The 56,084-nt window shown below is 59.1% G+C and carries 58 protein-coding genes and 1 tRNA gene (1 of these 59 running past the window's edge); 23 read left to right on the top strand and 36 right to left on the bottom strand.

Annotated elements, in window-relative coordinates:
- Positions 1-585, top strand: the end of a protein-coding gene (locus PH562_RS08740; protein WP_285172692.1) for an NAD(P)H-hydrate dehydratase. It extends 891 nt beyond the left edge of the window; the window shows 585 of its 1,476 coding nt (coding positions 892-1,476); the start codon falls outside the window, past its left edge; its stop codon occupies positions 583-585.
- Between the two features lie 2 nt (positions 586-587).
- On the opposite strand, the gene PH562_RS08735 is transcribed toward PH562_RS08740, so the two are convergent.
- The gene (locus PH562_RS08735) at positions 588-1,394 is read right to left on the bottom strand and encodes a DUF72 domain-containing protein (RefSeq protein WP_113229897.1); all 807 of its coding nucleotides are present in this window, start codon (positions 1,392-1,394) and stop codon (positions 588-590) included.
- A gap of 32 nt (positions 1,395-1,426) precedes the next feature.
- Positions 1,427-4,348 carry an excinuclease ABC subunit UvrA gene (gene uvrA / locus PH562_RS08730; RefSeq protein WP_285172691.1) on the bottom strand — a complete coding sequence of 974 codons (2,922 nt, stop codon included), beginning with the start codon at positions 4,346-4,348 and terminating at the stop codon, positions 1,427-1,429.
- A 271-nt stretch (positions 4,349-4,619) separates the two neighbouring features.
- Between uvrA and PH562_RS08725 the strand changes: the two genes are divergently transcribed.
- On the top strand, positions 4,620-5,189 hold the full coding sequence (locus PH562_RS08725; protein ID WP_285172690.1) for a single-stranded DNA-binding protein: 570 nt from the start codon (positions 4,620-4,622) through the stop codon (positions 5,187-5,189).
- A 198-nt stretch (positions 5,190-5,387) separates the two neighbouring features.
- Here the strand turns inward: PH562_RS08725 and PH562_RS08720 are convergent, their stop codons facing one another.
- Positions 5,388-6,089 carry an alpha/beta hydrolase gene (locus tag PH562_RS08720; RefSeq protein WP_285172689.1) on the bottom strand — a complete coding sequence of 234 codons (702 nt, stop codon included), beginning with the start codon at positions 6,087-6,089 and terminating at the stop codon, positions 5,388-5,390.
- Positions 6,090-6,195: 106 nt separating this feature from the next.
- On the opposite strand from PH562_RS08720, the gene PH562_RS08715 reads away from it, so the two are divergent.
- Positions 6,196-7,122 (top strand): LysR family transcriptional regulator, encoded by a 927-nt coding sequence (locus tag PH562_RS08715; RefSeq protein WP_285172688.1) that lies wholly within the window; start codon positions 6,196-6,198, stop codon positions 7,120-7,122.
- Positions 7,123-7,285: 163 nt separating this feature from the next.
- Here PH562_RS08715 and PH562_RS08710 read toward each other — a convergent pair whose 3' ends face one another.
- Positions 7,286-7,477: a hypothetical protein gene (locus tag PH562_RS08710; RefSeq protein ID WP_285172687.1), complete on the bottom strand. Its 192-nt coding sequence runs from the start codon at positions 7,475-7,477 to the stop codon at positions 7,286-7,288.
- Positions 7,478-7,647: 170 nt separating this feature from the next.
- On the bottom strand, positions 7,648-8,280 hold the full coding sequence (locus PH562_RS08705; protein ID WP_113229925.1) for a MarC family protein: 633 nt from the start codon (positions 8,278-8,280) through the stop codon (positions 7,648-7,650).
- Between the two features lie 224 nt (positions 8,281-8,504).
- On the opposite strand from PH562_RS08705, the gene gyrA reads away from it, so the two are divergent.
- A complete protein-coding gene (gyrA, locus tag PH562_RS08700) occupies positions 8,505-11,300 on the top strand; it encodes a DNA gyrase subunit A (RefSeq protein WP_285172686.1) in 2,796 nt (931 codons plus the stop codon).
- A 154-nt stretch (positions 11,301-11,454) separates the two neighbouring features.
- On the opposite strand, the gene PH562_RS08695 is transcribed toward gyrA, so the two are convergent.
- The 4 genes from PH562_RS08695 to PH562_RS08680 all read right to left on the bottom strand — a co-directional run bounded on the left by PH562_RS08695 (position 11,455) and on the right by PH562_RS08680 (position 13,206).
- Complete coding sequence (locus tag PH562_RS08695) at positions 11,455-12,345, bottom strand: NAD-dependent epimerase/dehydratase family protein (RefSeq protein ID WP_285172685.1); 891 nt, start codon at positions 12,343-12,345, stop codon at positions 11,455-11,457.
- A 212-nt stretch (positions 12,346-12,557) separates the two neighbouring features.
- Positions 12,558-12,692: a hypothetical protein gene (locus PH562_RS08690; RefSeq protein WP_257713997.1), complete on the bottom strand. Its 135-nt coding sequence runs from the start codon at positions 12,690-12,692 to the stop codon at positions 12,558-12,560.
- A 39-nt stretch (positions 12,693-12,731) separates the two neighbouring features.
- Positions 12,732-12,890: a hypothetical protein gene (locus tag PH562_RS08685; RefSeq protein ID WP_167078361.1), complete on the bottom strand. Its 159-nt coding sequence runs from the start codon at positions 12,888-12,890 to the stop codon at positions 12,732-12,734.
- Between the two features lie 91 nt (positions 12,891-12,981).
- Complete coding sequence (locus PH562_RS08680; protein WP_285172684.1) at positions 12,982-13,206, bottom strand: hypothetical protein; 225 nt, start codon at positions 13,204-13,206, stop codon at positions 12,982-12,984.
- A 201-nt stretch (positions 13,207-13,407) separates the two neighbouring features.
- On the opposite strand from PH562_RS08680, the gene coaD reads away from it, so the two are divergent.
- From coaD to PH562_RS08645, 7 genes are all read left to right on the top strand, one after another.
- Entirely contained in the window at positions 13,408-13,920 is a 513-nt protein-coding gene (coaD, locus tag PH562_RS08675; RefSeq protein ID WP_285172683.1) for a pantetheine-phosphate adenylyltransferase, read from the top strand.
- Between the two features lie 29 nt (positions 13,921-13,949).
- The gene (locus tag PH562_RS08670) at positions 13,950-14,522 is read left to right on the top strand and encodes a peptidylprolyl isomerase (protein ID WP_285172682.1); all 573 of its coding nucleotides are present in this window, start codon (positions 13,950-13,952) and stop codon (positions 14,520-14,522) included.
- 115 nt (positions 14,523-14,637) lie between these two features.
- The gene (locus tag PH562_RS08665) at positions 14,638-15,147 is read left to right on the top strand and encodes a peptidylprolyl isomerase (protein ID WP_092715425.1); all 510 of its coding nucleotides are present in this window, start codon (positions 14,638-14,640) and stop codon (positions 15,145-15,147) included.
- A gap of 88 nt (positions 15,148-15,235) precedes the next feature.
- The gene (gene queA, locus PH562_RS08660; protein ID WP_285172681.1) at positions 15,236-16,321 is read left to right on the top strand and encodes a tRNA preQ1(34) S-adenosylmethionine ribosyltransferase-isomerase QueA; all 1,086 of its coding nucleotides are present in this window, start codon (positions 15,236-15,238) and stop codon (positions 16,319-16,321) included.
- Between the two features lie 6 nt (positions 16,322-16,327).
- Positions 16,328-17,458: a tRNA guanosine(34) transglycosylase Tgt gene (tgt, locus tag PH562_RS08655; RefSeq protein ID WP_113229891.1), complete on the top strand. Its 1,131-nt coding sequence runs from the start codon at positions 16,328-16,330 to the stop codon at positions 17,456-17,458.
- A gap of 245 nt (positions 17,459-17,703) precedes the next feature.
- A complete protein-coding gene (locus PH562_RS08650) occupies positions 17,704-18,129 on the top strand; it encodes a VOC family protein (RefSeq protein ID WP_285172829.1) in 426 nt (141 codons plus the stop codon).
- 253 nt (positions 18,130-18,382) lie between these two features.
- Positions 18,383-19,273: a cell wall hydrolase gene (locus tag PH562_RS08645; RefSeq protein ID WP_285172680.1), complete on the top strand. Its 891-nt coding sequence runs from the start codon at positions 18,383-18,385 to the stop codon at positions 19,271-19,273.
- A 78-nt stretch (positions 19,274-19,351) separates the two neighbouring features.
- Here the strand turns inward: PH562_RS08645 and PH562_RS08640 are convergent, their stop codons facing one another.
- The 6 genes from PH562_RS08640 to PH562_RS08615 form a co-directional block, all read right to left on the bottom strand.
- On the bottom strand, positions 19,352-19,774 hold the full coding sequence (locus PH562_RS08640; protein ID WP_285172679.1) for a DUF4864 domain-containing protein: 423 nt from the start codon (positions 19,772-19,774) through the stop codon (positions 19,352-19,354).
- A gap of 57 nt (positions 19,775-19,831) precedes the next feature.
- Entirely contained in the window at positions 19,832-21,097 is a 1,266-nt protein-coding gene (gene fabF, locus PH562_RS08635; RefSeq protein ID WP_285172678.1) for a beta-ketoacyl-ACP synthase II, read from the bottom strand.
- Positions 21,098-21,114: 17 nt separating this feature from the next.
- Positions 21,115-21,621, bottom strand: a complete 507-nt coding sequence (locus PH562_RS08630; RefSeq protein ID WP_113229923.1) for a winged helix-turn-helix transcriptional regulator — start codon at positions 21,619-21,621, stop codon at positions 21,115-21,117.
- 148 nt (positions 21,622-21,769) lie between these two features.
- Positions 21,770-22,360, bottom strand: coding sequence for an NADPH-dependent FMN reductase (locus tag PH562_RS08625; RefSeq protein WP_285172677.1), 591 nt, complete (start codon positions 22,358-22,360; stop codon positions 21,770-21,772).
- A 35-nt stretch (positions 22,361-22,395) separates the two neighbouring features.
- On the bottom strand, positions 22,396-24,297 hold the full coding sequence (locus PH562_RS08620; RefSeq protein ID WP_285172676.1) for an ABC transporter ATP-binding protein: 1,902 nt from the start codon (positions 24,295-24,297) through the stop codon (positions 22,396-22,398).
- Between the two features lie 2 nt (positions 24,298-24,299).
- A complete protein-coding gene (locus PH562_RS08615) occupies positions 24,300-26,192 on the bottom strand; it encodes an ABC transporter ATP-binding protein (RefSeq protein WP_285172675.1) in 1,893 nt (630 codons plus the stop codon).
- Between the two features lie 227 nt (positions 26,193-26,419).
- Here PH562_RS08615 and PH562_RS08610 point away from each other — a divergent pair, with 227 nt between their 5' ends.
- Positions 26,420-27,076 carry a dihydrofolate reductase family protein gene (locus PH562_RS08610; RefSeq protein ID WP_285172674.1) on the top strand — a complete coding sequence of 219 codons (657 nt, stop codon included), beginning with the start codon at positions 26,420-26,422 and terminating at the stop codon, positions 27,074-27,076.
- 153 nt (positions 27,077-27,229) lie between these two features.
- Here PH562_RS08610 and PH562_RS08605 read toward each other — a convergent pair whose 3' ends face one another.
- From PH562_RS08605 to PH562_RS08585, 5 genes are all read right to left on the bottom strand, one after another.
- Positions 27,230-27,439, bottom strand: coding sequence for a hypothetical protein (locus PH562_RS08605; protein WP_113229883.1), 210 nt, complete (start codon positions 27,437-27,439; stop codon positions 27,230-27,232).
- The gene (rpsU, locus tag PH562_RS08600) at positions 27,436-27,726 is read right to left on the bottom strand and encodes a 30S ribosomal protein S21 (protein WP_113229882.1); all 291 of its coding nucleotides are present in this window, start codon (positions 27,724-27,726) and stop codon (positions 27,436-27,438) included. The genes PH562_RS08605 and rpsU overlap by 4 nt, the downstream gene beginning before the upstream one ends.
- Before the next feature lie 28 nt (positions 27,727-27,754).
- Positions 27,755-28,036, bottom strand: coding sequence for a cold-shock protein (locus PH562_RS08595; protein WP_113229881.1), 282 nt, complete (start codon positions 28,034-28,036; stop codon positions 27,755-27,757).
- A gap of 109 nt (positions 28,037-28,145) precedes the next feature.
- On the bottom strand, positions 28,146-28,355 hold the full coding sequence (locus PH562_RS08590; RefSeq protein WP_075852595.1) for a cold-shock protein: 210 nt from the start codon (positions 28,353-28,355) through the stop codon (positions 28,146-28,148).
- Positions 28,356-28,718: 363 nt separating this feature from the next.
- The gene (locus tag PH562_RS08585) at positions 28,719-29,609 is read right to left on the bottom strand and encodes a LysR family transcriptional regulator (protein WP_285172673.1); all 891 of its coding nucleotides are present in this window, start codon (positions 29,607-29,609) and stop codon (positions 28,719-28,721) included.
- Between the two features lie 103 nt (positions 29,610-29,712).
- On the opposite strand from PH562_RS08585, the gene PH562_RS08580 reads away from it, so the two are divergent.
- From PH562_RS08580 to PH562_RS08570, 3 genes are all read left to right on the top strand, one after another.
- Entirely contained in the window at positions 29,713-29,937 is a 225-nt protein-coding gene (locus PH562_RS08580) for a DUF1127 domain-containing protein (RefSeq protein WP_285172672.1), read from the top strand.
- A 416-nt stretch (positions 29,938-30,353) separates the two neighbouring features.
- Positions 30,354-31,208, top strand: coding sequence for a D-alanyl-D-alanine carboxypeptidase family protein (locus PH562_RS08575; protein ID WP_285172671.1), 855 nt, complete (start codon positions 30,354-30,356; stop codon positions 31,206-31,208).
- A 439-nt stretch (positions 31,209-31,647) separates the two neighbouring features.
- A complete protein-coding gene (locus PH562_RS08570; RefSeq protein ID WP_285172670.1) occupies positions 31,648-32,388 on the top strand; it encodes a class I SAM-dependent methyltransferase in 741 nt (246 codons plus the stop codon).
- A gap of 289 nt (positions 32,389-32,677) precedes the next feature.
- Here the strand turns inward: PH562_RS08570 and PH562_RS08565 are convergent, their stop codons facing one another.
- The 5 genes from PH562_RS08565 to metG all read right to left on the bottom strand — a co-directional run bounded on the left by PH562_RS08565 (position 32,678) and on the right by metG (position 36,889).
- The gene (locus PH562_RS08565) at positions 32,678-33,157 is read right to left on the bottom strand and encodes an SRPBCC family protein (RefSeq protein WP_285172669.1); all 480 of its coding nucleotides are present in this window, start codon (positions 33,155-33,157) and stop codon (positions 32,678-32,680) included.
- A gap of 61 nt (positions 33,158-33,218) precedes the next feature.
- On the bottom strand, positions 33,219-33,716 hold the full coding sequence (locus tag PH562_RS08560) for a YbaK/EbsC family protein (protein WP_285172668.1): 498 nt from the start codon (positions 33,714-33,716) through the stop codon (positions 33,219-33,221).
- A complete protein-coding gene (locus tag PH562_RS08555; RefSeq protein WP_285172667.1) occupies positions 33,713-34,540 on the bottom strand; it encodes an MBL fold metallo-hydrolase in 828 nt (275 codons plus the stop codon). The genes PH562_RS08560 and PH562_RS08555 overlap by 4 nt, the downstream gene beginning before the upstream one ends.
- Positions 34,541-34,544: 4 nt before the next feature.
- Positions 34,545-35,327, bottom strand: a complete 783-nt coding sequence (locus PH562_RS08550; protein ID WP_285172666.1) for a TatD family hydrolase — start codon at positions 35,325-35,327, stop codon at positions 34,545-34,547.
- 8 nt (positions 35,328-35,335) lie between these two features.
- Entirely contained in the window at positions 35,336-36,889 is a 1,554-nt protein-coding gene (gene metG / locus PH562_RS08545) for a methionine--tRNA ligase (protein WP_285172665.1), read from the bottom strand.
- Between the two features lie 307 nt (positions 36,890-37,196).
- Here metG and PH562_RS08540 point away from each other — a divergent pair, with 307 nt between their 5' ends.
- Complete coding sequence (locus tag PH562_RS08540; protein ID WP_483315336.1) at positions 37,197-37,940, top strand: sulfite exporter TauE/SafE family protein; 744 nt, start codon at positions 37,197-37,199, stop codon at positions 37,938-37,940.
- 51 nt (positions 37,941-37,991) lie between these two features.
- Here PH562_RS08540 and PH562_RS08535 read toward each other — a convergent pair whose 3' ends face one another.
- From PH562_RS08535 to PH562_RS08505, 7 genes are all read right to left on the bottom strand, one after another.
- Positions 37,992-39,023: a DNA polymerase III subunit delta' gene (locus PH562_RS08535; RefSeq protein ID WP_285172663.1), complete on the bottom strand. Its 1,032-nt coding sequence runs from the start codon at positions 39,021-39,023 to the stop codon at positions 37,992-37,994.
- Positions 39,020-39,697, bottom strand: a complete 678-nt coding sequence (gene tmk / locus PH562_RS08530; RefSeq protein WP_285172662.1) for a dTMP kinase — start codon at positions 39,695-39,697, stop codon at positions 39,020-39,022. The genes PH562_RS08535 and tmk overlap by 4 nt, the downstream gene beginning before the upstream one ends.
- Before the next feature lie 152 nt (positions 39,698-39,849).
- The gene (locus PH562_RS08525; RefSeq protein ID WP_285172661.1) at positions 39,850-41,061 is read right to left on the bottom strand and encodes a D-alanyl-D-alanine carboxypeptidase family protein; all 1,212 of its coding nucleotides are present in this window, start codon (positions 41,059-41,061) and stop codon (positions 39,850-39,852) included.
- Positions 41,062-41,131: 70 nt separating this feature from the next.
- On the bottom strand, positions 41,132-42,304 hold the full coding sequence (locus PH562_RS08520; RefSeq protein ID WP_483315334.1) for a septal ring lytic transglycosylase RlpA family protein: 1,173 nt from the start codon (positions 42,302-42,304) through the stop codon (positions 41,132-41,134).
- 344 nt (positions 42,305-42,648) lie between these two features.
- Complete coding sequence (locus PH562_RS08515; protein ID WP_285172659.1) at positions 42,649-43,557, bottom strand: sigma-70 family RNA polymerase sigma factor; 909 nt, start codon at positions 43,555-43,557, stop codon at positions 42,649-42,651.
- A complete protein-coding gene (locus PH562_RS08510) occupies positions 43,550-44,173 on the bottom strand; it encodes a flavodoxin family protein (RefSeq protein WP_285172658.1) in 624 nt (207 codons plus the stop codon). Before PH562_RS08510 ends, PH562_RS08515 begins: the two co-directional genes overlap by 8 nt.
- Positions 44,174-44,278: 105 nt before the next feature.
- Positions 44,279-44,368: transfer RNA gene (locus PH562_RS08505), tRNA-Ser, on the bottom strand.
- A 416-nt stretch (positions 44,369-44,784) separates the two neighbouring features.
- Between PH562_RS08505 and PH562_RS08500 the strand changes: the two genes are divergently transcribed.
- A complete protein-coding gene (locus tag PH562_RS08500) occupies positions 44,785-45,381 on the top strand; it encodes a DNA-3-methyladenine glycosylase (RefSeq protein WP_113229862.1) in 597 nt (198 codons plus the stop codon).
- 79 nt (positions 45,382-45,460) lie between these two features.
- Here PH562_RS08500 and PH562_RS08495 read toward each other — a convergent pair whose 3' ends face one another.
- The 4 genes from PH562_RS08495 to PH562_RS08480 form a co-directional block, all read right to left on the bottom strand.
- Positions 45,461-47,005 (bottom strand): DHA2 family efflux MFS transporter permease subunit, encoded by a 1,545-nt coding sequence (locus tag PH562_RS08495; protein WP_113229861.1) that lies wholly within the window; start codon positions 47,003-47,005, stop codon positions 45,461-45,463.
- Complete coding sequence (locus PH562_RS08490; RefSeq protein ID WP_285172828.1) at positions 46,998-48,095, bottom strand: HlyD family secretion protein; 1,098 nt, start codon at positions 48,093-48,095, stop codon at positions 46,998-47,000. The genes PH562_RS08495 and PH562_RS08490 overlap by 8 nt, the downstream gene beginning before the upstream one ends.
- Positions 48,096-48,216: 121 nt before the next feature.
- Complete coding sequence (locus PH562_RS08485; protein WP_113229859.1) at positions 48,217-48,681, bottom strand: MarR family winged helix-turn-helix transcriptional regulator; 465 nt, start codon at positions 48,679-48,681, stop codon at positions 48,217-48,219.
- Positions 48,682-48,986: 305 nt separating this feature from the next.
- Positions 48,987-49,268, bottom strand: coding sequence for a hypothetical protein (locus tag PH562_RS08480; RefSeq protein ID WP_113229858.1), 282 nt, complete (start codon positions 49,266-49,268; stop codon positions 48,987-48,989).
- A gap of 180 nt (positions 49,269-49,448) precedes the next feature.
- Here PH562_RS08480 and PH562_RS08475 point away from each other — a divergent pair, with 180 nt between their 5' ends.
- The 6 genes from PH562_RS08475 (at position 49,449) to PH562_RS08450 (ending at position 55,975) form a co-directional block, all read left to right on the top strand.
- The gene (locus tag PH562_RS08475) at positions 49,449-51,341 is read left to right on the top strand and encodes a peptidylprolyl isomerase (RefSeq protein WP_285172657.1); all 1,893 of its coding nucleotides are present in this window, start codon (positions 49,449-49,451) and stop codon (positions 51,339-51,341) included.
- 25 nt (positions 51,342-51,366) lie between these two features.
- A complete protein-coding gene (gene trpD, locus PH562_RS08470) occupies positions 51,367-52,389 on the top strand; it encodes an anthranilate phosphoribosyltransferase (protein ID WP_285172656.1) in 1,023 nt (340 codons plus the stop codon).
- A gap of 6 nt (positions 52,390-52,395) precedes the next feature.
- On the top strand, positions 52,396-53,211 hold the full coding sequence (gene trpC, locus PH562_RS08465) for an indole-3-glycerol phosphate synthase TrpC (protein WP_285172655.1): 816 nt from the start codon (positions 52,396-52,398) through the stop codon (positions 53,209-53,211).
- 1 nt (position 53,212) lies between these two features.
- Positions 53,213-53,707: a cyclic pyranopterin monophosphate synthase MoaC gene (gene moaC, locus PH562_RS08460; RefSeq protein ID WP_285172654.1), complete on the top strand. Its 495-nt coding sequence runs from the start codon at positions 53,213-53,215 to the stop codon at positions 53,705-53,707.
- Between the two features lie 3 nt (positions 53,708-53,710).
- Positions 53,711-54,937 (top strand): molybdopterin molybdotransferase MoeA, encoded by a 1,227-nt coding sequence (locus PH562_RS08455; RefSeq protein WP_285172653.1) that lies wholly within the window; start codon positions 53,711-53,713, stop codon positions 54,935-54,937.
- Positions 54,938-55,026: 89 nt separating this feature from the next.
- A protein-coding gene (locus PH562_RS08450; protein WP_113233774.1) for an IS630 family transposase occupies positions 55,027-55,975 on the top strand; the annotation gives its coding sequence in 2 pieces (ribosomal slippage) (positions 55,027-55,362 and positions 55,364-55,975; 948 coding nt in all).
- Positions 55,976-56,084 lie beyond the last annotated feature (109 nt).

Genomic DNA, 56,084 nt, shown 5'->3' with positions numbered 1-56,084 from the left:
GCCATCGCTGATGAGACCTCATTGCGCGAATGGCTTACCGATAAACGTCTTTCGACCTTCGTTCTTGGGCCGGGCTTCGGCGCCGGCGAGAAGGCGCGGCAATTCTGCCTCGCGCTCGCGGATCGCCACCTGGTACTGGATGCGGACGGCATCACCTCGTTTCGCGACGAGCCGCAACGGCTGTTCGATGCCTTTGCTGAGGGACAGACACGCTTGGTGCTGACGCCCCATGAGGGGGAATTCGCGAGACTTTTTCCGGATATTGCTGCGGACGAAAGCCTGAGCAAGATCGACAAGGCGAGAGCGGCGGCTGCCAGAGCACATGCCGCCATCATCTACAAGGGTGCCGATAGCGTGATCGCCGCTCCGGACGGCAGGGCACTGATCAACGCCAACGCGCCTCCCTGGCTTGCCACTGCCGGCTCCGGCGACGTGCTCGCCGGCATTGTCGGCGGCCTGATGGCGCAGGGGGCGCCGGCCTTCGAGGCCGCCGCCGCCGGTGTCTGGCTGCATGGTCTTGCCGGCCAACAGGCAGGCAAAGGGCTGACCGCCGAAGACCTGGTGGCAGCCGTCAAACCGCTATAGCGCTATTTCGCCACTTCCTGCTGCAAGGCAATCGCACCAGGCGGCGCATTTACCTTGCCCTCATGGATCATGAAGGCGAAGACATCACGCGGTTCCGCCTTGACCTTGCGTTTTGCATCGATCAGCGGCAGATCATCAGGCACATTGCCTTTCGCCCATGTTTTCAGGCGATCCGCCCAGGCTTTCAGATCCTTCGGCGGATAGCAGGTCTCGATATCATCCGATCCCTTCTGCAGGCGGGCATAGACGAAGTCGGCCGTGACATCCGCAATCATCGGATACTCGAAATGCTCGGCGCAAACGGGCGCAACATTGTATTTTTCGAGCAGCGCAATGAATTCCGGCACCTTGAAGGAATCGTGCCGGACTTCCACGACGTGTTTCAGTGCAAGACCATCCTGCTTCGCCGGCAGCAGCTTCAGGAAAGCCTCGAAATCATCCGGATCGAATTTCTTCGTCGGTGCGAACTGCCACAGCAGCGGGCCGAGATGATCACCGAGTTCGCTGATACCTGACTCCAGAAACTTCTGCATGGATTCACCGGCTTCGGAGAGGACACGGCGATTTGTGACGAAACGGGTCGCTTTCAAGGAGAAGATGAACCCGTCAGGCACGTCAGCCGCCCATCTGGCAAAGACCTCGGGCTTCTGCGTACTGTAATAGGTGCCGTTGACCTCGATCACCTTCAGCTGGCGGCTGGCATAATTCAGCTCGTCCTTCTGTTTCAGCGTGTCAGGATAGAAAGTCCCGCGCCACGGCTCGAAGGTCCATCCGCCGATACCTGTGCGGATTTCGCCCGCTTTGGTCATTCTCTCCTCCTTGGCCATTCGGCCGGATAACCTTACTCTGCTGCCGCAACCTTCTTTACCGGACGCCGCTCCAGCAACTCCTTCAGGAACTGCCCCGTATAGGAGCGCTTTTCCCTGACGATCGTCTCCGGCGTGCCGACAGCCACGATCTCGCCGCCGCCATCGCCGCCCTCCGGACCGAAATCGAGGATCCAGTCGGCAGTCTTGATGACTTCGAGATTGTGCTCGATGACCACGACGGAATTGCCTTGATTGACCAGTTCGTGCAGCATTTCCAGAAGTTTGGCGACATCGTGGAAGTGCAGCCCGGTTGTGGGTTCGTCGAGGATGTAGAGCGTGCGGCCCGTCGATCGCTTCGACAGTTCCTTGGCTAGCTTGACGCGCTGCGCCTCGCCACCCGAAAGCGTGTTTGCCTGCTGTCCCACCTTGATATAGCCGAGGCCGACATCCTTCAGGCTCTGCAGCTTGTCGCGCACGGCGGGAACGGCCGCAAAGAAATCGACGCCTTCCTCGACCGTCATGTCGAGCACGTCGGCGATCGACTTGGTCTTGAAGGTGACGTCGAGGGTCTCGCGATTGTAGCGTTTGCCGTGACAGACGTCGCAGGTAACGTAGACGTCGGGCAGGAAGTGCATCTCGATCTTGATGACGCCATCGCCCTGGCACGCCTCGCAGCGGCCGCCCTTGACGTTGAAGGAGAAGCGGCCGGGCTGATAGCCACGCGCCTTGGCTTCCGGCAGTCCGGCAAACCAGTCGCGGATCGGCGTGAAGGCGCCGGTATAGGTCGCCGGGTTCGAACGCGGGGTGCGGCCGATCGGCGACTGATCGATGTCGATCACCTTGTCGATATGTTCGAAACCGTCAATGCGGTCATGATCGGCCGGGATTTCGCGGGCGCCCATGACGCGCCGTGCCGCCGACTTGTAAAGCGTCTCGATCAGGAATGTCGACTTGCCGCCGCCGGAAACGCCCGTAACGGCCGTGAAAACGCCGAGCGGAATGGACGCCGTAACGTTCTTGAGGTTATTGCCTCGTGCGCCGACGACCTTGATTTCCTTGCCCTTCTTGGGCTTGCGGCGTTCGTCCGGAACCGGCACGCCAAGCTCGCCGGAAAGATATTTACCCGTCAGTGACTTCGGGTTTGCCATGATGTCCTGCGGCGTACCATGCGCCACCACCTGGCCGCCATGGACGCCGGCCGCTGGGCCGATATCGACGACATCATCGGCCGTCAGGATCGCATCCTCGTCATGCTCGACGACGATCACGGTGTTGCCGATATCCCGCAGGTGCTTCAGCGTTTCCAGCAGGCGGGCATTGTCGCGCTGATGCAGGCCGATCGACGGTTCGTCGAGCACATAAAGAACGCCGGTAAGGCCCGAGCCGATCTGTGACGCCAGCCGAATGCGCTGGCTCTCGCCGCCGGACAGCGTGCCGGAATTACGCGACAGGCTCAGATATTCGAGGCCGACATCGTTGAGGAAGCGCAGGCGATCGCGGATTTCCTTGAGAATGCGGACCGCAATCTCGTTTTGCTTGTCAGTGAAAGTACCCGGCAATGCATCGAACCAGTCACGAGCAACGCGGATCGACATCTCCGATACCTGGCTGATGTGCAGCTTGTCGATTTTAACCGCCAGGGCTTCCGGCTTCAGGCGATAGCCGTTGCAGGCCGGGCAGGGTGCTGCCGACATGAAGCGTTCGATCTCCTCGCGCGCCCAGGCGGAATCTGTTTCCTTCCAGCGGCGCTCGAGGTTCGGCACGATGCCTTCGAAATTCTTGTGCGTCGTGTAGGAGCGGGCACCGTCGGCATAATGGAATTCAATCTTGTCTTCCGTGCCGTTGAGGATGACATCCTTGGCCTTGTCGGACAACTCATTCCAGCGGTTGCCGAGCTTAAAGCCATAATGCTTGCCGAGCGCTTCCAGCGTCTGATTGTAATAGGGCGAGGTCGACTTGGCCCAGGGAGCGATCGCGCCATCGCGCAGCGTGCGCTCGGGTTCCGGCACGATCAGTTCCGGATCGATCTTCTGCTGCGAGCCCAGGCCGTCACAGGACGGGCAGGCGCCGAAGGGATTGTTGAAGGAGAACAGGCGGGGTTCGATCTCCGGAATGGTGAAGCCCGAAACGGGGCAGGCGAATTTCTCCGAGAACAGCACGCGCTCATGCGTTTCATTCAGCGACTTGTTGGCGGAACCACCGGCAGCGGTCTCCTCCGGCGGCAGCGGTTTGTCGGCGAATTCCGCGACCGCAAGACCGTCGGCAAGGCGCAATGACGTCTCGAAGCTATCCGCAAGACGCGCCGCCATGTCGGGACGCACGACGATGCGGTCGACCACGACATCGATGTCGTGCTTGTACTTCTTGTCGAGCGCCGGCACATCGGCGATCTCGTAGAACTGGCCGTCGACCTTGACGCGCTGGAAGCCCTTTTTCATGAGCTCCGCCAGTTCCTTCTTGTATTCGCCCTTACGCCCGCGCACGAGCGGCGCGAGAATATAAAGCCTTGTGCCCTCCTCGTAGGCGAGAACGCGGTCGACCATCTGGCTGACCGTCTGGCTCTCGATCGGCAGGCCGGTGACCGGCGAATAAGGCACGCCGACGCGCGCAAACAGCAGACGCATATAGTCGTAGATTTCGGTGACCGTGCCGACCGTCGAGCGCGGATTGCGCGAGGTCGTCTTCTGCTCGATCGAAATCGCCGGTGACAGACCGTCGATCTGGTCGACATCAGGCTTCTGCATCATTTCGAGGAACTGGCGCGCATAGGCCGAAAGGCTTTCGACATAGCGGCGCTGTCCCTCGGCGTAGATCGTGTCGAAAGCAAGAGACGACTTGCCGGAGCCCGAAAGGCCGGTCATGACGATCAGCTTGTTGCGTGGCAGGTCAAGATCGATGCCCTTGAGATTGTGCTCGCGCGCACCACGTATGGAAATAGTCTTCAGTTCGCTCATCGTCGTATGCAGGTCCTTTGGGGTCTGCCTTTATTTAGTGATGTCAGCCCGCGAGTCGAGGCTGAAATGAAGGGTGAAGCCGGGTTTTCGATTCCGTTGACATCATCATAAGGATAAATTAGAACAAATAAAGAACAAAATTATCGCGGCGATTTCTTTGTGGATGAACGGAACTGGGACGGCCGCGTAAATAGCACCTGATGCCTGCAATGGGGTAAGGTGTTCGGATAGAATTTCAAAGCCGTCGATGGGCGGCAAGCAGGGTGGTGTCATGGCCGGTAGTGTGAACAAGGTAATTCTGATTGGAAATCTCGGGGCGGACCCCGAAATTCGCCGCACGCAGGACGGCCGCCCGATCGCCAACCTCAATATTGCCACCTCGGAAACCTGGCGCGATCGTAATTCCGGCGAGCGCAAGGAAAAGACCGAATGGCACCGCGTCGTCATCTTCAATGAGGGCCTCTGCAAGGTCGCCGAGCAATATTTGAAGAAGGGCGCCAAGGTCTATATCGAAGGCGCGCTGCAGACGCGCAAATGGCAGGACCAGAACGGTCAGGATAAGTATTCGACCGAAATCGTGCTGCAAGGCTTTAATTCGACGCTGACCATGCTCGATGGCCGTGGCGAAGGCGGCGGTGCCGTCGAAGGCGGAAGCCGTGGGGGCCGCGGCGGCGGTGACTTCGGTGGTGGCTACGGCGGCGGTGGCGATTACGGTGGCGACGATTACGGCCAGTCCTCGTCGCAGGGCTCGTCCCGCAGTGGTGGTGGCAATCGTGGCGGTGGCAGCCAGGGCGGCGGCGGCAACTTCTCGCGCGATCTGGATGATGACATTCCGTTCTAAGGAGATGGCGAACGGATATGGAAATTAAAGCCATCCAAATGTTTCCTTGAAAAGAAGGTGTTGCCCGTAGAGGGAACATTGCAGTGCTTTCCGCGGCAATGCTTGTCAGAGACCTGCCGGCGTTCCGCGATGTTTCATATGAGAGAGAGACCGCTCTGCGGCAGTCTCTCCATAGTCGTTGGGTAAAAACGGCTCTCGTCAGCCACTCTGAACAGTGGCGGCAGCCTTTCGGATGACATCGATTACGACATCAGGCTTGGAGAGCATTGGCACATGACTGCTCGCCACCTCAGTGACATGCGCCCCCATGCGCTTCGAAACCCGGCGCTGCAGATCGGGTTGTACAGTATGGTCTTCGGTTGCGAGCACATACCAGCTCGGCTTGGTTCGCCACGCGACCTGGTCGGCCGTTAGCTTCTGTTGGTTGAGCACGTCGGCGTCAGGCGCGAAATGGGTCGCCCAGACCAGATTCTGCTCCTCTTGCGAAAGGTCCCCACAAAAGAACTGGGTGCCGGTTGGCAGCAACCAAGCACGGTTGTCAGCGATCTCAACATAGCCGAAGATGTCCGAAGGATATTTGTTGAGTTGGTCCTGAGCGGTTTCGCCAACATCAGGGGCGACGGCCGCGATATAGACAAGGCCGACCACGCGTGGGTCGATGCCGGCCGCCGTAATGGTCGCACCACCATAGGAATGACCAACGAGGATGACGGGGCTGCCGACGCGGTTGAGCGTGCGCTTGATCGTCGCCACATCCTCTTCGAACGAATCCAGCCCGTATTGGACGGCAATGACCTCATGGCCATCCGCCTGCAAGACCGGGATCACCTTGCTGAAGCATGAGCCATCCGCCCAGAGGCCATGGCAGAATACGATGGTAGGCTTGGATGCTATAGACATTTTGTTTTCTCCTTCGTTGCTTTCAGTGCGAAGGTAGATTTCGCTTCCATCTGCGACAAAGACTTTGTACGTTTGACCTATGCCTTGGAAGTATAGCGAGGACCGGATGGAACTCCGCCATTTACGCTACTTCATTGCGGTTGCCGAGGAGGGAAGCTTGTTGACCGCTGCCCAGCAGCGACTGCACACCTCGCAGCCATCATTGAGCCGGCAGATTCGCGATCTCGAGTCCGAAGTCGGTGTTCAGCTATTGGAGCGGCAGGCGCGCGGTGTTGTGCTCACCGATGCGGGGCGTGTTTTTCTGGATTACGCTCGGCTGGCACTTCTGCAGGTCGAGGCTGCGATCGAAGGCGCCCGGCGGACGGCACAGCCGAAAAGGCCCGCACTCGCCATGGGGTTTCTGGTTGGGCTGGAGGTCACGTGGCTGCCTCACCTATTGCGCATGATCCGCGAGGAGGCGCCGGAGACCGAAGTCACGCTGTGTAGTCTATCCTCCCCGGAGCTTGCCCTTGCGTTGATGCGCGGGAAGTTGGATCTAGCCTTCCTTCGCCCCGAGAAACAGAGTTTGGGTCTATCCTTCAAATTGCTGGCGAAAGAGCCTTTGCTCGCCGTGCTGCCGGCGGGTCATCGCTTGGCATCGCGTAAAAAGATTCGGCCGGAAGATCTTGCCCGCGAAATTTATGTCAGTTCGGCGAGAACGTCTCCCGTATTGCAAGCTGTGATTCAAGATTATGCAGCGAGTGCGGGGATCGTGCTTAAGGCAAAATACGAGGGCGAGAACATATCGTCGGCAATGTCGCTCGTTGCATCTACGGGCGGAGTTACTCTTGTCCCTCTTTATGCACAAAATATGCTGGCACCAAACGTTGTTGCCAGAGCGCTGGAAGGTGTGCCTCCGACAGTTGATCTCACTCTGGGGTACAACGAGGCAAATCCCTCTCCCTTGCTCCGCCAGCTTTTATCGCGTGCGGATGAGTTGGTCGAAAATGTGCAAAATCAGAGCATCATTCGTTACGCGGAAGCTTTGCAATAGGAGCGGGTTCTGAGCCGGCAACGGTGGCGGCAACAGCAGGGGCGACACAAGGGAGGTGGTGCGCGATCTGGATGACGATATGCGTTCTGAGATGATGGTACTCGATTGAGTTTCGACCCCATTTGGCGGGTTTTCCAATACCAATTCGTCCTTGCTTTCCATCTCAAGCGGCTGGGTTGTCAGTTGATCTATCCTGCGCAATGGTAACCCCTTTGAGTTCCATTAGAATAGATTCACACGCATTGATGGTTTGAATAAGATTTTTCTCGGTGAGAATGTGCGTTCTGGAAATCTCATCGCGCAGATAAATGAACAGAATTTTCTTGTTGAGATCACCCTCGGTGACAATGCTCATTGATGCATATTCGCTGTCCTTGTGGTCGCGCAGATACACCGTCTTGAGAAACGTATAGCCATACCTTTTGAAGACTGATCTTATTATGCTTTTTAACATCGAGAGCTCCGAGCGCCTTCAGTTACCGAGTATCCCGGCTCATCGAATAAACCGCCGGATCGACGCGCTTTTCATGAAAGGGCGAGCGCCGCTTTTGCCCCATCCACGACGAACTGCGCGGCAAGCGCCGCAAGGATGACCCCGAGCAGCCGGGTGAGAATGGCGCGGCCGGTGGCGCCGAGCATTCGGTCGAGCCTGTCTGAAATGGCAAGGGCCGCAAAGACCAGGGCCAGATTGACAGCGATGACGCCGATCAGCTGCGCGCGGTCGAGCGTCGTCTGTAGCGAGCCGGCCAACAGAATGGTGGCCGAAATGGCGCCGGGACCGGCGATCAATGGCAAGGCGAGGGGAAAGACTGCGATATTGCGGATGTGATCCTTGGTAATGGCGACTTCCGTCGTCTTCTCTTTTCTGTCCTGCCGCCGCTCGAACACCATTTCGAAGGCGATCCAGAACAGCAGCAAGCCGCCGGCAATGCGGAACGCACCGATGGAGATGCCGAGCACACCAAGCACGCTCGCGCCGAACAAGGCGAAGGCCGCAAGGATGAAGAAGGCGATCAGCGATCCGCGTAGCGCCACCTGCTTGCGTTCCGCCCGGTTCATGCCGGCCGTAAGTCCGATGAAAAGCGGTGCGAGCCCCGGCGGATCGACAGTTACGAGCAGAGTCGTGAAGGCATTGATCAGCGTATCTGCGCTCGCCATATAGTCCCCGAAGCTTGTTTTATCGCTGTTATCAAGCATTGTTATGCGAGGAATGGGCTTTCGCAAAGGGTCATGAATCGGCGTCGATGGATTTCGCCATGGAAATGTTCGATTCCATGGCTTAAAGGGGCAAAACCTGTTCAAAAACACCGGCCCAAATTGGCGCTCGCCAGGCCTTTCGGCTATAAATTTCGCAGTGATTCTAAAAGAGATCGTGATCTGTTTTGACTGAGCAAACACCACCCGGCGGCGGGAAGCTCCCGCCAGGCATCGAGCCGATTTCCATCATGGAGGAAATGCAGCGGTCGTATCTCGATTACGCCATGAGCGTGATCGTCAGCCGCGCGCTTCCCGACGTTCGTGATGGTCTGAAGCCCGTTCATCGGCGCATACTCTATGCGGCGCATCAGAGCGGCTATCACTGGAACCGTAAATATGTGAAGTCGGCCCGTCCCGTCGCCGACGTCATGGGTAGCTACCACCCGCATGGCGACGCTTCGATCTATGACGCCTTGGTACGCATGGCGCAGGATTGGTCGATGCGCGTGCCGCTTATCGACGGGCAGGGCAATTTCGGCTCGATCGACGGTGATCCGCCAGCGGCGATGCGTTATACGGAATCGCGCCTGACGAAGGTTGCCCACGAGCTTCTCGAGGACATCGACAAGGAAACCGTCGATTTCCAGGAAAACTATGATGCGACGACGGAAGAACCAAAGGTTCTGCCGGCGCGCTTTCCGAACCTGTTGGTCAACGGGTCCGGCGGCATCGCCGTCGGCATGGCGACCAACATTCCGCCGCATAACCTCTCCGAAGTCATCAACGGCTGTATTGCGCTGATCGATAATCCGGCGATCGAGCTGCCTGAGATGATGGAGATCATCCCCGGTCCGGATTTCCCGACCGGTGCGAAGATCCTCGGCCGCGCCGGCATCCGTTCCGCTTATGAGACGGGCCGCGGCTCCGTCGTCATGCGCGGTGTCGCGACGATCGAGCCGATGCGCGGTGATCGCGAGCAGATCATCATCACCGAGGTTCCCTATCAGGTGAACAAGGCGTCGATGATCGAGAAGATGGCCGAACTCGTACGCGAGAAGCGCATCGAGGGCATCTCGGACCTGCGCGACGAGTCCGACCGCCAGGGCTATCGCGTCGTCGTCGAACTCAAGCGCGATGCCAATGCCGACGTCATCCTGAACCAGCTTTATCGCTATACGCCGCTGCAGACCTCCTTCGGCTGCAACATGGTGGCGCTGAACGGCGGCAAGCCCGAGCTGATGAACCTGATGGACATGCTGCGCGCTTTCGTGGCGTTCCGCGAGGAAGTCATCAGCCGCCGCACGAAGTATCTGCTGCGCAAGGCGCGCGATCGTGCCCACGTCTTGGTCGGTCTGGCGATTGCTGTCGCCAATATCGACGAAGTCATCCGCGTCATTCGCCAGGCGCCGGATCCGCAATCAGCCCGCGAAGAGCTGATGACGCGCCGCTGGAATGCTGCGGATGTCGAATCGCTTATCCGGCTAATCGATGATCCCAGGCATCGTATCAACGAAGACGGAACCTACAACCTCTCGGAAGAGCAGGCGCGCGCCATTCTCGAATTGCGTCTGGCACGTCTGACGGCTCTCGGCCGAGACGAAATCGACGAGGAGCTCAACCAAATCGGCGCGGAAATCAAGGACTACCTTGATATTCTCTCGTCGCGTGCCCGCATCCAAACCATTGTAAAAGAAGAGCTTGCCGCGGTTCGCGACGAGTTCGGAACACCGCGCCGCACCGAGATCGTCGATGGCGGTCTCGAGATGGACGACGAGGATCTGATCGCCCGTGAGGATATGGTCGTCACCGTTTCCCATCTCGGCTATATCAAGCGCGTACCGCTGACCACCTATCGTGCGCAGCGCCGCGGCGGCAAGGGCCGCTCCGGAATGACCACCCGTGACGAGGATTTCGTTACCCGGCTATTCGTTCTCAATACGCATACGCCGGTCCTGTTCTTCTCCTCTCGCGGTATTGTCTACAAGGAAAAGGTCTGGCGGCTGCCGATCGGTACGCCGACATCGCGCGGCAAGGCATTGATCAACATGCTGCCGCTGGAGCCCGGCGAACGCATCACCACGATCATGCCTCTGCCCGAGGATGAGGATAGCTGGGATAATCTCGACGTCATGTTCACGACGACGCGCGGAACCGTGCGTCGCAACAAGCTGTCGGATTTTGTGCAGGTCAACCGCAACGGCAAGATCGCCATGAAGCTCGAGGAGGAGGGCGATGAAATCCTCTCCGTCGAGACTTGCACGGAACATGACGACGTTCTGATGACGACGGCGCTCGGCCAGTGCATCCGCTTCTCGGTTTCGGATGTGCGCGTTTTTGCCGGCCGCAATTCGATCGGCGTGCGCGGCATCACGCTTGCACCAGGCGATCGCATCATCTCGATGACCATCGTCCGCCATGTGGATGCCGAGCCCTGGGAGCGTGCCGCCTATCTCAAGCGCTCCGTCAGCGAGCGCCGCTCTGCAACGGGCGATGACGAGGAGATTGCACTGGTCGGTGAAGAAGTCACCGAAGAGGGACAGCTCAGTGACGAGCGCTACGAGGAGCTTAAGGCTCTCGAGCAGTTCGTACTGACAGTCTCGGAAAAGGGCTTCGGCAAGCGGTCGTCTTCTTACGATTTCCGCATCTCCGGCCGCGGCGGCAAGGGCATCCGCGCCACCGACACGTCGAAGACGGGCGAGATCGGCGAACTCGTCGCCGCCTTCCCGGTCGAAGATGGCGATCAGATCATGCTCGTCTCGGATGGCGGGCAGCTGATCCGCGTCCCCGTCGGCGGCATCCGCGTCGCCAGCCGCGCCACCAAGGGCGTCACCATCTTCTCCACTGCGAAGGATGAAAAGGTTGTGTCCGTCGAGCGTATCAGCGAACCGGAAGGCGACGAGGATGATGCCTCGGCAGCCGAGGACGATGCTGTCGCCGGTGACGCGGGAGAGGCTGGTGAAGAGGGCGGCAGCGAAGAGTAAAATTCGCTGAACCGGGCCGCACAAACCGCCAGCTGATCAGCTGACCCACGAAACTGAAGGATTTCAATCGCATGAGCTTGATAACAGGCTCATGCGATTGCTTTTGGGAACGTTGCTCGATCTTGAGTTCATCGCCGATTATCCGGCCGTTCTATTATTCCGCTTGTCCGTTGTCCTGCGAAAAGGGCGGCAAAACCTCCAGGCTCTCCCGATCCAGCTGCGCAAAAACCTCGTCGTACCCGAAGCGGAAATGCCAGCCGAGGACCGTGCCCGCGGATTTCGATGCGTAGACGCGATCGATATTTTGAGGCAGCGGCCAATTTTGCTGGGCGAATTTCGCGGTAAGGCCCGGCGCGCGCAACTGGATGACGGAGGCGGCGTCGACCGCGAGTGCCTCGCAATCTTCCGGTTTGAACAGCGTGCTGGCGGAAACGATATGTCGTTGAAAATCTTTACCGCCGTTTGTCAGTGCCGCGACATGGGCATCCGCGACGTCGCGGATATCGACGCCGCGATGCAGGCGATGAACAGCCATCACGTTGGCTGGTTCTGGAAAACTTCGAGACATGCGTAAAACGCGGACCTGCAAATCCGGGCCAGCCATACCCTTAAGGATCTGCTCGGCTTCCAGTTTCGTGCGGTGATAGATGCTTTTCGGTTGCGGCACGGTGTCTTCATCGACCCATGTGCAATGACCGGAAACGACCGCGCGACCATAAAGTGCCGTCGTACTGGTAAACACCAGTCGCTTAACACCGGCAGCCAGCGCCGCCTCCGCCAGCCGCCGTGTTCCGCCCACATTGATGCGGCGAAATTCTTCGTCGGAAACCGTCCCGACATGAGGGGCATGCAGGGCCGCGCCGTGGATGATCGCATCCGTACCCGTCAGCGCCTGGCGCAGCAACGCCGCATCGGTAAAATCTCCGAGGAGATGCGTCGTCGAAAACGGCGAACGATCGATGCCTATCACCCTGTGGCTTGGTGTCAGCGCATTAAAGATCGCCCGGCCAAGTCGCCCGGAGCTGCCTGTCAGGACAATGCGCATCTTGATCCCTCGATGAACCGCGACCACCATAGCATGGTTGAAGCGTCTGGCGCGCTTCCTCCTGCAAAATCATGCTTTTGCGTAGAGACGACAAGGTTTGGGGGAGAGGATTTATTTGTAACGGCAATAAAAAACCGGACGCTGGCGGGGAAAGCGTCCGGTTCAGGGTCCATCCGAGCATATGGCGGGGAGAGATGCTCGGTACGCGGAGATCAGAGCGTCTTGTGACGCTTATGCAGCCTCTTGCTTTCTTCGCTTTCGCGATGAAGCGCCGAAATGGTGGATGCGACTGACACGACAAACATGATGCTGATGAAAAGTGTAAGCAGCGTCAAAATTGTGAACATGATCGCTCCCTCCTTTGGTGGGACTAGCGTTCAGATCCCTTAGTACTGGCTAGAGGCAACGAAGGGACGAGCCGAAGCGAAGGGACCGTAGATCTTCGACTGGTCGGGTTTCTGATCGTAAAGCGCAACGGTTGCTGCAAGCATTCCCGAAATCATGGCCATCCAAACAAAGTTAATAAGGGTGATCTTGTCGGGCATACTCTTCTTCCTTCTTGCCGCAATGTGCAATTTGAGTTTCGGACTGTTAACGCGGCGTTTCCCAAATGGTTCCGCCGATATTGAGAGCTATCTAGCAATGCGCATCTGAAGCGACCTTGAATGCCTTGTTCATCTGGCGTTCAGATTCGCGATGCGTTTTACGCATGGCAGTGGCGATTTCTTGGGCAAAATCGATACCTTTGCCGTTTTCCGAGGCGGAATCCCATTCGATCTCATAATTGTCGGCGAAAAGATGAACGAGGTATTCGACGAAAAATGAGCCGATGATGGCGCCTGCGATGATGAAGACGAGCATGGCATGATGTCCCTGAAACCGAGATCGGCGAGCCGTTGAAGCAGGCCCGTTTCGATGTTGATGTCAGTAGAGCATTGTCGAACTGAAACGGCGTTGAACGGCGTGTTCATCTGCAGTTCAGAGGCGGCCGCCGGGTTGTAAATCACTTGCGATGCGGCCTCATCCGTGACAAAAGGCGTCGAAACAACGAGCCGGCTTGGTATGACGACAGCCTTCTATCCTGGGTCCTTCGACCCGATGACCAACGGGCATCTGGATGTCCTCGTGCAGGCGTTGAATGTCGCCGCCAAGGTGATCGTTGCGATCGGCATTCACCCTGGCAAGAAGCCGCTTTTCTCCTTCGAAGAGCGGGCGGAACTCATCCGCAGATCGCTCGGTGAGGCTTTGCCACAAAAGGCGGGCGATATTTCCGTCGTCGCTTTCGACAATCTGGTCGTCGATGCCGCCCGCGTCCACGGCGCGACCTTGCTGGTACGCGGCCTGCGTGATGGCACCGATCTTGACTATGAAATGCAGATGGCCGGCATGAACAGGCAGATGGCGCCGGATATTCAGACGCTGTTTCTGCCCGCCGGCACGGCCTCGCGGCCCATAACCGCCACATTGGTGCGGCAGATCGCATCCATGGGCGGCGATGTCAGCGCCTTCGTGCCGTCGGCGGTTCTGGAAGCGCTGAACGGCAAACTCAAAAATAAGGCCAGCGGCAACAGCTGAGCCCAAATCCAATCCCGAACGGAGCATCCATGAAACTCTTTCATATTGCATTGGCAGGATTCCTGAGCCTTGCCGCCTTCGCAGGCAGCGCGTTCTCGGCCGCAGCCGCAGATCTTTTGACCATCCAGCTCAAGGACGGCCCGGTGGTCATCCAGTTGATGCCGGAGGTTGCTCCGAAGCACGTCGCCCAGATCGAAGCGTTGGCGAAGAAGGGTGCTTACGACAACGTCGTCTTCCATCGCGTCATCGATGGCTTTATGGCTCAGACGGGTGACGTCCAGTATGGCAATGTCTCCAAGGGGTATGATCCGAACAAGGCCGGCACCGGCGGCTCCGATCTGCCGAACCTTCCGGCCGAATTCTCCAAGGTTCCGTTCCAGCGCGGCACCGTCGGCATGGCGCGCGCCCAGGATCCGAACTCCGCCAACTCGCAATTCTTCATCATGTTCGCCAATGGCGATTTCCTGAACGGCCAGTACACGGTCGTCGGCAAGGTCGTCTCGGGCATGGAGCTCGTCGACAAGATCAAGCGAGGCGAAGGCCAGAACGGTGAAGTGAGCAACCCAGACAAGATGCTCAAGGTCACTGTCACCAAGAAGTGATTTCACGGGCATGATCCCGAAAGGCGCGGCGCGGCTTTTGGATGAGATCACGCCAAGGCAAGCTGCATGATCCAGGTCAGGATCATGCACAAACAGAGAGAACAAGGAAACGAACATGGCTGAGATCAAGGATCCAGAAAACACCCTCATCCTGGAAACCACCAAGGGCCAGGTTGTCATTCAGCTTCTGCCGCAGGTCGCTCCCGAGCATGTCGCCCGCATCAAGGAGCTTGCGCGCGAAAAAGCCTATGACGGCGTCGTCTTCCATCGCGTCATCGACGGCTTCATGGCCCAGACGGGCGACGTGCAATTCGGCAAGCAGGGTAGCGAAACCTTCAACCCAGGCCGCGCGGGCATGGGCGGCTCTTCCAAGCCGGATTTGAAGGCCGAGTTCTCCGCGACGTCGCATATTCGCGGCACCTGCTCGATGGCCCGTTCGCAGAACCCGAACTCGGCCAACTCGCAGTTCTTCATCTGCTTTGCCGACGCTCCGTGGCTGAACAAGCAATACTCCGTTTGGGGTCAGGTCATCTCCGGCATGGAATTCGTCGACCAGATCAAGCGCGGCGAGCCGGTAAAGGATCCGGATTCGATCGTATCCGCGCGGGTTGCCGCCGACGTCTGATCGTGATTATTCCTGAAACCCGCCTCTTGCGCCGCTGGTGTGAGGGGCGGGTTTCGCTTTGCCTGAATGAACTGCCTGGACCAATTGAATGCGTGTTGACCTTTTCGATTTCGATCTGCCGGATGAGCGTATAGCGCTCAGGCCCGCCGAGCCGCGCGACAGTGCGCGCCTGCTCGTGGTCGATCCGAACGATGGCGCAAACACGCTGAGCGACCATCAGGTGCGGGATCTGCCATCTTTCCTGCGCCCCGGCGATGCTATGGTTTTTAACGATACCAAGGTGATACCGGCGCAGCTGGAAGGTATTCGCCATCGGGAGGGCGCGCCCGGTCAGCAGGTCTCGGCGACGCTGCATATGCGTGCCGCGCCGGATCGCTGGAAGGCCTTTGCCAAGCCCGGAAAGCGCATCAAGATTGGCGATCGCATCCAGTTCGGTCACGGCGAAAATGTCTGCGCGCTTGGTTCGCTCGACGCCACTGTCGAGGAAAAGGGTGAGGGCGGTGAGATTACCCTGCGGTTCGATCTGTCCGGTCCCGCTCTCGATGAGGCGATTGCCAGCGTTGGACATATTCCGCTGCCACCCTATATAGCGGCCAAGCGCCCGGAAGACGAGCGCGATCGCGCCGATTACCAGACGATCTATGCGCGGGAAGAAGGCGCCGTCGCCGCACCCACCGCCGGCCTGCATTTCACGCCATCACTGTTTGCCGCGCTTGATGTCCTCGGCGTCGAGCGGCACTTCGTGACGCTGCATGTCGGCGCCGGCACCTTTCTGCCGGTCAAAGCCGACGATACCGATGACCACAAGATGCATTTCGAGATCGGCTATGTCGATGCAGCGACGGCCGCAAAGCTCAATGCCGTCAAGGCGAGGGGTGGCCGCATCGTCTGTGTCGGCACCACGTCGCTGCGATTGATCGAAAGCGCCGCCGCTGATGACGGCACCATCCAGCCTTGGCAGGGTGCAACGGGCATTTTCATCACGCCCGGCTACCGCTTCAAGGCCGTCGACATGCTGATGACCAATTTCCACCTGCCGCGCTCGACCCTGTTCATGCTCGTATCGGCCTTTGCGGGCCTCGATACGATGCGCGCGGCCTATACCCATGCTATCGAGACGGGCTATCGCTTTTATTCCTACGGCGATGGCAGCCTGCTCCACCGGAAAGACTAGGACGAAATGAGCGAGAGCTTTCAGTTTCAATTGAAGAAGACCGATGGCGGCGCGCGCCTCGGCGAAGTTTCCATGCCGCGCGGGACCATCCGCACGCCGGCCTTCATGCCTGTCGGTACCGTCGGCACCGTCAAGGCGATGTATCTTGACCAGGTGCGCGAGACTGGCGCCGATATCATTCTCGGCAATACCTATCACTTGATGCTGCGTCCGACAGCCGAGCGTGTCGCCCGCCTCGGCGGGTTGCATCAGCTGATCCGTTGGCCGCATCCGATCCTGACCGATTCCGGCGGCTTCCAGGTGATGTCGCTGTCCGGTCTGCGTAAACTCGATGAGCAGGGCGTCACCTTCAAATCGCACGTCGACGGCAGCCTGCATCACATGTCGCCGGAGCGATCGATCGAGATCCAGGGATTGCTCGGCTCCGATATCCAGATGCAGCTCGACGAATGCGTCGCTCTGCCGGCAACGCCGAAAGAAATCGAGCGCGCCATGGAAATGTCGCTGCGTTGGGCGGAGCGTTGCAAGGTTGCCTTCGGCGACCAGCCCGGCAAGGCGATGTTCGGCATCGTGCAGGGTGGCGACGTGCCGGAGCTTCGCGTCCGCTCGGCACAGGCGCTGAGCGGCATGGACCTGAAGGGCTATGCGGTCGGCGGCCTTGCCGTCGGCGAACCGCAGGAAGTCATGCTGCGCATGCTCGAGATCACCTTGCCGGAACTGCCGATGGAGAAGCCGCGCTATCTGATGGGCGTCGGCACGCCGGACGACATCCTGAAGTCCGTCGCGCGCGGCATCGACATGTTCGACTGCGTGATGCCGACCCGCTCTGGTCGCCACGGGCTGGCTTTTACCCGCCGCGGCAAGGTGAATATCCGCAATGCCCGCCACGCCGAAGACATGCGTCCGCTGGACGAACAGTCCAATTGCCCGGCTTCGCGCGATTATTCCCGCGCCTATCTGCATCACCTCGTCCGTGCCAACGAAGCGCTCGGCGGTATGCTGCTCTCCTGGCACAATCTTGCCTACTATCAGGAACTGATGCAGGGCATTCGCCAGGCGATCGCCGAAGGCCGCTTCGCCGATTTCATGGCGGAAACGATAGAAAATTGGGCGAGGGGCGATCTCGAGCCGGTGTGATCCTGCTACGATAAGGATGCGCCACGCGATCTTGCTGCTATGGCGATTTCGCGCTAACAGAAGCGTGTCGAAAAAAGCAGGGTTGGTTTCGGTAGGCCCAACCCCTTCCAGTCTGGAAGCACTGCTCCTTGCCATTGGTGATGAGAGCCCGCGACGCGGAACTTGACCATTGTGGTCGAGTGTCTCGCGTTGGCGTGGGCCGGATCGACCGACATGTCTCCGCGGGAAAGCCTTTTGGAGCTGTCATGAGACTGAACCACCTGGATCTGCATGTTCCCGATGTCGCCGCGACGCGGGATTTTTTTGTTTCCGTATTCGGCCTGACGGAAGTGGAAACGCGAAGCGAGAATGGTCTCGCCATCCTTCGCGACGATGCCGGGCTTGAACTTGTCATCAGTCGGCCAGTCGAGAAATTCGGCGCCGCCGATGGTGTCTCCGTGGGTCGCAATACCTATCATATCGGCTTTATGCAGCCCTCGCGCGAGGCCGTCGATCTGTTGTTCGAACGGGCGAAATCGAGTGGCTGCGAGATCTGGAAACCACCTTCGGCCATACGTGGTAATTGGTCGTTTTATTGCTTGGCACCGGGGCAAATTCTCATCGAAGTCGGCTGGCGCATGGACCTTGCTCTGTTGGTAAATCATTTATTATCGATTGATTGCTATCCTTAACAAACATCATTTTGAGCCAGCTGGAACGGGCTTGCCTTGGGCAATTTCCGTTTCCGGTCGTGTTTCAAAATGAGCTTGGCGACAATAAAGCATTGGGAAAAATAGCGAATCGGAATAAACGGTCCATCCGCCTTTGAAAAACGTCATTGGCAGATTTGATTGCGTGGCCGCTTGGAATTTTGAAAAAATCCGGCTAAAACGCATTCTCTTAATCGATAAGGGCTGTACTACCGAAAATAGGAGGCACTTGCCGTTGAGGGCGCAACGCAAATTCGGGGCATGTCTTTCGGGGCTATTGGTTGTCGGTTTGGCCGCTACCAGCTGTACGACAACACAGAAGACAACCCCCACCCCCAGCAATACCACCAAGCCCATTCGTGGCGCAAAAGTGACGTATAATTACACGATGAAGGACAAGGATTGTCTCGAACGTGCAATGTATTTCGAGTCGGAACGCTCCGATCCCAGCGGTTACATGGCCGTTGGCACGGTCGTGATGAATAGACTGACCTCCGGTGCCTATCCGCCCACGATCTGTGGCGTCGTTGCTCAGGAAAAGCAGTTCGCGCCAGGCGTAATGAGCAGGGAAGTCAAGGATCAGGCAAAGCCGGATCTCGAAGTTGCTGCCTCGAAGATCCTGCGCGGCGAACGGCACCCCCAGGTGAAGGACGCGATGTTCTTTCATACCGAAGGCCTGAGATTCCCGTACGATAATATGCACTACGTCGCTTACGCCGGCGGCAACGCGTTCTATGAGAAGCGTGGTCGCGATGGCGAATTGCAGACGCCCGCGCCGCTTCCGGCCTATGAGGTTGCGATGAATTACGTGCCCACGCAGGGCGCGCCGCAATCTCCGTTCGTCCTGCCGGAAACGCAGCCGGCGCCGACGACTTCGGCCGTCGCGGCCTTTACGCCTGTCTCCAACCCGGTGGTGACGATGCCGCAGAGCGCCGTTCTGATCCCGGCCGCGGTACCGATCCCGACGCCAGCACCCACAGACATGGCAATTTCGGGACCGCTTTCGAGCGGCGAGACCACATATACGAATACGCCTATGCCGGCTTCGACGGTCGTCATTCCTCAGCCGCGACCGGGCTTCGAAGGCGATAGCGCTGTCGGAAGTGCAGCTAGAATTCGCGGTTAGAAACAGCTGGTCGCAGTTCACACAGCGCGTTTTTCCTAGGAAAGACGCGCTGTTTTGCTGTTTGGGCGTAGCCGCAGTTCAAATGCCCTCGCTTGCCGTTTTGGCAAGAATCTGCACGCCATTGATCTTGTAACTGCCGTCCGGCTGACGAATTATCTGGTAGATCGCCGTCCAGTCCCTATCATCGGTCCCTGTGATCAGCACCTCCTGATAGACGATTGCGCCGTTGTCGATCGCGCGGCTTTTGCCGAAGGCATAGTTGCCGGGATGATAGACCGGCTGGTAGCTCTTCTTCACCATGGCGAAGAAGCTGTCCTTATCCGGGAAGAGCGCCTTGATGCCGGGTGCGGCGAAGGAATAGGCGGTCGCCGCATCATCGTGCAGAAAGGCCTCGATTTGTTGCTCAATGAGGCTCTGTGCCGTCTGCACCGGATCTTCCGCGTAAGCGACCGACACAACGGCAAAGCAGCAGAGAAAAACGGCGAAAGAAAAAGCGCGCATGTCTGTCCCCAGCCATATGGAGAAAGCTTAGCGCGCTTTGATCGCAAGCAGAAGCGATTACTGCCAGCGGCGGAAGAGGGCGCTGGCGTTGACGCCGCCGAAACCAAAACCATTGGAGATCGCATACTCCATGGCCATTGGCCGCGCGGTGCTGCCGACGATGTCGATACCTTCCGCTGCGGGATCCGGATTCTGCAGATTGCGCGTCGGCGGGGCGACCTGATCACGCAGAGCCATAATCGTGAAGATCGCTTCCATGCCGCCGGCAGCACCCAGAAGATGGCCGGTCGCGGCTTTCGTGCCACTGATGGCGATCGCGCCGTCGCGGCCGAAGACAGTCTTGATCGCCTCCATCTCGCCTCGGTCGCCGACCTGGGTCGATGTCGCGTGCGCATTCAGGTGTTTGACCTCGGACGGGGAAATGCGAGCCTGGGCGAGGGCGGCAAGCATGGCCCGGCGTGCACCATCGCCGTCTTCCGGCCCTGCCGTCATGTGATATGCATCGGCGGCGGTGCCATAACCGACAAGTTCGGCAAGCGGCGTTGCGCCGCGGGCGAGCGCATGCTCGAGGCTTTCGATGACAAGCATGCCGGCGCCTTCACCCATGACGAAGCCGTCACGGCCGCTGTCGAAGGGACGGGAGGCTTCCTCGGGGCGATTGCTGAAACCTGTCGAAAGCGCACGCGCCGCAGCAAAGCCGCCAAGGCTGACCTTGTCGATGCAGGCTTCCGCTCCGCCGCAGATGGCAACATCGGCCTCTCCGGACCGGATCAGCCGCGCCGCATCGCCAATTGCCTGCACGCTGGCCGCACAGGCGGTGACCGGCGCACCGAGCGGTCCCTTGAAGCCATAGCGGATACTCACCTGGCCGGCGGCAAGATTGACGAGGAAGGAGGGGATCGTGAAGGGCGAAAGGCGGCGCACTCCTTTCGTTTCGGCTGTGCGCACAGCATCGGCGATGGCGGGAAAACCACCGACGCCCGATGCAATGATCGTGGCCGTCCGTTCCAGAGCGCCGACGTCAGTCGGTTGCCAGCCTGACTGCAGGATCGCTTCCTCGGCGGCAGCCATGGCGAAGAGGATGAAGCGATCCATCTTCTTCTGGTCTTTGACGGGCACATAGCGATCGGCATCAAAACCAGCTTCGGGATCTCGAGCGATGTCAGGAACAATACCGCCGATCTTGGCCGCGAGATCGCCCACCATCTCCTCGGGCAGCAGCCTGAGACCGGAGCGTCCCTCGACCAGCCTCTTCCAGCTTGCATTGACACCTACGCCCAGGGGCGAAACCAGCCCCATGCCGGTGACGACGATACGATCCATGTCTTGCTCCTACTATGTCAGGCGTCGAAGCCCAGAAACCATGCTTTCATCTGGGCGATGCGTTCATGAACGGTGTCATCGGCCGCAGGCCCGGGCACGAGTATCGTGTCTTCGGGCTGAAAGGCGCGGCCGGTGACGCGGTCGATGAGAAGCGGGTCGCGATCCTCACCGGTATTGGCGTCGACGAGGCGCATTGCGACTTCTTCGGCAGGCAAGTGCCGATTGCCCCAGGTGAAGAGCGCCATTAGCACAGGGAAGAAATCCCGGCCCTTTTCGGTCAGCACATATTCGTAGCGCGGCGGCCGCTCCTGATAGAGTCGCCGCTCGAACAGGCCTTCGTCTGTGAGATGCTTGAGCCGCCGCGTCAGGATGTTCGGCGCAACGCCGAGATTTTTCTGGAATTCGTCGAACCGGCTCAATCCCTGCAGCGCATCACGTAGGATCAGGATGCTCCACCAGTCGCCCACGCTTTCGAGCGCACGGGCGGCGGGGCATTTGAAATTGCTGAAGCTGGTTCTCTGCATGGGCGAGGCAGATAGCATAAATAACTATCATGATGCAAGTTACTATCGCGAAGGTAGACGTGCGCGACGCAGGTACTCAATCTGCTGGCGCGCTAGGCTAGATGGAATGAGCGGAATGCGTCTGGCTGTGGCCAGGCCGCGGGTTTTTTCAGTACGGAGGAGCCTTACGGGCTCGCTGCTGTTTTGCTGCCTCGGTCCACCAGGCGAGGTCCTCGGCAAAACGGGGGAAAGCTCTTGCCAGCGCATCGCCTCCGCTCCCCGTCGGCTTGCCGTCAACGTCCAATGCCGCCGAAATATTGGCGACGACAAGCGTGCTCGAGATAACGACCATTCCCATCTCGGAAAGAGTGCCATGCCAGGAGACCGCCGCGTGGGCGCCGGAAAGGCGGCCGGCAGAGTAACTTGCAATAGCCGCCGGGCGCCAAAACCACTCCTCAAGGTAATGATCGGTCAGGTTTTTCAGGCCGGGTTGCATGCCCCAATTATATTCGCCCGTGACGAAAACGAAGGCATCGGCAGTTCGAATTTTCTCGGCAAGCTGCTCCATTGCCGAGGGCGCGGAACCTTTGGGATATTCCTTGTACATCCGATCCAGCATCGGCAGGCCAACCGCCTTTGCGTCGACGAGTTCCACATCGTTTCCGCGCTGACCTAGACTGGTTACGAGATAATTCGCAAGACGAATGCCGGCACGATCCGATCGGTAGGACCCGTAGAGAACCAGAATACTGTCGGTCATTGTTGATTATGCCCCCACAGTTTGTGCGAAATACTCTACGTCCGCGACTCCACCGGCACCGAAGCGGAGACCTCTTCCTCCGGAATATCGTCGAAAGATGCATAATTGAGGTTATAGAGCTTCGAGTAAAGCTTGCCGTTTGCCATCAGCTGATTGTGGTTGCCGCTTTCAAGCAACTGGCCGTTCTGCAGCACGATAATGCGGTCGGCCTCACGGATGGTGGCCAGACGATGGGCGATCACGAGGCCGGTGCGGCCTTCGAGCAGCTTCACCAACGCTTTCTGGATCAGCATTTCGGTGTAGCTGTCGATATTCGCAGTGGCTTCGTCGAGCACGAGGATCTTGGCATCCGCGACAAGGGCGCGGGCGAAGCTGACGAGCTGGCGCTGGCCGAGCGAAAGGCCGCCGCCGCGCTCGCCGAGAACGGAATCGTAGCCATCCGGAAGGCGCATGATGAACTCATGCGCGCCGACCGCTTTGGCGGCCTCGATGACCTCTTCGCGCGTCGCCTCCGTCTTGTTGTAGCGGATGTTCTCCAGCACCGTGCCGGTGAAGAGGAACGGCTCCTGCAGCACCATGGCAATCTGGCGTCCGAGTGAATCCTGGGTAAGGTAGCGTACGTCATGACCGCCGACCAATACCTGGCCCTGCTGCACATCATAAAAGCGATGGATGAGGGCCATTGAGCTCGACTTGCCCGAGCCCGTCGGCCCGATCAACGCCACCGTTTCTCCGGGATTGACCCTGAAGCTGACATTCTTCAGCACGGGATGCTTGGGATTATAGCCGAAGATCACATCGCGGAATTCGACCGAGCCATCCATATCCGGCGACAGTTCGATCGCATCGGGCGCATCCTTGATGTCGACCGGAACGTCGAGCACCTCGGTCAGCCGCTGGCCGGACGCCATGGCGCGCTGCATGACCGAATATTGCATGGTCAGCGAACGGATCGGGTCGAAGAAGCGCTGAATGTAGAACAGGAAGGCGACCATGATGCCGACATCGAGCCTGTGGTTCAGAACCATCGAGCCGCCGACGATGATGACGATCGCCATGGCCATGCCGGTCAGCGTGTCGACGATCGGCACCATGACCTGGGCATAGCGCGCCGCCGTCAGGTGCGTCTGGAGGTTCGCGTGGGCTTTTTCGTCGAAAAGCGAGAAGTTCACGCTCTGCCGATGCATGCCCTGGACGGCACGCACTCCATGGATCGCTTCCGCTAGTGCGCCACTGGTGACGGAGTTGGTCTCATGTGCGTTCATGAAGGCGACCCGCGCCTTCGGCAGCCAGAACAGCCGTACGATGAAAAGGATCGGCATGACGGAAAGCGTCAGCAGGCCGAGCCGGAAATCCAGCGACAGCATGACGATGACGATGCCGAAGAGCAGGGCTATGTCGCCGACGGAAAGCACTGAAGTTTCAAGGAATTCCTGCATGGAGTTGACGTCGCCCTGCAGGCGCGACATCAGGCGACCGACCTCCGTTTTGTCCATGAAGGATAGCGAAACGCGCTGCAGATGCGCAAACATAGCCCGGCGAATGTCGAACAGCACTTCCTCGGCGACCTGGCCGACATAGGTTTCCTGCACATAGCTCGCCCCGTAATTGACGAGGATGGCCGCCGTGAAAACTCCCAGAGACAACCAGAGTGCAAAATAATCTATGGCTCCGCGCGCCATCGCGCTGTCGATCGCATGGCGGATGACGAGCGGTATCACGATCTGCGATGCGGTGAAGAGCAGAACGGCCGCAACGGAGATGTAGATCTGCCGCCGATAAGGGCTGACGAAGGCCCATATGCGGCGGATGATCTTGCTGTCGAAGACCTTGCCGAAGATCTCCTCTTCGACGCGATGAGAGCCGACCACGGCACGGGGAGGGCGGCGACCATCCTCGCGCACGTCATTGCGCTCGGTTTCGGTAATTTCCGACATTGTCAAACCTCCCTTTTCGCCCTTTCGAGCATGCCGCCGCTCGATGTTCTGATGACATCGTCCTCCGGGCGAACCTGCAGATCGTAAAGCGCCTTGTACCGGCCTCCAGCGGCCAAAAGCTGCGCATGGGTGCCGCGCTCGACGATCTCACCATTCTCGACGAAGAGAATCTGGTCGGCATGCATCAGCGAACTCAGCCTATGGGCGATGATCAGCGTCACCCGATCCCGCGCGAAGCGTTTCATGGCACTGCGGATGCGTTGTTCTGTTGCAGCGTCGATCGCCGCCGTGGAATCGTCGAAGACCATTACAGCCGGCTTTAGCATCAATGTCCGGGCGATGGTCAGGCGCTGACGCTGACCTCCGGAAAGGGACACGCCGCGCTCGCCGACGACGGTGGTATAGCCGGCCGGCAGGCCGAGAATGTAATTGTGCAGCTGAGCCGACTCTGCGGCGCGCTCTATGCGGGTTTCCTTCGCCCAGGGGTCGCCATAGGCGATGTTGTTCTCGATGCTGGTCGTGAACAGGAAAGAATCCTGCTGCACGACGGCAACGTTCTGCCGCAGTGATTGCAGCGTCGCCTTGCGGATATCCTGGCCGTCTAGCGTGATCCGCCCGGCTGTGACGTCGTAAAAGCGCGGAATGAGATGGGCAATGGTGGACTTGCCGCTGCCGGGCGGGCCGACAATGCCGATCGTCTCGCCGCGCTTTGCCTCGAAACAGATATTCTTCAGCACCGGCCGCATTTCCGAGTCCGGATAGCTGAAGTCGACATTCTCGAAACGCAGCGCGCCTTCGGTCACGACGAGCGGCCTGGCGTCCGGCGCATCCTTGATGGGAATGTCGAGATCGAGGAGCTCAAACACGCGCGAACCGCAGGTCGAGGCGCGTGCGAAAGCATTGACCATCAGGCCGAGCTGGCGCACCGGCATCTGCAGAATGGTCATGAATGTCAGAAACGAGGCCAGCGTGCCGACACTGATCTCGTCATTGATAACCTTCAGGCCGCCAAGCCAGAGCACGAGGCCCATGGACACGAAGAAGGAGAGGTTCATGGCGCTAGTGTTGACGACACGGATGCCGACGCGCTTGTGGGCGAGGGAAAGCGCATTATGCGAGGCCCGGTCAAACTTCATGAGTTCGTGCGCCTGCGCGGCGAAGGCGCGCACCACGCGGATGCCACCGAGATTTTCCTCCATCACGCGCGTCAGCACCGAGAGGCGCTCCTGCAGATCTAGCCATGTCGAACGCAACCGCAACTGCGTGACGGAAGAGCGCCACGCCACGAAAGGCACGAAGCTCAGGGCCAGCAGGCCGAGCGCGACATCGGTGGACAGCAGCATATAGGCGCCGACGCCGATCAGCATGGTCAATAGCACCATGCGCACCAGCGCGGTCGAGAAGTACATGCGCACGCCTTCGAGATCGAGCAGGCCGACCGTGATGAGATCGCCGGAATGGGCCTTGTCGTGGAAGCTGAAAGAGAGTTGCTGGATCTTCTCATAGCAGGCGAGCCGAAGCTCATAGCCCATATGATGGCCGACGGCTTCGCTGTAGTAGTTCTGTACCATCGTGAACAGGCCGCGCAAAATGCTGACGACAAGCAGCAGCAGAGCGGTTGTCATTAAGGCATTTTCGGCGATCTGGCCGGCTGCACCGCCGGCGACTGCCGTCTGTGTCTGGTCGACGGCACGGCCCAACAGGCGCGGGATCGTCAGCTGCAACGTTGCAGCCACAAAAGTTGCCCCAATGGCGAAGCTTGTCTGCCAGGGATGGCGCAGCGTCATATGGGTAATCCGGACGATCGTCGACAGGCCTTGGCCCCAACCGACCGCATTGACATGCGCACGCGAAGCCAGTGGCTTCGCGGCGCTTCTTGATGAATCGCTGCTCACGCTTTTATCCAGGCATAATTAAACGAGGCGGGCCCGCAGACGGGTTCGTATCTCAAGGAAAATATTGATAGGATGAATTTTGCCGATTCCATGGCGGCGTTCAAGAGTCAATCGGTCACAAGTCCAACGCGAACGTTAGATTGCGTGTTTAAAAATTAATCGATGACATGTCGGGATCGCAACCGACGAGACGTCCTCTGGGCACCATGCCCGAAAAGGAGGACATCATGCGTAAAGTCATAGCGGCAACATTCATCAGTCTCGATGGCGTCATGCAGGCACCCGGCGGTCCGGACGAGGACCCGACCGGCGGTTTTGAGTATGGTGGCTGGGTATTCCCTCATGCCGATGAAGAAACTGGCAAGGCGCTCTTCGAACTGTTCGAAAAGCCGTTCGATCTGCTGCTCGGACGCAAGACCTACGATATTTTCGCAGCCTTTTGGCCCTATGTCGGCGACGACGATCCAATCGGCCAGCGATTCAATAGCGTTGTCAAATACGTCGCAACGCGTGGCGATGTCGAGCTGAAATGGAACAAAAGCCAGTCGCTCGGCAAAGATATCGTGGCGGCGATCAAGGAGTTGAAAACAGGCGAGGGGCCGGATCTTCTCATTCAGGGCAGTGGCGACCTTATTCAGACACTATTGCGTCACGAGCTGATCGACGAATTCAAGCTGGTGATCTTTCCGGTCGTGCTGGGCAGCGGCAAGAAGTTGTTCGCCGGCGGGGCGGTTCCTGCCGCAATGAAACTGCTGCGCACCCAGTCGTCCTCTAACGGCGTCATCTTTGCGACCTATCAGCCGGATGGCCCGGTGAAGACCGGCTCCTTCGTCGGGCCGAGCCCGTCCGAAGAAGAAATCGAGCGCCGCAAACGGCTTAGATAGACAGTCGGATCGGCGCCATCGCCGCCTGTGCATAAGAGAACGAATATATCTCTTGCGGCCGTCCTCTACAGCAAGCCTACAGTGGCGCTGTCGATCCGCAAGGGGTACGGCCGCAAGTCAATCGAAGGGAACGGAGCCGCGCTCGGGCGGTCGCTATTCCTTCTTGCTTTTCTTTTTTGCTTTCGGCGCTGGTGCTAGCTCCGCCTCTTGCGCCAAACGAAGCGCGCGAAGCCTATCCGTCTTTTTCTGCCGAGCAGATGCTTCATCGGCCACGATACCCTTGGCAATCGACGTCGTCTGCTCAGCCTTGGCCTGTGCAGAGGGCTTTTCGGGCTTGAAGAGATTGTCTTTCGACTTTGTCATGCTTCCCCGTTATCAGCGGGAGTTTTTGTAAGAGATGGTGGACGTCCACGGCCTGACGTCATGACCTTCCTCTTTGGTGCCGGCAACAGGCCTTCACGCTGAGCCTGCTTGCGGGCAAGCTTACGGGCACGGCGGACCGCCTCGCCCTTTTCGCGGGCACGCTTTTCGGATGGCTTTTCATAGGCGCTGCGGGCTTTCATTTCCCGGAAAACGCCTTCGCGCTGCAACTTCTTCTTCAGGACGCGGAGCGCCTGTTCAACATTGTTGTCTCTGACCAGAACCTGCAAAGTGTCTCCTTCTCAGCTCGCGCTGTATTTATTTCTTGGTACGGATCGAATTCGAGTTGATCCAGCTTGATTTCGATATTTGCGGTATCTCGGCTTGCGTGGGCGACAGCGACGAGGGGGAGGCCTCAACGTCGATATCGTCCTGACGGATGCTGCGCTCGAAATTCTCGTTCTGGAAACGGATGCGGTAGTGAACAACGCCCTGTGAGAGCGGCATGACAGATACCACGCTGCCGGCGGGTTGGATGCTTCCGAAAATTCCAGGCTTCAGGACGACACTGTCGCCCGGCCGGTAACGACAATGGGCCATGTCGTTCTCCGTTTGAATGAAAAGCAAAAGGCCGGGACGTATCCCGACCTTCCTCGGTCATAGTTTCCGCGTGCCAGTACATCCGTGGTCGCGCGGAGCCGTGACAAATTTATGCGGCCCGAAGATTGTCAGCCGAGCTCTTGCCAGATCTACGATCCTGCACGATGTCGTAAGTGATCTTCTGCCCATCGTTGAGCGAACGCATGCCAGCACGCTCTACTGCTGAAATATGGACAAAGACGTCCGTGCTGCCATCATCAGGCTGAATGAAGCCGAAGCCCTTGGTGGAGTTAAACCACTTTACAGTACCAGTGTTCATAACGATTTCCTTTCGTAGTAACCGTTGTTGCTCCCGCGATACCTTGCGGAATTAGATCGATTATTTGAGAGGAAATCCGGCGAGAGTCAGATGGCTCTTCGGCGATGTCACAAGCAATGGTCGATAGGCTCTATATAGGTTCAATTCACGTTTTGGCAACAGAGGTGCTCGGAATGACAGTTTTCGAGCCTGTGGTGTGGCTTTTTGAGGCGGACTTCGGCCTGTTCAGGTACGAGAGCCATCTCTTCAACATACCGAGACCGAATCATCGTCTATCCTGCCCGAGGTCGATGACCTGTTCTTGGAGCAAGGCTACGGACACTGCTCTTTGGTCCGTAAGCGAAAGGCCGCCGACCACTTACCCTATACCGTGTGATCCGACGCTTGAAAATCGCGAAGGGATTTCATGATTTCGCGAAGACCCTTCGTGAGATGCTTGTCCCGGCGCAGGACTATCCCGAGCTGCCGAACCAGTCTCGGTCTGAGCGGTGACGTCACCAGAAGATCGGACTTGTCGCGTCTCAGCGCCATGTCCGGGAGGATGGACCATCCGAGACCCGCAGCGACCAGTTCCTTGATAGCCTCGACGCTACCGAATTCCATGGCCGGTTCTGGGCGGACGCCTCCTGCCTCGAACCATTCGTTCGTCGCGCGGCGTGTGTTGCCGCCTTCATAGAGCAACAGCGTCTTGTCTTTCATGAATTCCACATCAGGCCCGCCATCCGGCATTACGCTTCCTTTGGGGGCGACGGCCAAAAGCTCGTCCTCATGGAATGCTTCGACCTCGAGCGAGCGGCCGGCGGCGGGCAGGGCCACTACTGCGAGATCCAGCGCATTGGCTTCGAGATCCCGCAGAATCTCGTTGATATTGCCAATGCGCACAATGATCTCGAGATCAGGCATGCGTTTCTTTGCCATGGCGATGGCTTGCGGCAAGAGATGGATCGAAGCCGTGCCGCCGCTGCCGATCCGAACACGGCCGACCGATCCCTCGCGAAAAGGTGTCATCGCATCCTCCGCCAAAGAACAGGATTCGATGATGCGCCGCGCATGCGGCAGCAGATCAAGTCCCGCCGACGAGGGTTGTGCCCGTCGCCCGACACGCTCGATCAGTTTCACGCCGAGGCGCTGCTCCAGGAGCTTCACCTGCAGGCTGACGGCAGGCTGCGTCAGTCCGACCTTATCGGCAGCAGCCGTAAAGCTGCCGAGATCGACGACGCTCACAAACGCGGCCAGCTGATCCAGATTGAGCAACAGAAGAATTCCTTATGGATTGTATAAATACCATAAGCTTTATTCATTGCTTAAGCCAGTGCATCCTGAGGCCATGTTGATATGAGCCCCAAGGAGCAGGAAAATGACCACCGATATCGATAGGCCGATGCTGACGGCAGCCAGTGCGGGCAAGAGGCGGCCAAAGCGGAAGTTTTTGCGGAGTATGCTGGCGCGATTTCTGGCTTACCTCGAAAAGCGCGAGACAAGATGGAGCCTCCGCGAACTGACCGACGATCAGCTTCGCGATATCGGCATGACGCGCACTGAAGCGTGTACCGAGGTCAACAAGTCTTGGTTTTGGGGATAAGCATGTCGCTCAAAGGCGCACGAGCCATCGGGCCGCACGCCTTTGAATAGCGGTGTTTTGGATGCGGCTATCAGCGGTATTTAAACGAGGCGGTAACGTTGCGGCCCTGTTCCAGATAGTAGAAACCGCTTTGGCACCTAAGTATAATAATCATCTTTATGCATAAGGTTATTGTGAGAGCCCGCAATGCGAGAGGACAGGCAGGCGGGGCGCCGGCGTCATTAACCGATTGCGATCCGGCCCAGCCAATATCGAAAAGAGCAGGGGACTATTACCGCATAGCCCTTTTTTCATGGCGCCGTTCTTTTTTCCGCCATAGATTTGCCCGATCCATCGCCTTCGAAAAGGGCGAATATTCCCTTTCGATCGCCCGGCGCCCCGTCACAGATCTCGATCACAGGAAACGCAGACAAACTATGCTCAAGAAGACCTCCATGCTGCTCGCCGCGGCAATCTCGACCGCGTCGTTCCTTGGCGCAGCTTCGTTGGCGCAGGCCGGGCAGGCGAGCTATGTGGTGGATGCTCATAGCGGCCAGGTGCTGGAGGCATCGAACGAGAACGAGCTGAATTTCCCGGCATCGCTTACCAAGATGATGACGCTCTATCTCGCTTTTGAAGCGCTGCATGCCGGTCATCTGAAATGGGATCAGAAATTGACCATGTCGGAGAACGCCGAGAGCAAGGAGCCCTTCAAATTCGCCATCGGGGCGGGCCGCAAGGTCACTCTGCGCGAAGCTGTCGAGGGCATCATCGTTCTGTCCGCCAACGATGCGGCGGTTGCGATCGGCGAGCAGCTTGGCGGTTCCGAGGATAACTTCGGCAAGTTGATGACCGCAAAGGCGCATCAGCTCGGCATGAGCAATACGGTGTTCAAGAATCCCTCGGGCCTGCCGGATCCGGAGCAGGTCACGACGGCCCGTGACATGGCAACCCTCGGCGTTGCGCTGATGCGTGACTTCCCGGAAGAGTTCAAGCTCTTCTCGATGCGCGGCATCAAGTTCCGCGGCATGAAGCTGCGCGGCCACAACAATCTCATGTATCGCTACGCAGGAGCCGACGGCATCAAGACCGGCTACACCGATGCTTCCGGCTATAATCTTGTGACCTCGGCGACGAAGAACGGACGCCGTGTTGTCGGCGTGGTCATGGGTGAGAAGACCGCTGAAATTCGCGACAACAAGATGGCAAGCCTTCTGGATACGTATCTGTCCCCGGTGGCCACAACAGCCACGGTATCGACCGGAGCTCCCAAGCAAAGCTCGGCCAACTAAGCTCGGCCTGATTTCAGCATCCAGCCAGCCATTCGTCTTTGATGCAGCCGACAAGAGGCTGACTCCGCTGAGAAGCCGATCTCACCACATCGTGCCTGTCGTAGAGGGCAGGGGATCGGGTTTCTTCGTGCAAACGTGTGATGAAAATCCCGACTGCCTCTCGCTGAGAGAGCTCTCTCATAGCGAATAATCAAGTAGTGATTGCCGAACTGGCGGGCTGCCCTATGTCCACAGGAGAAGTTGCTCGTTCGCTGCGCTTGTCATGTTCTGGTAGGAATCGGCGCCGAACCGCGAATTCGCATAGACGGAGATATCTGGTTTCAGTTTGTTATTCTCCGAAAATGAAGGATCCATCATTTGACCGCCACCGGTCTGATGATCCTTGCAATATAGATTTCGCAAACATTTCAACGCATTAGGTCAAGTTGGGAGGACCGGGATGACGTATGATGCACGTTTAGCGCGTGAGCGCGACTTTCATAATGAACGCTTCGGTGCGGTGGAGGAGCGTAAGGAGGACTCGTTCTATTTCGCGGTAAAGCCCGCCGTGGATGCCTATTGGCGGCTGGTGAGGGCAGCCTGTCCCGAAAGGGACGTGCTCGAATACGGGTGCTCAAATGGCATGAGCAGTATTGGTCTCGCACACTCCGCCAAGCAGATAACCGGTATCGACATTTCGGACGTCGCCATTCAACAGGCCACGAATATGGCGGCTCTCCGCGGAATCGAGAACGTGACGTTCCAAGTCGATAATGCGGAGGATATGAATCTGCCGTCAGCGAGCTTTGATGTCGTTTTCGGCAGCGGCATCCTGCATCATCTTGTCCTGGATAAATCGCTGAGCGAGATCCGGCGCGTACTGCGACCCGGCGGGAAAGCCTTCTTCTTCGAGCCGCTCGGCCACAATCCCGTGATCAATCTCTATCGCAACCGGACGCCAGAGGCCCGTACTGTCGATGAGCATCCGCTTTTGAAATCGGACTTCGAGATCGTGCGCAAATATTTCTCGAAGTGCGATCTGGAATTCTTCGGGCTCGCTGCGCTCGCGTCCATTCCGTTTCGCAAGAGCCCGTTCGGTGCCGCGGTTCGGGGCACCGGCAAGCAGATCGATAATCTGCTGCTGAAAATCCCGGGTGTCAGATGGCAAGCCTGGATCGTCGTCATGGCTTTGGAGGCATGATGGGACTGCCCGACGATTGAAGGTCGGTCAGCCACCTTGGTTTGCACGAACGGCGAGACGTGACCCAGATGCGTCGGACCGACGCTACGGGATAAGCGCGCTGTTATCCAGATCGATATGGGAGTAGGTGCGTTTCATTGCGTGCTCCTTGCGAGTGACAACCCATTGAAATCATTCGCAAGTCGCACTTGGAAATAGAATGTACTCCGCCACATAAAAGCATCAGATAAGATAGATTATGGAACTAAAATGGATATCGATATAGCGATGAGGCAGACGCTTTTGGTTTTTATTCCAGATGGTTGGCCAGATTTCCGAGGGTCGATTTCAGTCCCTCGTCATGATCTTCTCTGCTGATGCCGCAAGGAACGTTCTGACAAATTACGGTGACCCTAGTGCCGGTCGGAACCTCTTCCAAGGACCAGGTTATGGTCATCGTTCCGCCGAATGCGGCGTCATCGGATTCGAAATCCACCGCCTGAACGATGCGTTCATCCGCCACGATCTCGATGAACCGCCCGGAGACAATGTCGGCATGCTCCGAGGATTTTCCAGGCGTCGAATGATCCGGCGCGTCATAGGACAGCGCCATTCGATAGCTGCCGCCTTTATGCGGTTCGAAAACGTGGATGCGGCATGTCATGCCTTTCGGCGGAAGCCATGAGGCCAATGCTTCGGGATCGAGGAATGCTTTGAAGACCGCGTGTGGCGTCGAGCGAATTATCCGGGAAGCCGTATCGGTCCTTTTGCCGTCCGAAGCTTCGCTCATCGCATCCTCCCTGTAGCACCGCGGGGATTCCATGCAATCTCTGCCGGCGCCGGCTGATTCGTTATTCTTTGCTCGTCTTGATGCGGATCACCTTGGCCGTAATCTTCTCGGCCAGTGTCGTTGGATTGCAGGAGAAAATGCTGTCCGGCCGTCCGGCTGCGCACCAGACCTCATCGTAAGTCAACAGGCTTTCGTCGATGAAAACAGGCAGATCGACCAGATGGCCGATGGGCGCGACGCCGCCGATGGCGAAACCGGTCTCGTCGCGCACGCGATCGATGTCGGCCCGCTTCAGCCGAACGCCATAAGTTGTGGCAATATAAGCCGTATCGGCATTATGGGCGCCCGAAACCAGAAGCAGCGTCAGCGCCTGCGTATCGGCATTGACGAAGACCAGAGATTTCACGATTTGACCGACGGCGCATCCTACGGCCTTGGCAGCCTCTTCTGCCGTCCGCGTCGATTGCTCCATGCGCTTGATCGAGATGTCGAGCCCCAGCGTGCGCGCCGCAAGTTCGACGCGCTCCAGGCTGGAAAGCTTCTTGATATCTTCGCTCATAGATCGTCGTCCTCCACGTCGAGTTCGATCTGCATCTGATCATAGGCCGGCTCGACATGATCGGGCGTTTCAGCCAGTACGGTTTCATAATCGAGCGGCGTATGCATGTGGGTCAAGATGGCATGTTTCGGCGCCAGGCGTTCGATCCAGTCGAGCGACTGCTCCAACGACAGATGGCTTGGATGCGGCCGATACTGCAGAGCGTCGATGATCAGAATGTCGAGGTTTTGAACCTTTTCTATCGATTCCGGAGGGAAATCACTGATATCGCTGCAATAAGCGAGTTTGCCGACACGGAAACCGAGCGAATGGATATCGCCGTGTACCTGCTTGTGCGGCCAGAAGCGGATCGGACCGCCTGCCCCATCGATCACGAAACTTTTCTCGAGATTTTCGATCAATACCGGCCGCACGATCGGCGGATAGCTGCTGCCGACAGGCGTTTCCAGGCAGTAGCGGAAGCCTTCGCGAATGCGATCCATGGTCGGCGGATCGGCGTAGATCGGGATGCGCTCATTCGAGATATGGAAGTAGCCGCGCAGATCATCGATGCCGTGAATATGGTCGGCATGGGCGTGGGTATAGAGAACGGCGTCGATAAAGCTGACGCCGGCATGGATCATCTGCTCGCGGAAATCCGGACCCGTATCGATGACGACGGTGGTGATACCGCCATCCGGCGCGATCTGCTCAATGAGAAAGGCAGCCCGCGTGCGCCGGTTTTTTGCGTTTTTCGGATCGCAGGCGCCCCAATCGCCGGTAATACGCGGAACACCCGGCGACGATGAACAGCCCAAAATGGTGAAGCGCCGCCGGTATGTCACGACGTCAGACCCTCGTCATTTTTGAGAAGCAGCGGAAGGCGTTCGCTGTGGTAATTTCGGCGATCTCGTCCATGCTGACGCCGATCGTATCGGCCAGCACCTCGGCCGTGTTGACGACATAGGACGGCTCGTTGCGTTTTCCCCGCCAGCGCTTCGGCGCGAGATAAGGTGCATCGGTTTCGACCAGCAGACGATCGTGTGGGATCGTCTTGGCGATCTCGCGCAGCTCTTCCGATTTCGGGAAGGTCAGGATGCCGGAAAAGGAAATATAGCCGCCGAGCTCGACACCGGTCTGGGCAAGGGCAGGGCCGGCGGAGAAGCAATGGAGGATAAAGGGAAAAGCCCCCTTCCCTGTTTCCTCCGTCAGGATTGCGGCCATATCCTCATCGGCGCTGCGGCTGTGTATGACGAGCGGCAGCTGTGTTTCGCGCGCGGCTGCGATATGGCGCAGGAAACCGGTCTTCTGGTCTTCCGGTTTGACGGTGTCGTAGAAGTAATCGAGACCCGCCTCGCCGATCGCGACGATCTTCGCATGCTGGTTTGCCAGCCGCACGAGATCTTCGGTCTGGATGTCCAGCTCCTGGTCGGCGCTGTTCGGATGCGTACCGACGGAACAGAAAACAGACGGATAACGCTCGGTGAGCGCAAGCAATCCGTCGAGCTTCCTGACCTTCGTCGAAATGGTGACCATCTGCTTGACGCCCATCTCGTGAGCGCGGGCGACGATCGCGTCACGCTCCTCTTCGAAGTCGGCAAAATCCAGATGGCAATGCGTATCGATCAGCATGGAAAACCTTATTCGACGGTCGGCGCGACATAGCGCGGGAAGACCGGCTTCGGGGCCTCCAACGGCGTTCCGGCAACGAGGCGGCCGGCCTCGCCGAGGGCTGCGAAATCTCGCTTGTCGGCTGGGATGGCGATGAGATCCAAGAGCTTGCCCGAGGATTCCGGCATGAAGGGCTGCAGGAGAATGCCGATCTGACGCACGACATCGGCCGTGACGTAGAGCACGGTCGCCATGCGGGCCGGGTCGGTCTTCTTCAGCGCCCAGGGCTCCTGGCTCGCGAAATAACGGTCGGTTTCGGAAACCACCGCGATGATGGAAGCAAGGGTACGATGAATGAGCTGCTTGCCCATGTCTTCGCGCGTCGAAGCGTGCAAGGCGTCGGCCTGCGCGAGGAGTGCCTTGTCTTCATCCGTCAATGGGCCGCATTCCGGGATCTGGCCGTCACAGTTCTTGACGATCATCGACAGAGAACGGCTGGCAAGATTGCCGATGCCGTTGGCGAGATCGGAATTGATGCGCGTGCCGATCGCTTCTTCGCTGTAGCTGCCGTCCTGGCCGAAGGAGACTTCGCGCAGGAAGAAGTAGCGCACCTGGTCGAGGCCGAAATGGTTCACGAGATTGACCGGATCGACGACGTTGCCGAGCGACTTCGACATCTTCTCGCCCTTGTTGAGCAGGAAGCCGTGGGCATAAACGCGCTTCGGCAGCGGCAGCTTCGCCGACATCAAGAAAGCCGGCCAATAGACGGCGTGGAAACGGATAATGTCCTTGCCGATGACATGCAGGTCGGCAGGCCAGTATTTCGCCCGCGGATTGTTCCGATCCTCTATGTAGCCGGTCGCCGTGATGTAGTTGGTCAGAGCGTCGACCCATACATACATGACGTGCGACGGGTCGTTCGGTACCTTGATGCCCCAGTCGAAGGTCGTACGCGAAATCGACAGATCCTTCAGGCCGGATTTGACGAAGGAAATGACCTCGTTGCGGCGCTCGGACGGACCGATGAAATCGGGATTTTCCTCGTAATGCTTCAGCAGTCGGTCCTGGTATTCGGAGAGCTTGAAGAAGTAGCTTGCCTCCTCCACCCATTCGACCGGCGTGCCTTGCGGCCCGTAGCGCACGCCGTCGGCGCGCAGCTCCGTTTCGTTTTCCTGGTAATAGGCTTCGTCGCGCACCGAATACCAGCCGGCATAGGAATCCTTGTAGATGTCGCCGGCATCGGCCATCAGGTTCCAGATGTTCTGCGAGGTCTCGTGGTGGCGCGGCTGCGTCGTGCGGATGAAATCGTCATTCGACGCATTCAGCAGCTTGCCCATCGCCTGGAATTCGTCGGAATTGCGGTTAGCGAGCTGCTGCGGCTCCATGCCCTCTGCGCGTGCCGTCTGCTGCATCTTCTGGCCATGCTCGTCCGTACCCGTCAGAAAGAAGACATCGCGGCCATCGAGGCGCTGGTAACGCGCCATCGCATCGGTGGCGATTAGCTCATAGGCATGGCCGATATGCGGCTTGCCGTTGGGATAGGCGATCGCGGTGGTGATGTAGAACGGAGTTTTTTCGGTCATGTGAGGCAGTGGCCCGCTTTTACTGTTACGTCGCTGTTATTCTTGCTCCGCTCGCTTTAGCGCATGTTTGCCATGAGCGAAACACCAAGTTTCGCGCGCGCAGCATTCGGAACTTCAGGATGGCGCTTTGCTTGACTCGACTCCGCCTCGCCTTTACCCACTTCTGAAGAGTGGAACGCAGGACAGAAGTGGCCGTGAATTTCATCTTTTTATGTATTGGCCTACCTAACGGCTTCAAGAGGCCGTGAATTTGAGTTTGATCAATTCCTTTCAGCCGCTTTATTCCTTTTCCGGTTTTTTCGTCGGCATGTTGGTGGGCATTACAGGGGTCGGTGGCGGTTCACTGATGACCCCCCTGCTCGTGCTTCTCTTCGGCGTCCATCCGGCAACGGCCGTTGGCACGGATCTGCTCTATGCCGCAATCACCAAGACGGCTGGAACGGCCGTGCACGGCATGCACGGACGGATCAATTGGAGGGTTGTCAGTCTTCTCGCTTCCGGCAGCGTTCCGGCGGCACTCGCCATGCTCTGGATCATGGCCGGCGTCAATCGCGAGAGCCCCGCCGTTGCCCATGTCATCACCCTGTCATTGGGCTGTCTTTTACTTTTGACGGCATTGATGCTGATTTTCCGAGGCCAGATTCTCGAGGCCATCCGCAAATGGCGCGGCGAACGCGGCACGATATCGCCGCGCAACATTGCTCTGTTGACAGTCATCCTCGGCCTGATGCTCGGTATTCTCGTGACAATGACATCCGTCGGCGCGGGCGCGCTCGGGGTCACCGTCCTGCTGGTGCTTTATCCGCAGACAGATGTCCGCGAAATCGTCGGCTCGGACATCGTCCATGCCGTGCCGCTGACCCTGATCGGCGGCATGGGCTACTGGTTTATCGGCGAGATCAACTGGACGATGCTCTTCGCTTTGCTGGTAGGATCCATTCCCGGCATCGTCGCAGGCAGCCTGCTGGCACCGCGCCTGCATGAGCGGTCGGTGCGCATCATCCTTGCCGTTACGCTGGCCATCGTCGCCTGGAAGCTGATCTTTCCCTGATGCGATTCAGAGGAAGCGCCGTTATGGCTTTCGTCGGACATGGTAATCTGTCTATGCCGAAAGCTGCTGCTTGAGCTCGCCAAGGATAGTGATGAGCGTCTGCTTGCGGTCAAGATTGTACGCCTGGGACACGTTCAATCGCTCAGTGGTCTCCGAATGCAGCCGGGCCAGCCTCTCGGCCGTGGAAATGGAGCCGCCAAGCGCGGCGGCGCGAGCCCGGTCGATGATGTCATCGCCGATATGCGACAGGAAGAAACCAAAGATCGTGTCGCTATCTTTGCCGGAAAGCGCGTCGGCGAGGCGGTGCATCGCCTTCCGAGCAACAGGTCCATCAGCAGAAAGCACCTGCCGATAGGCCTCGATGATTTCACCGCCGCCGTAATTCAGGAGCTTGAGCGCCTCGCTGACGCTGCCCTTGGCCGCCGAAAGGACCTCGTTCCCCTGTCCCGGCGATACACCAAGATTTTCGAGCGCCCAGCGTAAAGCTTCGTTTTCGAGCGGCACGAGCTTCAGAGGCAGACAGCGCGAGCGGATCGTCGGCAGAAGCCGGCCCGGCGCATGCGACAGCACGAGGAACAAAGCGCGCTTCGGCGGTTCCTCAAGGATTTTCAGGATGGCGTTGGCCGCACTGCGGTTGAGATCATCAGCCGGATCGATGATGACGATGCGCCAGTTGCCGGTGCCCGAGGTCTGCGAAAAGAATTTTCCGGCGCGACGCACTTCGTCGACGGTGATCGCGGATTTTACCTTGCCGGTCTTGTCGTCGACCGGCCGGCTCAAATGCAGCAGATTATGCGATGCTCCGCCGGAAATCTGCCGGCTGACGACCGATGCTGGATCGGGATCGCCGATCGTCTCCGGCGCGGATGCCGGATCGGGATGGGAGAGGACGTGATTGGCGAAACGAAAGGCGAGCGTCGCCTTGCCGATGCCCTCAGGCCCCTCGATCAGCATGGCGTGGTGGCCCTTGCCGGAGCGATAGGACTGCGCGAGGAAAATTTCCGCCTCTTCATGGCCAAAGAGTTTCGTATTGTCCTGCGGAGGAATGGCGCCGTCGAGGACACCCGGCCGTTCGTCGCTCATTGCGCCGCTTCCGATCCGGCGACGATATTGGCAGCGCCGAGCCGCTTGTCGACGATCCCGGCGATTTCAGCGGCGATCTCATCTTCCGACTTCTGAGCATCGATGATGTGACAACGCTCGGGCTCGCGGGCAGCGATATCGAGGAACGCTTCGCGACGCTTCTCGTGGGTCTGCATCTCTTCCTTCTCGAAGCGATCGGGTGCGGTTACGGCGGAGGCGCGCTTGCGTGCGCGCTCCAGACCGACTTCGGCGGGAATGTCGAGAATCAGGGTGCAATGCGGAATGACGCCGTTGACGGCAACCCTCTGCAGAGCCTCGATATAGTCAGGCTCGAGATTGCCCGTCACACCCTGATAGACGCGCGAGGAATCCATGAACCGATCGCAAAGAACGATGGTGCCGCGCGAAAGTGCCGGACGAATGACGTCCTCGACATGATCGTTGCGAGCAGCAGCAAAGAGGATGGCCTCCGTGCGCGTGCCGAACATTTCCGCGGCACCCGAAAGCAGGACGTGCCGCACCGCCTCTGCGCCCGGCGATCCACCGGGCTCGCGTGTGACAAGAACCTCGTGGCCACGCTCGCGCAACCGTTCAGCCAGCCGGCGAATCTGAGTGGATTTGCCAGCCCCCTCGCCGCCTTCGAAGCTTACGAATAATCCGTTTGCATCAGCCAATGATCATGTCCTGCACTTTTCGCGTGCCATTCGTGCGGCGTGCGATACGCATCCTGTTTAACCCAAGACATGTCCAGGTGGAACCGTGCATGTCCCGGTCTCCGCCACTCTATATGGGGTGTGAACAGAGATTTCGCGAGCCTTGCGGCCACTCACGTCGGCAAAGGCTTGTCCCACAGCCAGGAGAACAGCAGCGATTCCGTCAGTTCCATGAAGGCATCGAAAGCGCGGCGACCCAATGTGCCCTGCTCGACCGATTCCTTCGTATAGAGTGGCAGCTCCCGCACCAAACGCGCGCCCAGGAACACGCGAAGGGTGCCGACTTCGTAATCCGCGGCCACCGGCGCCGTCAGCGGCCAGCGATAGACGATGCGCGCCGAAAGCCGATCCGGCGTCTCGATCGGAACATAGACATCGACGGGTATTTTCGCCTGCAGGCCGACGGTGGAAGCAGCGCCGCCATAGACACTGGCGTCGCCGATCACTTCGCCGACGGCGAAGATACGCTGGCTCTTGAAATTGCTGAGACCCCATTCGAGGACGCGTCGCGTCTCCTCGATGCGTTCCTTGTCGCTCTTCAGGCCCCCCAGCGCCAGGAACAGCCGGCGGCCGTCGCGCTGAATGGAGGCGACGATCGAAAAGCCTTCGCTTTCGGCAAAGCCGAGTCCCAGACCATCCACGCCGATATTGAGTAGAAGCACCGGGTTCTTGTTGCGCTGATAGATCTTGTTCCAGGTGAAGTCGGCCTGCCCGAAATATTTGTAGAGGTCCGGGTGCTTCTCCTGCAGGTCCTGTGCCAGCATGACCATCTCCCGCGCGGAGACCTTGCCGCCGCCATTGGGATCGTTGGCATCGGGCAGCCCGGTCGAATTGGTGAAGGTGGACCGAGACATGCCGATCTCGCGGGCGCGCGCCGTCATGCGCCGCGCGAATTCGCGTTCGCTGACAGACATGCCTTCCGCCAGAACGATGCAGGCGTCGTTCGCCTGCTGCACGGCTATACCCTGGATAAGATCGCCGACGCGGATACGAGATTTCAGAGCTGCGAACATCGTTGACGCACGCGAGGGAGCGCCGCCCGTCCGCCAGGCATTTTCCGAGACGGGATATTCGGTGTCGAGATTGATCTCCCCTCGCCCGATCGCATCGAAAACGACATCCAGCGTCATCAGCTTCGCAAGCGACGCAGGCGAAATCAGCTGATCCTCGTTTTTGGCAAGCAGGATAGTACCGGTCGACGCCTCGATCATGAATGCCTGCGCGGCTTTCGTGTCGAAAGCGCCTGGTGCAGCCGGCTGCGCAAAGGCCGTGACATTTGCGAACCCGAGGAGAAAAAGGAACAAAAGAATCAAGCGCTTTGGCATATCGTCCCCTTCATCCGAGCACCGGCACGATTATTTTAGTGACGGGTTGAGATTCAGGCAATGACGCCGATCAATCGACCTGCGTCGTAGCCTGACGCTGGCGGCGATAGGACGAGAGAATCGATTCCTGCGTGAGGCCGTCGTTGCGAACCATGACGGCATCGAAAGCGAGATCGACATAAACTGTTTTGACCGGCACATTCTGATAGGCGGCGACAGCCGAACCCATCGATTGATCGTCGAGGCTTGCCAGCCGGGGCGTGAAATCCGGTCGCTCACGGGGAATCGGCCCGATTTGCGGCAGAACGATCATGACCGGCTCGGCGCCCTCGGCGGCAGGCATTGCGCCTCCGTTCCAGGTCATCGGCGGCGGATTGTTGCGCTTGTCGCCATTGTAGGCAGGCTTCGGCGCATCGGCGAAGGCCGTTGCCGAATAGGGCGACTGGCGTGGGACGGGTGCCATCGCCGGCGCGGCATCAACGCTGCGCACCTGGCGGCTGGGGCGCGTCGGTGTTGGGGTATACGAATCCGGCAGCTGATCGGCAGTCATCCGGCCGGCAGAGGCCACCATCACGCCAGTTGCGATCTGGCCCCCCGGGTTGATGCCGGGTAGACGCGACCCCTTCGGGATGTAGGAAGCCATCAGGTAGGGTTCGTCATGACCGTCCATGCGGGCGCGGCCGACATATTGCACGCGTACGTCGCCGGTGCCGCTGTGCTGAAGGTCGAGCAACTGTGCCGTCTTGTTCGAAAGGTCGATGATGCGGCCGGGATGGTATGGGCCGCGATCATTGACGCGAACGATGATGGAGGAGCCGGTCTCGACGTTGGTGACGCGGGCATAGCTCGGCAGCGGGAAAGTCGGATGGGCGGCGGTCAGCGACTGCTGGTCGTAAACTTCGCCGTTGGCGGTCAGACGGCCGTGAAAGGCCGAGCCATACCAAGAAGCGACGCCCACCTTGTTATAGCCGAAATCTTCCTTGGGATAATACCACTTGCCCTTCACCTGATAGGGATTCCCGACCATGAAGCGGCCGCCACCCTTCGGCACCGGGCCGTTATTGACGACGCGAGGACTCGCCTTCACGCCATATTCCTTCTCGGAGAAATATTCCTTGCCGTGCTGGCGCTTGCTGGGCGCTTTCTGCGTCGTTCCGCAGGCCGTGATGGTTGCGCACATCAGTGAGAGAGCAAACCAACGCATGGCCGTTGTGTATGTCACCGCACGATTTTCGAATGTCATCTGTCCCAAGCCGCTACTCATTACTTTGACGGAGGTCTGCCACCGGTAGTCCCTCGTTCCGGTATCCTGCTACGCTCCAATCACCTAACGGTGCTTTAATCATGATTGCAGTTTGTCCATTTTGCGATGCAAATTGAGCGCACCGAAGAATTTCCGAAGATCATGGTTAATGCCCAGTAAAGCGCTGCCGGCTGCAAGTAGTGTCGGTCACGACCGTCCCGCTCCGGTAATGACCTGTTTTACGGTCGCCATCAACCGTTCCGGATTGCCACAGATGCACTCGGTTTGTGATTGTGCTGGGATTTTGATGGACAGATTTGGAGCAGTTCTTTCAAGTGCTTGTATCAGGGCGCATCAGTAGAGTTCGTCCTGATAGACGTCGCCGACTCTGCCGCCCCGATAATGTGCTTCAGCTTGTCCGGGTTACGGGTGCAATAGATGGCGACAACTTTTTCCCGTTCGATCTGCAGCGCGGTGGTCTGCACGATGTTGTCGCCCTCTATCGTTACGAAGCCCGGCAAGCCGTCAATGACCGTATAGCGGATCAGGTGGGAGGGCTGTTCGCGAAAAATTCGCGTCAGCCGCTCATGAAGCTGCATGGTGGCGGAAAGCCCGATATGTGGTCGCTGCGATGTCGGCACCTTGCCGCCGCCGTCGGCATAGACAACGACATCTTCTGAAAGCAGGGCCTGAAGAGAGGCCATGTCTCCCGTTCTCGATGCCACAAAGAAGGCTGCGGCAAGCTTGAGGCCTTCTTCCTTGCCGACGGCGAAGCGCGGCCTTGCCTCGGTGACATGCGCCCTCGCCCGGCTGGCAAGTTTGCGACAGGCGACCGCCTCGCGACCGATCGCCAGGGAGACGTCGTCGAAATCCATGCCGAATACGTCATGCAGGAGAAAGGCGGCCCGCTCCAAAGGCGAAAGACGCTCCAGCGCCAGCATCAGCGGCATGGTTATATCGTCAGCGGCATCGCCGTCCTCCGGATCGAAGATCGGCTCGGGCAGCCAGGAACCCACATAGGATTCCCGGCGACGGCGCGCCGATTTCAGCTCGTTCAGACAAAGCCGGGTGACGATAGTCCGCAGGAATGCCGCCGGTTCGCGAACGGAAGCGCGATCGGCTGCCAGCCAGCGCAGCCAGCTATCCTGCACGATATCCTCGGCATCCGCGACCGATCCAAGCATTCTATAGGCAAGCCGGACAAGGCGCGGACGCAGCTCGGAGAAGATCGGGTCGGACAGCGCCTCACTCATGGGCTGCAAACTCGCGCGCAAATGGATTGGCGTCGCGGCCACGGGCGAACTGCAGCGCCGTCAGTGCCACCCGCCGGCCAAGATGGCGGGCTGTGGCGAGATCGGCTGCGGGCGGCGCAGTCTCCGGGCCTTCGTCCGTATTCGCCTGCGCTGCGGCGCCAAGCCAGAAGCCGAGGCGGTTCATGTCTTCTTCCGAGCCCGTCGAGGAGCAATTGGCCGGCGGCAGATCGAGACCGACCCAATGCATTCCATGCTGGGCTGCGAAGATCACCATCTGCATCAGCGTCGAAAGCTTGTCACCGGATCGCGACCCCGAGGTGGTGAAACCGGCCGCGATCTTGTCCCTCCACAAATAACCCCTCGCAAGAACGGTGTTCGACGTCGCCTCCTGGAATGCTTTGAATGGCGCAGAAACTGCGCCCATATAGGTCGGCGAGCCAAAGATGATCGCCTGCGCCGCATTGAGATCGCTCCAATGGTGCTCCACCTCGTCCACGGTCAACAGTATCGCCTCCGCGCCATCAACCTCTTCGACCCCTGCCCTGACGGCCTCGGCCTGCCGGCCGGTATGTCCGTAGCCGCTATGATACACGATTGCGATGCCCTGCCGGATCATTGTCATCTCCTTCGAAATTGGTTTTGCGAAGAACATGACAAGGCATGGGCGCGGATTGTGACGTGCCGCGATTTTACGGGAAGGAAAAAAATTGGGAAAGCCTATTGGCGGAAGAGGTGGGATTCGAACCCACGGTACGGTTTCCCGCACGCCGGTTTTCAAGACCGGTTCCTTAAACCACTCGGACACTCTTCCCAAGCAACTGAAAAGGCCTGAAAAATCCATGTAGTGCTGATTTTTCGAAACCGGGTGTGGCTACCGGTTTTCTGCCCAATCACTCGACGGCTGGCTTTTTAGCAGCTTTGGTCGCCGCGTCAACTTGTTCCACCGAACTCCCTTGCATTCTCGATATCGGCAGGAACGGCGATTGAGGAATATCGGTCGGGTCGGGTGGCGCTGTGGGAAATTGATGTCGTCAGCGTGCTAGAAAATAAAGTGGCCCGGCCGCTGGAAAGGGTCGGGCCACCTTCGCCAGGTCAGGGGTCAAATCTGACTGAAGCAGGCTATTAATAAGTCATACTTAGTTTTTGTCAATTGTCAGCGCGTCCGGCCAAGCACTCGATGTTCGGCGCCGTGTTGATGGCTTCGGCTATCCGGGATAGTTTCCTCCCATGACTTCTGACGATCATTCCCTGTCTCTTGGTATCGAACCCCTCGCCGGCCCTGCCCTCACCGCCTTTTTCAGCCGAGATGCCGTCGTGGTCGCGTCCGACCTGGTCGGGATGCGCTTCACGGTTGGGGAGGTGGGCGGTCGAATCGTCGAGACGGAGGCTTATAGGCCCGATGACGAGGCCTCTCATGCATATCGCGGCCCGACGCCGCGCAATGCGGCCATGTTCGGCCCGGCCGGCCATGTCTATGTCTACCGCTCCTACGGCATTCATTGGTGTCTGAATTTCGTTTGCACCAAAGGGAGCGCCGTGCTCATCCGGGCGATCGAGCCGGAAAACGGCATCGAAGACATGATCCGGCGGCGGGGACTGGCCGACATCGTCTCGCTGTGCAACGGGCCGGGCAAGCTTTCGCAGGCGCTTGCTATCGATATAAGCCTCGACGGCCGCTCGCTGGATGCGGCTCCATTTTCGTTGTCTCGGGCCGAACCGGTGCCGGTCGTTTCCGGCAAGCGCATCGGCATCACGAAGAATATCGATCCGCTATGGCGCTTCGGTGCTGCCGGCTCGCGCTTCGTCAGCCGCCGTTTCCCATGAGAGAGCAAAAAGCAAAGCGGCCGCCGGGGTGGCGCCCGGCGGCCATGAGCCGCGCAGTGAAACTGGAAAGGCTGCGCGACTATTCCATCGCGACGCTATGGTCGACCGCCGGCGGCGCCTTCGGTTTGCGCAAGAGCACCAGCAGCGGCATGGCGAAGATCGACATCAGCATCAGCAGCTTGAAGTCGTCGATATAGGCGATGATGGTCGCCTGCGTCGTGATCATGCCGTCAAGCGTGGCCCTGCCGACCGCCGTGAACGGGCTCACGCCCTGCGCGGCAGTGAGGTCGAAATAGCGGTTGAATGGCGTGACATAGGCGGCGATATTGGCATGGTTGACCTGCGTGTTCTCGGTAATCAGCATGGACACGACGGAAATGCCGACGCTGGAGCCGATGTTACGAGAGAGGTTGTAGAGACCCGTCCCCTCGCCGCGCATCTGCGCCGGCAGCGTCGCAAAAGCGATCGTGGTTAGCGGCACGAAGAGGAAGCCCAATCCTGCCCCCTGGACAAAGCCGACCGATATCAGCGTCCATTGCGACACATCCGGCGTCCAGCCCGTCATGTCGTACATAGCCCAGGCCGTCAGTGCGAGGCCGATGAACAATAGCCAGCGCGTGTCGACCTTGCCGATCAGGCGCCCCACAAGGAACATGCAGAACATGGTGCCGAGCCCGCGCGGTCCCATGACGATGCCGGCAGTCACGACCGGGTAGCCCATCAGCGTCTGCAGATAGGGCGTCATCAGCGCCAGCGAGGCCAAATAGGTCACGCCGACGATGAAGATGAACAGGATGCTGACGGCGAAGTTTTGGTCCATGAACAGGCGCGGATTGACGAAACTTCGCTCCGCCGTGAACATGTGCACGAGGAAGAGGTAAAAGGCGCTGACGCAGACGAGCGCCTCGATGATGATTTCGCTCGAATAGAACCAGTCGAGCTGCTCGCCGCGGTCGAGGAATAGCTGCAAGCCGGCAATCGCAATGGAGAGCATGCCGAAGCCGAACCAATCGAGCTTGGCGAGCGCATCGAGCTTCGTTTCCGTCACGTAGACGACGATGCCGAAGAATGCGAGCGCGCCGATCGGCACGTTGATGTAGAACACCCAGCGCCAACTGATATTGTCGGTCAGCCAGCCGCCGATGACGGGACCCAGCACCGGTCCGACCATGACCGAGACGCCGAACAGCGCCATGGCGCGGCCACGCTCCTCGACGCTGTAGATATCGAGCAGAATGCCTTGCGATAGCGGTACGAGCGCGGCGCCAAAGAGGCCCTGCAGCAGGCGGAAGCCGACGATCTGTATCAGCGATTCCGACAGGCCGCAGAGCACCGACGCGGCGACGAAGCCGGCGATTGCTACCAGCAGCACCCGCTTGCGGCCGAACTTTGCCGAAAGGAAGCCGGAAGGCGGCGTCATGATCGCCGCTGCGACGATGTAGGATGTCAGAACCCAGTTGATCTGGTCGGCGCTTGCGGAAACGTCGCCCTGGATATGCGGCAGGGCAACGTTGGCGATGGTGGTGTCCAGCGCCTGCATGATGACCGACAGGATAACGCAGGCGGTGATCGCGCCGCGATTGGCAACGGGCGCCGGGGGAGAGGCTGTGGCGGAGTTACTCATGATCCTGACCGCGGGCATGGCCCAGCAGGTTGGTAATGAAATCTGGCAGGCCGCGGGCATGGCCGGTATCGACATCGGCGACGACGCTCATTCCGACGCGCAGCGGAGGCTTGCCCGCCGTGTCGCCGATATTGATGATCATCGGTATGCGCTGAACGACCTTCACCCAGTTGCCGGTCGTGTTCTGTGCCGGCAGAAGCGAGAAGCTGGAGCCGGATGCCGGCGAAATGCTGGCGACCGTGCCCTTCCAGGTCACGCCCGGATAGGCGTCGACGGAGATATCGACCTTCTGGCCGGGTCGGACATAGGTGAGTTCGGTTTCCTTCGGGCTGGCATTGATCCACAGATGCGTGGTGGAAACCAGCGAGAATCCCGGCTGGGAGGCCGTCAGATAGGCGCCGACCTGCAGCGAGGGTACATTGGCGGTCACGCCGTCGAAGGGGGCTTTGACGACGGTATCGTCAAGTTCGCGCTGCGCATTGTCAACCGCAGCCTTCGCCTGCAGATAGAGCGGGTTCTGCTCCGGGGGCAGATCGGCAGTGCCTTCGCCGCCCAACTGGGCGAGAGTCGCGGCGGCTGTGGCCTTTGCGACCAATACTTTCTGCTGCGCGGCTTCGAGATTGTGTCTGGCCTGATCCAGGGCCGCCTTGGAAGCGACCGAATTGGTGATCAGGTTTTGCTGGCGGTCGAATTCCGTCTGATAATACGGGATGTCGGCCTGCGCCTGGGCAATTTCCGACAGGGATTGCTTGTAGCTCGCCTGCAGGTTCAAGATCTGGTTTCTGGCATTGCCGAGCTGCGCTTTCGCACCTTCGAGTGCGATCCGGAACGAATCGGGCTTGAGACGGAAGAGCACCTGCCCTTTCTTCACCACCTCGTTTTCATGCACATCGACCGAGATCACCGTGCCGGAAACATCGGTGGAAACGCCGACCATATCGGCCTGGATGTAGGCATTGTCCGTGGACATGATCTGGCCACCCGTGACGTAGTAGTAGCCACCGATGACGAGCGCGACCGGAAGCAGCGCAAACAGGACTGGTCGCGTCATGCTACGGCGCTTGCGCGGCATCTCCGAGGGCGCTGCCAGTGCGGCCGGCGCAGTCGTCGAAGGCTGGGGCGCCGGGTTGGAGGATGGAGCCTCGGCGACGGAAGCTTGATTTTGTTCGGAGGAGTTTGCGTTCGCGGGTACGCGGAGTGGGGAGGATGCTTCAGCCATGTTGTAACTCTTTGTCGACTGCCTTTGAACGGCAGGCGCTAACCAGGTTCGATTTCATAAGGGTAAGCAATTCATAGAGGCGCTCTTGATCTTCCTGAGAGGCGCCTTCGAGCGCTTCCCTGCGCGACTGTTCGCCGATGCTGCGCATGGCGTCCATCAACGGCCGGGCCTCTTCTCGCAGGTAGAGGAGCCAGCTGCGCCGATCATTCGGATGCTGTCGGCGCTCCACCAGCCCCCGTTCGGTGAGCTTGTCCAGGATACGCACCAGCGTGATCGGCTCGATTTCCAGAATTTCGGCCAGTCCGGCCTGATGGATACCTTCATTGTTTGCAAGGTAGGCAAGGGTCTGCCACTGCGAGCGCGTCAGACCCAAATCCTTCGCACGCTGCTCGAATCTCTTCCGAAGCAGTCGCGCAACGTCATGGAGGAGAAAACCAACGGTGGGGGTTGAAGTCATTGTATTGGGAGCCTGCTATTCATAAGCAACCTTATAATTGTTGTTACGTATAGTAAGCGCCCATGTGATACAAGGGGGGTGGCTGTTCAACAAATGGCGATAGTCAACATGTCGCAGGGAGTGTCGCAAAGATGTCGCAGCAAGATTCGGTTGTAGTGCAACGCACGTATCCTGCAATTCCTGGGCGCACGCGCTTGCAGTCGTTACCAATTGAAAAGGCGCGGACGAAACGCCCGCGCCTTTTCGGCAGTTTCGCAGATGTGGTGGCTCGTGGGGATCGCCCGCCGGTCGAGAGTTCGTCCTGCCTAGCGTCGGCTCAGAAGGCCGACCAGATAGCCGATGCCGGCTGCGGCAGCGACCATGAAAATCGGCTCTTCACGAACCCTCTCGCGCAACTGCTCTGTGATCTCCTGGGCTTCCTCCGCAACGACAGATTTCGCCCCCTGCCCCACAGCCGCCACGCTTTGCGACAGCTTTGCCAGATCTTCGCGTAGCGCTGCGACCTGGGCGGCAAGATCCTCCATTGCCGTTTCCGTCTGTGCTCGCGCCGAAGACGACTGAGTAGAGGCTGATTTGGTCTCTGCCATCGTATGCTCCTTTGTTTCCGCATTGCTTAGAACGCTACCGCTTCTCAAAGGTTCCGGCATGGCTGCAGCTCATTAGGTGATTTCCCCACTGGCTCTTCAATTCCGGTTCGGATTGTTCTAAGGAACTCCGATTGTTTCGCCTGCGGGCGAAGACTTGATGATGACGAGGTTTGCTTTCCGATGTTCGACGTGCTGAGAAAAATCGCCCAGACCTGGGTTGCCAAGGGCTTGTTGCTTCTTCTTGCGGCAGCCTTCGGCGTGTGGGGTGTCGAGCGGTCCCTCATCACCGGCGGCAGCAGCAATACAGTTGTCACGGTCGGCGATCAGCATATCGATACCAACGAGTTCCGCCTCGCCTATCGCCGCCAAATCCAGGCGATCAGCCAGCAGCTGCGCATGCAGATCACGCCCGAGCAGGCTCGCGCTTTCGGGATCGGACAGCAGACGGTAGCGCAGCTCGTCGCCGGCGCTTCGCTCGATCAGCTTGCCGCCGACATGAATCTCGGCCTCTCGCAAGACCGCCTAGCCAAGCTCATCGGCGACGATCCGGCCTTCAAGGCTGCGAACGGCGCCTTTGACCGTCAAAAATTCGATACGCTTCTGCGCAACAGCAACATATCGCCCGATGATTATATCAAGGAGCGCAGCAAGGTCGCGATCCGTGGCCAGATCGTTGAGGCTGTCTCGAACGGCTTTGTCGCCCCGGCGGTTCTTGCCGATGCGGTCAAGCAATATCACAACGAGACCCGCAGCATCGATTATCTGCTGTTGACCAACGCCAATATCGATCCCGTCAAGGCGCCGGCCGACGACGTACTGCAGAAGTGGTTCGACGGTGTGAAGTCGAAATATCGCGCGCCTGAATACCGCAAGTTCGCTTTTGTGAAGTTGCAGGCCGAGGATATCGCCGATACTGCCAGTGTTACGGATGACGAAGTGCACGCGCAGTTTGACAAGCGCAAGGACAGCTTCACCACGCCGGCAACGCGCACCATCGAGCAGCTGACCTTCGCCAACAAGGATCTCGCCAATGCGGCCGCCGATGCGCTGAAGACGGGAACCACCTTCGATCAGCTCGTCTCCGACCAGGGCAAAAAGCCGTCCGACGTGCTGCTTGGCACCTTCAACAAGGATCAGGTTCCGGACAAGTCCGTTGCCGAGGCAGCCTTCGCCGTCTCCAAGGAAGGCGGCATCACGCCCGTCGTGGACGGTTCGTTCGGTCCGGTCATCCTCCGTGTGACCAATGTGAAGAACGAAACGGCCAAGAATTTCGACGAGGTCAAGGAAGATATTCGCAAGCAGATCGCGCTCGGCAATGCTGCCAATGAAATCACCAGTGTCCACGACAAGTTCGAAGACTTGCGCGGCTCCGGCGCATCGCTGCAAGAGGCGGCTTCGCAGCTCAAGCTGAAGCTTGTCACCATCGATGCGATCGATCAGACCGGCCTCGATCAGAACGGCAATGAGATCAAGGATCTGCCGGCTCGCCAGCAGCTGATCTCGGAAGTCTTCAAGGCCGATCAGGGCGGTAATCCGGCTCCGCTGGCGGTCGGCAATGATGGTTATATCTGGTACGACGTGACGAACATCACGCCCGATCACGATCGCCCGCTTGCGGAGGTGCGGGAAAAGGCCGTCGCCGATTGGACCGCCGAACAGCAGAAGATTGCACTGGCCGCCAAGGCAGCCGAGCTGAAGCAGGCGGCGCAGAAGGGCAAGTCGCTTGCCGATATCGCAGCGCCGCTTGGCATCGCCGTTGAAAGCAAGACCGGCATCACGCGTTCGACGGATGATCCGGTTCTGGGCCGCGGCGGCATCGCTGCCGCCTTCTCCGGTCCCGTCGATACGGCCGCAAACGCCGTCGGCGCCGATGACACGACGCAGATCCTGCTCAAGGTCACCGATGTCAACGACAATCCGACAACGGATGCTCTCAGCAACGACGATCAGCAGGTGGCCCAGATCGCCAACGCCGCGGGCGATGACATCCTCGACCAGATGGTCAGCCAGCTGCAGTCCAAATATGCCGTCACGGTCAACCAGAGCCTCGCCGAACAGGCGATGTCCCGCTAGACCCATACGGGAGGATGGATCGTCAATGACAGAATTGAAGCCTTTCCTCGCCAAGGTTGCCAATCGCGAGGCGCTGACGCGGGACGAAGCCCGGCAGGCTTTCGAAATCCTGATGTCGGGCGAGGCCACGCCGTCGCAGATCGGTGCATTTCTCATGGCGTTGCGCGTGCGCGGCGAGACGGTGGATGAAATCGTCGGCGCCGTGACGACCATGCGCGCCAAGATGCTGCCGGTGGAGGCGCCTGCCGATGCGATCGATATCGTCGGCACCGGCGGCGATGGCTTTGGCACATACAATATCTCAACGCTGGCGGCGTTTATCGTTGCCGGCGCGGGCGTGCCCGTCGCCAAGCACGGCAATCGTGCCCAAAGTTCCAAGGCCGGCACCGCCGACACGCAATCCGTGCTGGGCATCAAGCTCGATATCGGACCGGAGACGATTGCCCGCTGCATTCGGGAAGCCGGTATCGGCTTCATGTTCGCGCAGCTGCATCATTCCTCCATGCGCCATGTCGGCCCCTCGCGCGTCGAACTCGGCACGCGCACGATTTTCAATCTCCTTGGTCCGCTGTCCAATCCTGCCGGCGCTCGTCGCCAGCTGCTGGGCGTCTTTGCGCCACAATGGGTATTGCCGCTGGCCGAGGTGCTGAAGGATCTCAACGCGGAAAGCGTCTGGGTGGTGCACGGCGACGGTCTGGACGAGATCACGACGACCGGCAAGACCTCCGTCGCGGCCCTGGAAAACGGCAACATCCGCAGCTTCGAGCTGACACCATCAGATTTCGGCCTGCAGCATGCCGACCTTGCCGATCTCAAGGGTGGCGACGGCGTTGCGAACGCTGCAGCTCTTCGTGCAGTGCTGAGCGGCGAAAAGAACGCCTATCGCGATATCGCCCTTGCCAACGCGGCCGCCTCTCTGGTCATTGCCGGCAAGGCTGAAACGCTGCATGATGGCATGAAACTCGCGGCCCATTCGCTCGATAGCGGCGCCACCGCCGTTGCGTTGGAAAAGCTTATCGCCGTTTCCAACGAGGAAGAACAGGACTAGGACGTCATGACCGATATCCTTCAAAAGATTGAGGCCTACAAGCGCGAAGAGATCGCCGCCGCCAAGGCCAGGCTTTCCCTTGCCGACCTCAAGGCGATGCAGGCCGGGCAATCCGCGCCGCGCGGTTTCCATAAGGCGCTGCTCGCTAAAAAGGATGCCGGCGCTTTCGGCCTGATTGCCGAAATCAAGAAGGCAAGCCCATCCAAGGGTCTGATCCGCCCCGATTTCGACCCGCCTGCCCTCGCCAAGGCCTACGAAGCCGGTGGTGCCGCCTGCCTTTCGGTGTTGACCGATACGCCAAGTTTCCAGGGCGCTCCGGAATTCCTGACGGCTGGCCGCGCGGCCTGCTCGCTGCCGGCGTTGCGCAAGGACTTCATGTTCGACACCTATCAGGTACAGGAAGCTCGCGCGTGGGGTGCCGATTGCATCCTCCTCATCATGGCCTCGCTTTCGGACGACGATGCCGAGCGTCTCCAGGATGAAGCGTTCAGCCTCGGCATGGACGTGCTGGTGGAGGTGCACGATGCTGAAGAGATGGATCGTGCGCTAAAACTCTCCTCTCCGCTGATCGGCATCAACAACCGCAATCTGCGCACGTTCGAAGTCAGTTTGACGGTTAGCGAGAACCTGGCATCCATGGTGCCGGATGATCGGCTGTTGGTCGGCGAAAGCGGCGTCTTTACCCATGCCGACTGCAAGCGCCTCGAGGCCGTCGGCATCAGCACCTTCCTTGTCGGCGAAAGCCTCATGCGCAAGGACGATGTGACGGCGGCAACCAAACTGCTGCTGAACGGCGAAACCGGCATTCTGGCGGCCGAGTGAAATGAGCACCGAGAAGGCCGGTCTTACGCATATCGACGCGTCGGGCGAAGCTCATATGGTCGATGTTGGCGACAAGGCCGAGACGGCCCGCAGCGCCACGGCTACCGGCTACGTCAGGATGAAGCCGGAGACCCTGGCGCTGATCCGCGATGGCAACGCCAAGAAGGGCGATGTCATCGGCACGGCGCGGCTTGCCGGCATCATGGCTGCGAAGCAGACCAGCAATCTCATCCCGCTTTGCCATCCGCTTATGCTAACGAAGGTTGCCGTCGATATCGCAGAGGATGCCGCCCTGCCCGGCCTGCGTGTCACCGCGACGGCAAAGCTCACCGGCCGCACGGGAGTCGAGATGGAAGCGCTGACGGCGGTTTCCGTCGCTTGTCTGACGATCTATGACATGGCCAAGGCCGCCGACCGTGGTATGGAAATCGGCGGTATCACTCTATTGGAGAAGTCCGGCGGCAAGTCGGGGGATTTCCGCCATTCGGGGGCCTGACACATGAGCCTGTTGCCTGTTGCTGAAGCGCAAGCGCGCCTTTTGGACAGTGCCGCGCCGATTCATCGTATTGAAAGCGTTCCGCTCGATATGGCCGAAGGCCGGGTTCTGGCCCGGGATCTGACCGCCCGCCTGACACAACCGCCTTTCGATGCCTCGGCGATGGATGGCTATGCGCTGCGCTTCGATGATGCGGCACTGCCGGGTTCTGAGCTGCAGGTCATCGGCGCCTCGGCTGCCGGCCATGCCTTCGAAGGAACCGTCGGCAAGGGCGAAGCGGTTCGCATCTTCACCGGCGCGCCCGTTCCGGCCGGTGCCGATTCGGTGCTTTTGCAGGAGGACGCCGAGCGCTTGGAGGGTGATCGCATCCGCACGACCTACCCCTTGCGCAAGGGGCAGCACATACGCCCGCGCGGACAGGATTTCCTGGAAGCCGAATCGGTGCTTCCCGCCGGCACCGTCATGGATTTTTCCCGCCTTACGGTCGCCGCGGCCATGAACCATCCGGCATTGGATGTCTACCGGCGGCCGCTGGTCGCCATTCTGGCGACCGGCGACGAACTCGTGGCACCCGGCAATGAACCGGGGCCATCGCAAATCATCGCGTCCAACACGTTCGGCATCGCTGCACTGGCCCGCAATGCAGGCGCGCATGTGCTTGATCTAGGCATCGTCGCCGACGACAGCGACGAGATTACTGCGGCCATCGGCCGTGCGCAGGTGGCCAAGGCCGATATCATCGTCACGCTCGGCGGCGCCTCGGTCGGCGATCATGATCTTGTGCAGGCAACGATGATCACTGCAGGCATGAAGCTGGATTTCTGGCGCATCGCCATGCGCCCCGGCAAACCGCTGATGGTCGGTAGCCTCGGTGACATGCATGTCCTCGGCCTTCCCGGCAATCCCGTTTCCAGCCTCGTCTGCGGCCTGCTTTTTCTCGAGCCGTTGATAAGAAAGCTCGCATCCCTGCCCCCGGTGAAACGCGATGGTATCGCGCGCGCCGCCGTGGCCTTTGCCGCGAACGATCAGCGACAGGATTATGTGCGTGCAACACTAACGAAAGCTGCCGACGGCGGTTGGCTCGCCGAGCCCTTCTCGAAGCAGGATTCGTCGATGATGAAGGTCTTTTCGCGCGCTGACTGCCTGGTCGTCCGCCCGCCGCATGCGCCCGGGCTTGAAGTGGGGGCGATCACTCAGGTGATACTCCTGCGTCCGGATTTGCTGATCTAGAGCGTTTCCGATTTTATCTGAATCGGAGGGATTCCGTTTTTGGGTGTTTTGTGATTCAAGATGCTGGCTGGAGTGGAGGCCAGCATCGAATGACTCGACCTCTTTCAAATGATCTTCGCAAACGTGTTGTCGATGCGATCGAGGCCGGCGAGAGCTGTCGGTCGGTGGCGGCGCGGTTCGGTATTGCAGTGTCTTCAGCGGTAAAATGGTCTCAGCGGTATCGTTCGAGCGGCTCTGTCGCGCCCGGGAAGATGGGCGGTCACCGCAAGCGTGTTCTGGAGCCATACCGGGCGTTTATCGCGGAGCGGATCAGCCAGACGCCGCATCTGTCACTGCATGGGTTGAAGGAAGAGCTGGCCGCACGAGGGGTAAAGGTATCTCATGACACCGTGTGGCAATTCCTGCGGCGCGAGGGGCTGCGGTTCAAAAAAAACACTGTTCGCCCTTGAGCAGGCACGTGCCGACATCGCGCGGCGACGACAGCGTTGGCGGTCCTGGCAGACCGGTCTTGATCCAAGGCGTCTGGTCTTCATCGATGAAACCTGGATCAAGACCAACATGGCGCCGCTCCGAGGCTGGGGACAGAAGGGCAAACGCCTGCGCAGCTTTGCCCCGCACGGCCATTGGCGCACCCTGACCTTCCTCGGCGCGCTGCGTTGCGATCGGCTTGCCGCACCCTGCGTCTTCGATGGACCGATCAATGGCCAGTGCTTCCGAGCCTATGTCGAACAGCAACTCCTACCCGTGCTCAAACCTGGCGACATCGTCGTGATGGATAATCTCGGCTCTCACAAATCAGTCGCCATCCGGCAGATGATCCGCGATGCTGGTGCACGGCTCTGGTACCTGCCGCCTTATTCTCCTGACCTCAATCCCATCGAGCAGGCCTTCGCCAAAATCAAGCACTGGATGCGCCTGGCTCAGAAGCGAACCATCGATGACACCTGGCGCTACATCGGACACCTCGTCACAACCATCGAGCCTAGCGAATGCAGAAACTACTTCGCCAACGCCGGTTATGCTTCCGTCAAAACCTGAAACGCTCTAGCGAGACCTGTGCGCGGGTAGGCTTTCTGCTTGAATTTGCTGTATTTCCTCGGATGGGAAGCGTATCGCAGGCGTCGGCATACGCGGCTTGGAACACGAT

The organism is Rhizobium centroccidentale (genome assembly GCF_030182565.1).
In the GTDB taxonomy this organism is placed as follows: Bacteria; Pseudomonadota; Alphaproteobacteria; order Rhizobiales; family Rhizobiaceae; genus Rhizobium.
This window is presented reverse-complemented; position numbering and strand designations above follow the sequence as displayed.

Excerpts from the sequence above, each read along its gene's own strand:
- queA (WP_285172681.1), top strand. The coding sequence starts at position 15,236 with ATGCGTGTTGACCTTTTCGATTTCGATCTGCCGGATGAGCGTATAGCG.
- PH562_RS08625 (WP_285172677.1), bottom strand. The coding sequence starts at position 22,360 with ATGACCGACAGTATTCTGGTTCTCTACGGGTCCTACCGATCGGATCGT.
- PH562_RS08690 (WP_257713997.1), bottom strand. The coding sequence starts at position 12,692 with ATGTTCACAATTTTGACGCTGCTTACACTTTTCATCAGCATCATGTTT.
- PH562_RS08715 (WP_285172688.1), top strand. The coding sequence starts at position 6,196 with ATGGAACTCCGCCATTTACGCTACTTCATTGCGGTTGCCGAGGAGGGA.
- PH562_RS08595 (WP_113229881.1), bottom strand. The coding sequence starts at position 28,036 with ATGGCCCATTGTCGTTACCGGCCGGGCGACAGTGTCGTCCTGAAGCCT.
- tgt (WP_113229891.1), top strand. The coding sequence starts at position 16,328 with ATGAGCGAGAGCTTTCAGTTTCAATTGAAGAAGACCGATGGCGGCGCG.
- PH562_RS08560 (WP_285172668.1), bottom strand. The coding sequence starts at position 33,716 with ATGAGCGAAGATATCAAGAAGCTTTCCAGCCTGGAGCGCGTCGAACTT.
- PH562_RS08680 (WP_285172684.1), bottom strand. The coding sequence starts at position 13,206 with ATGCTCGTCTTCATCATCGCAGGCGCCATCATCGGCTCATTTTTCGTC.
- PH562_RS08605 (WP_113229883.1), bottom strand. The coding sequence starts at position 27,439 with ATGACAAAGTCGAAAGACAATCTCTTCAAGCCCGAAAAGCCCTCTGCA.
- PH562_RS08665 (WP_092715425.1), top strand. The coding sequence starts at position 14,638 with ATGGCTGAGATCAAGGATCCAGAAAACACCCTCATCCTGGAAACCACC.
- trpD (WP_285172656.1), top strand. The coding sequence starts at position 51,367 with ATGACAGAATTGAAGCCTTTCCTCGCCAAGGTTGCCAATCGCGAGGCG.
- PH562_RS08710 (WP_285172687.1), bottom strand. The coding sequence starts at position 7,477 with ATGAGCATTGTCACCGAGGGTGATCTCAACAAGAAAATTCTGTTCATT.
- PH562_RS08705 (WP_113229925.1), bottom strand. The coding sequence starts at position 8,280 with ATGGCGAGCGCAGATACGCTGATCAATGCCTTCACGACTCTGCTCGTA.
- PH562_RS08495 (WP_113229861.1), bottom strand. The coding sequence starts at position 47,005 with ATGAGTAACTCCGCCACAGCCTCTCCCCCGGCGCCCGTTGCCAATCGC.
- PH562_RS08480 (WP_113229858.1), bottom strand. The coding sequence starts at position 49,268 with ATGGCAGAGACCAAATCAGCCTCTACTCAGTCGTCTTCGGCGCGAGCA.
- PH562_RS08535 (WP_285172663.1), bottom strand. The coding sequence starts at position 39,023 with ATGAGCGACGAACGGCCGGGTGTCCTCGACGGCGCCATTCCTCCGCAG.
- PH562_RS08725 (WP_285172690.1), top strand. The coding sequence starts at position 4,620 with ATGGCCGGTAGTGTGAACAAGGTAATTCTGATTGGAAATCTCGGGGCG.
- fabF (WP_285172678.1), bottom strand. The coding sequence starts at position 21,097 with ATGGATCGTATCGTCGTCACCGGCATGGGGCTGGTTTCGCCCCTGGGC.
- PH562_RS08720 (WP_285172689.1), bottom strand. The coding sequence starts at position 6,089 with ATGTCTATAGCATCCAAGCCTACCATCGTATTCTGCCATGGCCTCTGG.
- PH562_RS08455 (WP_285172653.1), top strand. The coding sequence starts at position 53,711 with ATGAGCCTGTTGCCTGTTGCTGAAGCGCAAGCGCGCCTTTTGGACAGT.
- PH562_RS08520 (WP_483315334.1), bottom strand. The coding sequence starts at position 42,304 with ATGACATTCGAAAATCGTGCGGTGACATACACAACGGCCATGCGTTGG.
- PH562_RS08640 (WP_285172679.1), bottom strand. The coding sequence starts at position 19,774 with ATGCGCGCTTTTTCTTTCGCCGTTTTTCTCTGCTGCTTTGCCGTTGTG.
- PH562_RS08695 (WP_285172685.1), bottom strand. The coding sequence starts at position 12,345 with ATGCGCATTGTCCTGACAGGCAGCTCCGGGCGACTTGGCCGGGCGATC.
- PH562_RS08670 (WP_285172682.1), top strand. The coding sequence starts at position 13,950 with ATGAAACTCTTTCATATTGCATTGGCAGGATTCCTGAGCCTTGCCGCC.
- coaD (WP_285172683.1), top strand. The coding sequence starts at position 13,408 with ATGACGACAGCCTTCTATCCTGGGTCCTTCGACCCGATGACCAACGGG.
- PH562_RS08510 (WP_285172658.1), bottom strand. The coding sequence starts at position 44,173 with ATGATCCGGCAGGGCATCGCAATCGTGTATCATAGCGGCTACGGACAT.
- PH562_RS08610 (WP_285172674.1), top strand. The coding sequence starts at position 26,420 with ATGCGTAAAGTCATAGCGGCAACATTCATCAGTCTCGATGGCGTCATG.
- PH562_RS08685 (WP_167078361.1), bottom strand. The coding sequence starts at position 12,890 with ATGCCCGACAAGATCACCCTTATTAACTTTGTTTGGATGGCCATGATT.
- PH562_RS08525 (WP_285172661.1), bottom strand. The coding sequence starts at position 41,061 with ATGCCAAAGCGCTTGATTCTTTTGTTCCTTTTTCTCCTCGGGTTCGCA.
- PH562_RS08650 (WP_285172829.1), top strand. The coding sequence starts at position 17,704 with ATGAGACTGAACCACCTGGATCTGCATGTTCCCGATGTCGCCGCGACG.
- PH562_RS08735 (WP_113229897.1), bottom strand. The coding sequence starts at position 1,394 with ATGACCAAAGCGGGCGAAATCCGCACAGGTATCGGCGGATGGACCTTC.
- PH562_RS08550 (WP_285172666.1), bottom strand. The coding sequence starts at position 35,327 with ATGCTGATCGATACGCATTGCCATCTGGATTTTGCCGACTTCGAAGAG.
- PH562_RS08630 (WP_113229923.1), bottom strand. The coding sequence starts at position 21,621 with ATGCAGAGAACCAGCTTCAGCAATTTCAAATGCCCCGCCGCCCGTGCG.
- trpC (WP_285172655.1), top strand. The coding sequence starts at position 52,396 with ATGACCGATATCCTTCAAAAGATTGAGGCCTACAAGCGCGAAGAGATC.
- PH562_RS08475 (WP_285172657.1), top strand. The coding sequence starts at position 49,449 with ATGTTCGACGTGCTGAGAAAAATCGCCCAGACCTGGGTTGCCAAGGGC.
- PH562_RS08500 (WP_113229862.1), top strand. The coding sequence starts at position 44,785 with ATGACTTCTGACGATCATTCCCTGTCTCTTGGTATCGAACCCCTCGCC.
- PH562_RS08580 (WP_285172672.1), top strand. The coding sequence starts at position 29,713 with ATGACCACCGATATCGATAGGCCGATGCTGACGGCAGCCAGTGCGGGC.
- metG (WP_285172665.1), bottom strand. The coding sequence starts at position 36,889 with ATGACCGAAAAAACTCCGTTCTACATCACCACCGCGATCGCCTATCCC.
- PH562_RS08570 (WP_285172670.1), top strand. The coding sequence starts at position 31,648 with ATGACGTATGATGCACGTTTAGCGCGTGAGCGCGACTTTCATAATGAA.
- PH562_RS08575 (WP_285172671.1), top strand. The coding sequence starts at position 30,354 with ATGCTCAAGAAGACCTCCATGCTGCTCGCCGCGGCAATCTCGACCGCG.
- PH562_RS08565 (WP_285172669.1), bottom strand. The coding sequence starts at position 33,157 with ATGAGCGAAGCTTCGGACGGCAAAAGGACCGATACGGCTTCCCGGATA.
- PH562_RS08485 (WP_113229859.1), bottom strand. The coding sequence starts at position 48,681 with ATGACTTCAACCCCCACCGTTGGTTTTCTCCTCCATGACGTTGCGCGA.
- moaC (WP_285172654.1), top strand. The coding sequence starts at position 53,213 with ATGAGCACCGAGAAGGCCGGTCTTACGCATATCGACGCGTCGGGCGAA.
- PH562_RS08590 (WP_075852595.1), bottom strand. The coding sequence starts at position 28,355 with ATGAACACTGGTACTGTAAAGTGGTTTAACTCCACCAAGGGCTTCGGC.
- PH562_RS08620 (WP_285172676.1), bottom strand. The coding sequence starts at position 24,297 with ATGTCGGAAATTACCGAAACCGAGCGCAATGACGTGCGCGAGGATGGT.
- PH562_RS08515 (WP_285172659.1), bottom strand. The coding sequence starts at position 43,557 with ATGAGTGAGGCGCTGTCCGACCCGATCTTCTCCGAGCTGCGTCCGCGC.
- uvrA (WP_285172691.1), bottom strand. The coding sequence starts at position 4,348 with ATGAGCGAACTGAAGACTATTTCCATACGTGGTGCGCGCGAGCACAAT.
- PH562_RS08540 (WP_483315336.1), top strand. The coding sequence starts at position 37,197 with ATGTTGGTGGGCATTACAGGGGTCGGTGGCGGTTCACTGATGACCCCC.